Source organism: Limnothrix sp. FACHB-881, from assembly GCF_014698135.1.
Classification (GTDB): domain Bacteria; phylum Cyanobacteriota; class Cyanobacteriia; order CACIAM-69d; family CACIAM-69d; genus CACIAM-69d.
Map to the genome: position 1 here is coordinate 57,672 of NZ_JACJSN010000006.1, position 57,671 is coordinate 115,342.

The 57,671-nt window shown below is 54.1% G+C and carries 43 protein-coding genes and 1 tRNA gene (2 of these 44 cut by a window edge); 17 read left to right on the top strand and 27 right to left on the bottom strand.

What is annotated here, in order from left to right; genetic code table 11:
• The 4 genes from H6G52_RS07645 to H6G52_RS07660 form a co-directional block, all read right to left on the bottom strand.
• Positions 1-3,861: the 5' portion of an ATP-binding sensor histidine kinase gene (locus tag H6G52_RS07645; protein ID WP_190527501.1), read on the bottom strand. 1,998 nt of this gene lie to the left of the window's left edge; 3,861 of the gene's 5,859 nt are visible here — the first part of the coding sequence; its start codon is at positions 3,859-3,861; its stop codon lies beyond the left edge, outside the window.
• A 138-nt stretch (positions 3,862-3,999) separates the two neighbouring features.
• On the bottom strand, positions 4,000-10,224 hold the full coding sequence (locus H6G52_RS07650; protein WP_190527503.1) for an AAA family ATPase: 6,225 nt from the start codon (positions 10,222-10,224) through the stop codon (positions 4,000-4,002).
• 358 nt (positions 10,225-10,582) lie between these two features.
• A complete protein-coding gene (locus H6G52_RS07655; protein ID WP_190355182.1) occupies positions 10,583-11,074 on the bottom strand; it encodes a hypothetical protein in 492 nt (163 codons plus the stop codon).
• A 91-nt stretch (positions 11,075-11,165) separates the two neighbouring features.
• Positions 11,166-12,500, bottom strand: coding sequence for a P-loop NTPase fold protein (locus tag H6G52_RS07660; RefSeq protein WP_190527505.1), 1,335 nt, complete (start codon positions 12,498-12,500; stop codon positions 11,166-11,168).
• A gap of 353 nt (positions 12,501-12,853) precedes the next feature.
• Between H6G52_RS07660 and H6G52_RS07665 the strand changes: the two genes are divergently transcribed.
• The 3 genes from H6G52_RS07665 (at position 12,854) to thiD (ending at position 16,153) form a co-directional block, all read left to right on the top strand.
• The gene (locus tag H6G52_RS07665; RefSeq protein ID WP_190527507.1) at positions 12,854-13,756 is read left to right on the top strand and encodes a cell division protein FtsQ/DivIB; all 903 of its coding nucleotides are present in this window, start codon (positions 12,854-12,856) and stop codon (positions 13,754-13,756) included.
• Between the two features lie 250 nt (positions 13,757-14,006).
• Positions 14,007-15,284 (top strand): cell division protein FtsZ, encoded by a 1,278-nt coding sequence (gene ftsZ, locus H6G52_RS07670; protein WP_099533548.1) that lies wholly within the window; start codon positions 14,007-14,009, stop codon positions 15,282-15,284.
• 56 nt (positions 15,285-15,340) lie between these two features.
• Complete coding sequence (gene thiD / locus H6G52_RS07675) at positions 15,341-16,153, top strand: bifunctional hydroxymethylpyrimidine kinase/phosphomethylpyrimidine kinase (RefSeq protein ID WP_190527508.1); 813 nt, start codon at positions 15,341-15,343, stop codon at positions 16,151-16,153.
• Between the two features lie 188 nt (positions 16,154-16,341).
• Here the strand turns inward: thiD and H6G52_RS07680 are convergent, their stop codons facing one another.
• Positions 16,342-16,488, bottom strand: coding sequence for a hypothetical protein (locus tag H6G52_RS07680; RefSeq protein WP_190355185.1), 147 nt, complete (start codon positions 16,486-16,488; stop codon positions 16,342-16,344).
• Positions 16,489-16,587: 99 nt separating this feature from the next.
• Between H6G52_RS07680 and H6G52_RS07685 the strand changes: the two genes are divergently transcribed.
• On the top strand, positions 16,588-17,166 hold the full coding sequence (locus H6G52_RS07685; protein ID WP_190527510.1) for a hypothetical protein: 579 nt from the start codon (positions 16,588-16,590) through the stop codon (positions 17,164-17,166).
• Between the two features lie 98 nt (positions 17,167-17,264).
• Here the strand turns inward: H6G52_RS07685 and H6G52_RS07690 are convergent, their stop codons facing one another.
• Together H6G52_RS07690 and gatB are read right to left on the bottom strand one after the other, a co-directional pair.
• The gene (locus tag H6G52_RS07690; protein ID WP_143473035.1) at positions 17,265-17,717 is read right to left on the bottom strand and encodes a hypothetical protein; all 453 of its coding nucleotides are present in this window, start codon (positions 17,715-17,717) and stop codon (positions 17,265-17,267) included.
• Between the two features lie 370 nt (positions 17,718-18,087).
• Complete coding sequence (gene gatB / locus H6G52_RS07695; protein WP_190355187.1) at positions 18,088-19,572, bottom strand: Asp-tRNA(Asn)/Glu-tRNA(Gln) amidotransferase subunit GatB; 1,485 nt, start codon at positions 19,570-19,572, stop codon at positions 18,088-18,090.
• Between the two features lie 467 nt (positions 19,573-20,039).
• On the opposite strand from gatB, the gene H6G52_RS07700 reads away from it, so the two are divergent.
• A complete protein-coding gene (locus H6G52_RS07700; RefSeq protein ID WP_190527512.1) occupies positions 20,040-21,398 on the top strand; it encodes a tol-pal system YbgF family protein in 1,359 nt (452 codons plus the stop codon).
• A gap of 85 nt (positions 21,399-21,483) precedes the next feature.
• Here the strand turns inward: H6G52_RS07700 and H6G52_RS07705 are convergent, their stop codons facing one another.
• The 4 genes from H6G52_RS07705 to H6G52_RS07720 form a co-directional block, all read right to left on the bottom strand.
• The gene (locus H6G52_RS07705) at positions 21,484-21,912 is read right to left on the bottom strand and encodes a hypothetical protein (protein ID WP_234406956.1); all 429 of its coding nucleotides are present in this window, start codon (positions 21,910-21,912) and stop codon (positions 21,484-21,486) included.
• Between the two features lie 8 nt (positions 21,913-21,920).
• Positions 21,921-22,772 carry a segregation/condensation protein A gene (locus H6G52_RS07710; protein WP_190527514.1) on the bottom strand — a complete coding sequence of 284 codons (852 nt, stop codon included), beginning with the start codon at positions 22,770-22,772 and terminating at the stop codon, positions 21,921-21,923.
• A gap of 85 nt (positions 22,773-22,857) precedes the next feature.
• Positions 22,858-23,904: an NAD(P)-dependent oxidoreductase gene (locus H6G52_RS07715; protein ID WP_190527516.1), complete on the bottom strand. Its 1,047-nt coding sequence runs from the start codon at positions 23,902-23,904 to the stop codon at positions 22,858-22,860.
• A 109-nt stretch (positions 23,905-24,013) separates the two neighbouring features.
• Entirely contained in the window at positions 24,014-25,270 is a 1,257-nt protein-coding gene (locus H6G52_RS07720) for a glycosyltransferase family 2 protein (protein ID WP_242026261.1), read from the bottom strand.
• Between the two features lie 745 nt (positions 25,271-26,015).
• Between H6G52_RS07720 and H6G52_RS07725 the strand changes: the two genes are divergently transcribed.
• Entirely contained in the window at positions 26,016-27,410 is a 1,395-nt protein-coding gene (locus tag H6G52_RS07725; RefSeq protein WP_190527518.1) for a WecB/TagA/CpsF family glycosyltransferase, read from the top strand.
• On the opposite strand, the gene H6G52_RS07730 is transcribed toward H6G52_RS07725, so the two are convergent.
• The 5 genes from H6G52_RS07730 to fabI all read right to left on the bottom strand — a co-directional run bounded on the left by H6G52_RS07730 (position 27,407) and on the right by fabI (position 32,346).
• The gene (locus H6G52_RS07730; RefSeq protein WP_190527519.1) at positions 27,407-29,014 is read right to left on the bottom strand and encodes an N-acetylmuramoyl-L-alanine amidase; all 1,608 of its coding nucleotides are present in this window, start codon (positions 29,012-29,014) and stop codon (positions 27,407-27,409) included. The two genes, H6G52_RS07725 and H6G52_RS07730, sit on opposite strands and share 4 nt — an antisense overlap.
• A gap of 154 nt (positions 29,015-29,168) precedes the next feature.
• Positions 29,169-29,888 (bottom strand): PHP domain-containing protein, encoded by a 720-nt coding sequence (locus tag H6G52_RS07735; protein WP_190355192.1) that lies wholly within the window; start codon positions 29,886-29,888, stop codon positions 29,169-29,171.
• Positions 29,889-30,227: 339 nt separating this feature from the next.
• Entirely contained in the window at positions 30,228-30,749 is a 522-nt protein-coding gene (locus H6G52_RS07740; RefSeq protein ID WP_190527521.1) for a hypothetical protein, read from the bottom strand.
• Positions 30,749-31,366, bottom strand: coding sequence for an imidazoleglycerol-phosphate dehydratase HisB (gene hisB / locus H6G52_RS07745; RefSeq protein ID WP_099533559.1), 618 nt, complete (start codon positions 31,364-31,366; stop codon positions 30,749-30,751). Before hisB ends, H6G52_RS07740 begins: the two co-directional genes overlap by 1 nt.
• Before the next feature lie 203 nt (positions 31,367-31,569).
• Entirely contained in the window at positions 31,570-32,346 is a 777-nt protein-coding gene (fabI, locus tag H6G52_RS07750) for an enoyl-ACP reductase FabI (protein ID WP_190355293.1), read from the bottom strand.
• A gap of 474 nt (positions 32,347-32,820) precedes the next feature.
• Here fabI and ntcA point away from each other — a divergent pair, with 474 nt between their 5' ends.
• Together ntcA and H6G52_RS07760 are read left to right on the top strand one after the other, a co-directional pair.
• Positions 32,821-33,492: a global nitrogen regulator NtcA gene (gene ntcA / locus H6G52_RS07755; RefSeq protein ID WP_099533558.1), complete on the top strand. Its 672-nt coding sequence runs from the start codon at positions 32,821-32,823 to the stop codon at positions 33,490-33,492.
• A gap of 86 nt (positions 33,493-33,578) precedes the next feature.
• Positions 33,579-35,036 carry a DUF3084 domain-containing protein gene (locus tag H6G52_RS07760; RefSeq protein WP_190527523.1) on the top strand — a complete coding sequence of 486 codons (1,458 nt, stop codon included), beginning with the start codon at positions 33,579-33,581 and terminating at the stop codon, positions 35,034-35,036.
• 119 nt (positions 35,037-35,155) lie between these two features.
• On the opposite strand, the gene xseB is transcribed toward H6G52_RS07760, so the two are convergent.
• On the bottom strand, positions 35,156-35,401 hold the full coding sequence (gene xseB / locus H6G52_RS07765) for an exodeoxyribonuclease VII small subunit (protein WP_190355294.1): 246 nt from the start codon (positions 35,399-35,401) through the stop codon (positions 35,156-35,158).
• 207 nt (positions 35,402-35,608) lie between these two features.
• Here xseB and glp point away from each other — a divergent pair, with 207 nt between their 5' ends.
• Positions 35,609-36,829 carry a gephyrin-like molybdotransferase Glp gene (gene glp / locus H6G52_RS07770; RefSeq protein WP_190527647.1) on the top strand — a complete coding sequence of 407 codons (1,221 nt, stop codon included), beginning with the start codon at positions 35,609-35,611 and terminating at the stop codon, positions 36,827-36,829.
• A gap of 55 nt (positions 36,830-36,884) precedes the next feature.
• On the opposite strand, the gene H6G52_RS07775 is transcribed toward glp, so the two are convergent.
• Positions 36,885-39,029 (bottom strand): D-Ala-D-Ala carboxypeptidase family metallohydrolase, encoded by a 2,145-nt coding sequence (locus H6G52_RS07775; protein ID WP_190527524.1) that lies wholly within the window; start codon positions 39,027-39,029, stop codon positions 36,885-36,887.
• Between the two features lie 182 nt (positions 39,030-39,211).
• Between H6G52_RS07775 and H6G52_RS07780 the strand changes: the two genes are divergently transcribed.
• Entirely contained in the window at positions 39,212-40,021 is an 810-nt protein-coding gene (locus tag H6G52_RS07780) for an HAD family hydrolase (RefSeq protein WP_190527526.1), read from the top strand.
• Between the two features lie 23 nt (positions 40,022-40,044).
• Here the strand turns inward: H6G52_RS07780 and H6G52_RS07785 are convergent, their stop codons facing one another.
• The 3 genes from H6G52_RS07785 to H6G52_RS07795 all read right to left on the bottom strand — a co-directional run bounded on the left by H6G52_RS07785 (position 40,045) and on the right by H6G52_RS07795 (position 41,446).
• Positions 40,045-40,488 (bottom strand): DUF5615 family PIN-like protein, encoded by a 444-nt coding sequence (locus tag H6G52_RS07785; RefSeq protein ID WP_190527528.1) that lies wholly within the window; start codon positions 40,486-40,488, stop codon positions 40,045-40,047.
• Positions 40,485-41,186 (bottom strand): DUF433 domain-containing protein, encoded by a 702-nt coding sequence (locus H6G52_RS07790; RefSeq protein WP_190355199.1) that lies wholly within the window; start codon positions 41,184-41,186, stop codon positions 40,485-40,487. Before H6G52_RS07790 ends, H6G52_RS07785 begins: the two co-directional genes overlap by 4 nt.
• A 188-nt stretch (positions 41,187-41,374) precedes the next feature.
• Positions 41,375-41,446 (bottom strand) — tRNA-Gly (locus H6G52_RS07795).
• A gap of 174 nt (positions 41,447-41,620) precedes the next feature.
• Between H6G52_RS07795 and trpD the strand changes: the two genes are divergently transcribed.
• The 3 genes from trpD (at position 41,621) to H6G52_RS07810 (ending at position 46,802) form a co-directional block, all read left to right on the top strand.
• A complete protein-coding gene (gene trpD / locus H6G52_RS07800; RefSeq protein ID WP_190527530.1) occupies positions 41,621-42,685 on the top strand; it encodes an anthranilate phosphoribosyltransferase in 1,065 nt (354 codons plus the stop codon).
• 818 nt (positions 42,686-43,503) lie between these two features.
• Entirely contained in the window at positions 43,504-45,426 is a 1,923-nt protein-coding gene (locus tag H6G52_RS07805) for a glycoside hydrolase family 9 protein (RefSeq protein ID WP_242026273.1), read from the top strand.
• 83 nt (positions 45,427-45,509) lie between these two features.
• A complete protein-coding gene (locus H6G52_RS07810) occupies positions 45,510-46,802 on the top strand; it encodes a polysaccharide biosynthesis C-terminal domain-containing protein (protein ID WP_099534349.1) in 1,293 nt (430 codons plus the stop codon).
• Positions 46,803-46,928: 126 nt separating this feature from the next.
• On the opposite strand, the gene H6G52_RS07815 is transcribed toward H6G52_RS07810, so the two are convergent.
• Complete coding sequence (locus H6G52_RS07815) at positions 46,929-48,215, bottom strand: pitrilysin family protein (protein WP_190355203.1); 1,287 nt, start codon at positions 48,213-48,215, stop codon at positions 46,929-46,931.
• Between the two features lie 424 nt (positions 48,216-48,639).
• Here H6G52_RS07815 and H6G52_RS07820 point away from each other — a divergent pair, with 424 nt between their 5' ends.
• Together H6G52_RS07820 and H6G52_RS07825 are read left to right on the top strand one after the other, a co-directional pair.
• Positions 48,640-50,322, top strand: coding sequence for a GTPase family protein (locus H6G52_RS07820; protein ID WP_242026263.1), 1,683 nt, complete (start codon positions 48,640-48,642; stop codon positions 50,320-50,322).
• Between the two features lie 113 nt (positions 50,323-50,435).
• On the top strand, positions 50,436-51,245 hold the full coding sequence (locus H6G52_RS07825) for a DUF362 domain-containing protein (protein WP_190527533.1): 810 nt from the start codon (positions 50,436-50,438) through the stop codon (positions 51,243-51,245).
• On the opposite strand, the gene H6G52_RS07830 is transcribed toward H6G52_RS07825, so the two are convergent.
• Positions 51,242-51,688 (bottom strand): DUF6636 domain-containing protein, encoded by a 447-nt coding sequence (locus tag H6G52_RS07830; protein WP_190527535.1) that lies wholly within the window; start codon positions 51,686-51,688, stop codon positions 51,242-51,244. The two genes, H6G52_RS07825 and H6G52_RS07830, sit on opposite strands and share 4 nt — an antisense overlap.
• Positions 51,689-51,863: 175 nt before the next feature.
• Here H6G52_RS07830 and H6G52_RS07835 point away from each other — a divergent pair, with 175 nt between their 5' ends.
• Both H6G52_RS07835 and H6G52_RS07840 read left to right on the top strand, forming a co-directional pair.
• Positions 51,864-52,250: a hypothetical protein gene (locus H6G52_RS07835; RefSeq protein WP_099534355.1), complete on the top strand. Its 387-nt coding sequence runs from the start codon at positions 51,864-51,866 to the stop codon at positions 52,248-52,250.
• A gap of 78 nt (positions 52,251-52,328) precedes the next feature.
• Positions 52,329-52,622 (top strand): DUF3288 family protein, encoded by a 294-nt coding sequence (locus H6G52_RS07840; protein ID WP_099534356.1) that lies wholly within the window; start codon positions 52,329-52,331, stop codon positions 52,620-52,622.
• Positions 52,623-53,004: 382 nt separating this feature from the next.
• On the opposite strand, the gene H6G52_RS07845 is transcribed toward H6G52_RS07840, so the two are convergent.
• The 4 genes from H6G52_RS07845 to H6G52_RS07860 form a co-directional block, all read right to left on the bottom strand.
• Entirely contained in the window at positions 53,005-53,709 is a 705-nt protein-coding gene (locus H6G52_RS07845; RefSeq protein WP_190527537.1) for a phycobilisome rod-core linker polypeptide, read from the bottom strand.
• Between the two features lie 677 nt (positions 53,710-54,386).
• Positions 54,387-55,247: a DUF6671 family protein gene (locus H6G52_RS07850; protein WP_190527539.1), complete on the bottom strand. Its 861-nt coding sequence runs from the start codon at positions 55,245-55,247 to the stop codon at positions 54,387-54,389.
• Between the two features lie 30 nt (positions 55,248-55,277).
• Positions 55,278-56,393 carry a calcium/proton exchanger gene (cax, locus tag H6G52_RS07855; RefSeq protein WP_190527541.1) on the bottom strand — a complete coding sequence of 372 codons (1,116 nt, stop codon included), beginning with the start codon at positions 56,391-56,393 and terminating at the stop codon, positions 55,278-55,280.
• 60 nt (positions 56,394-56,453) lie between these two features.
• On the bottom strand, positions 56,454-57,671 hold the 3' portion of the coding sequence (locus H6G52_RS07860) for an Ig-like domain-containing protein (RefSeq protein ID WP_190527543.1). Its footprint extends 426 nt past the window's final position; the window shows 1,218 of its 1,644 coding nt (coding positions 427-1,644); its start codon lies beyond the right edge, outside the window; it ends in the stop codon at positions 56,454-56,456.

A 57,671-nucleotide genomic window follows, 5' to 3' on the forward strand; every position in this document is an offset into this window, starting at 1 on the left:
GCGATAGTAAGCTTCTTGCATATAACTTTCAGCAATCTTCTCCTTTCCCCAATCAAGGTAAAACTTAGCAGTAAGTTCATTGGCGAGAGCCTCTTCTTGAATGAACTCGTTTTTTTGAGCCAGTAGGATGGCGCGATCATATAGATCAACTGCTGAACTGCGATCTCCACTCAAACGAACAAGCTCTGCTGTAACTAAATAGTATTTGTGCAAAAAATTATTAGGACAAGCCTCAGCCCATTTTTCTAATAATTTCTGATGTTCTTGAATTTGTTGATAGTAAGCTAACTGAGTTTCTTCGTTCACATCAGCATAAATGGCTGCCAAACTCAAGGGATAATAAGTATGGTAGACGATGATGGGAAAAAATCCCATATTTGCAGGCAATGTATCTTGCAAAGTTTCTGATATTGCTAAAACTTGAGCATAATCACCTTTAAAGTAAGCCCGCTGTAAAACCAAAAACCCATACCAACTAATAGCAACGTTAAAGTGACTTTGTTGCCACAACTGAAAAAATGGATGCTCAAAGTAGCCAGGTGCTGTTAGGGTCTTGTCCTCAGTTATATCGTCTATTAGTTCTCGTACAAACTGTTTTTGAAGTTGAAAAACACACAGCATATTTTGATCATTTGTTTTTTCAACATAGCCGAAATATTTTTGAATTTCCTCTTGTACAGAAAGCAAAGGAGTTCCTTTCAAAAGATGAGACCAAATCAAGAAAATAATTGCCCATGCCCCAAAAACTAAATCGCCCGATTCTGCACACAGCTCAGCCGATTGCTTATAGAGTGGTATATTCTCTGCTAAAGGCCGCGAAAAAGGGTTGATAATATGAGCAAAATGGTTATTGTTTTTGGCCATAAATTGAGTATTTTTAAACACGCGGTCAATATCTAAAGCGACCTTGCCAAATTCATAAGCGCTTGGATAATTTCCTTCAAATGCCAACATCATGCCGTAACAGCAATAAGCAAAGCTGGAGCTTTCTGCTCGTCCATACCTAAGGGATAGGTTCACCATACGCAGAGTTGTTAGCAAATTCAGCAGTTGATTACCTGCCAAATAAGAAGCTGAATACAAAATTGCTAGAAGCTTCATGCAACTCTGCTGAACTGGTTCGGTCATTTCAGGTAAATTTAGCAGAGCTTGAACTGACACTTGAGAAATATTAGTTTGAACTTGTTGCCGCTCTACCTCTACTAAAGATTTCAACTCATTTTCATCAGTTGGCAATACCATTTCTAAAACAGCTAAACCTTTAATCCCTGCTTCAACGCTAGATAGCATATTTGTTCCCAAGGTCATTCGCTGCGTCATAAGAATGCTATAAATTTGAGCTGTATCTAAAGGATCTGTAATCCACTCTAAAATGTAGTTTAGTAAAGTTTCTGAAGTACTAAATTCACCAACAAGGTAGCTACATTCTGCTTTTTCCCGATAGAGATTTAGCATGAGATGATAGTGGGAGTCCCAGATTTCTTGAGATAATCGCTGAAGTCCAATATTAAAGTATTCAATGGACGCTTGATAAGCGACCGAAATCTTGGCTTTCATACCCGCTAAAAGTGCTAATTCTGCTAACTGAATCACCGATACAGAATATGGATCAGTGTCAATTCCTATGTTCAAATGATTGACAATATCAAAAACTGCGACTTCTAATTCTTCTTGTGGCGTACTATTCAGCAGGAGCTGTCCAACTTTAAGATGAGTGGCTTGCTTTCGTACCTGCGGAATCAAAGAATAAGCCGCTTGCTGCACTCGATCGTGCAGGAATCGATAGGCTGGATTGGCATGATTTTGAGCTTCAATCTGCTCAACTTCCTCAGACTGAAAAAACTTGTAAACCTGAGTGATCGGGATAACCAGCCCTTCCTGTAAAGCTCTCCACAAGACGGTAGCTGTTTCCGTTTGGGATCGCTCTGCCACGATCGCCAGGGTCTGCAAATCAAACTGTGCGCCAATACAAGCCGCTAATTTCAAAACCTCTTGCGTCGCTGTCGGCAGTTTCTGTAACTGCAACGCCATAAATTCCACCACATCATCCGTCAGCGCCAGTGCATTGACCTGGGCAATATCACATTGCCAATAGCCTTGATCACGGTCAAAAACGATGTACCCATCTTCATGGAGTGCCTTCAGAAATTGGGTCGTAAAGAAGGGATTCCCTTGGGTTTTACGATCAACCAGTTGTGTTAGCGGCTTCGACAATTTTCGGCTGCATTTCAACGTATCCGCCACCAAGCAATTGGTATGCTCTAGGCTCAGTGGCAACAAAGTGATTGTATTAACGGTTAAGTTCGCTTTTTCCAATTCCCCGATCGTCAGCATCAGGGGATGAACTGGTGAAACTTCGTTATCTCGGTAAGCACCCAACATCAGCAGATAGCCACTGCTTTCCATGAGCACTTTCAGCAATTGCAGCGAAGCGGAATCAGACCACTGCAAGTCATCCAGGAAGATCACTAAGGGATGATTGGCAGTCGTGAAAACTTGAATAAATCTCTGAAACAGTAAGTTAAATCGATTCTGGGCTGCGCTTCCTGACAGTTCCGGAGCTATGGGCTGCTGACCAATGACCTGCTCTAGCTCTGGAATTACCTCAATTAAGACCTGGCCATTTTCACCAACAGCTTTGAGGATTTGAGCTTTCCATTCGGCTAGTTGACTGTCAGACTCTGAGAGCAGTTGCCCCATCAGATCCCGCAAAGCTTGTACGAATGCTGATAGGGGAATGTTGCGATTGAATTGGTCGAACTTCCCTTTGATGAAGTAACCCTTTTGCTGAGTGATTGGCTTATGGACTTCATTCACCACAGCCGTTTTACCAATCCCCGAAAATCCCGCCACTAGCATCAGTTCTGATGCACCTTGGGAAACTCGCTCAAAAGACTTGAGTAAAGTTTTAACTTCGGCTTCTCTACCGTAGAGCTTTTCAGGGATTAAGAAGTGATCGCTCAGATCCCGTTGTCCCAGTTCAAATAATGCAATCGTTCCTGTTGTTTCCCATTGGCTTAAGCATTGCTGCAAATCATGCTGAAGACCCAAGGCACTTTGATATCGATCCTCAGCATTTTTAGCCATCAGCTTGACCACGATCGACCCTACGATCCTAGGCACTGATGGATTTACCTGATCCACTGGCTGTGCTGTTTTGGCAATATGACAATGCAGAATTTCTAAGGGATCGTTGGCAATGAAGGGTAATTGACCCGTTAATAGCTGGTATAGCGTCGCACCCAAGGCATAGTAATCAGCTCGATAGTCAATGCCACGATTCATGCGCCCGGTTTGTTCGGGAGCCAGGTAGGCTAAAGTTCCCTCTAGAATATTTGGATTTTGAATTTCTTGAGTTTCTTTAGGTAATAAAGAAGCAATACTAAAATCAATTAATTTAATTTCTTTTGATTCGGGATCAATCAGAATGTTGGCAGGTTTAATATCTTTATGAATAACGCGCTGCTGATGCAGATCGTGCAGAATGGTGGTCAGTTGTAATGCAATCTTGAGCACTTCGACCCAATTAAGCTTGTGCTGCTGTAGGTATTGATTGAGAGATAATCCTCCCCAATCTTCCATCACGAGTACGTAGCCATTACCGAAGGGCTGAAGAGTCAGGGGGTGAATGATGCCAGGAAAATTGAGGTTTTTGGCGATCGCGTATTGATTCCGAAATTGCACCAGTTCGCCAAAGGTAGGATAGTCCGACAGCAAGACTTTCAACACCACCGATCGCTGATCACCATCCTGGACAGCTCGATAGACAGCCGTTCGCGATCCCCAATAAAGTTGCTCTGTGATCGTATAGCCAGCAATTGCAGGCAATGGCCGGGATGAAGAGCTGGTGAGGGGGGACATGGATGTGGTTAAGAGGAAAACCTACTTTTCAGTATAAGGCTCCCTTTTGGTAATACGACAACCTTGAAGTGCCTAATATGACATGACTTACGGACGTAATTTATCTCGATATAACAGCTTAGTATTGCGTAATAGAACTTATGACTTGATTGGCAGTCGAATCAAAAATTCAGTGCCTTGTCCTGGCTCCGACTCAACGGTCAAACTGCCGCTATGTTTATCCACTACGATTTGTTGGGCGATCGCGAGACCCAATCCTGTGCCTTTACCTACGGATTTTGTGGTGAATAAATGGTCAAAGATTCTTGACTGCACTTCTGCATCCATCCCCTTCCCATTGTCCCGAATGGCAATCTGCACTTGGTTGTTTACCAGAGTTGTGCTGATGGTGATCTGTTGAGGATGCGCTTCTAATTCCTTGAACGATCGACCCTGGGCCAGCTCATCAAACATATCGATCGCATTAGCCAGAATATTCATAAACACCTGGTTGAGCTGGCCCGGGAAGCAATCGATCGGTGGTATTTCACCATAGTTGGTAATTACCTCGATCGCCGGTCGATTAGCATTTGCCTTGAGCCGATATTTCAGAATCAGCAGCGTGCTATCAATCCCTTCATGCAGATTAGCGCTGACTTTATATTCCGTATCGGCACGGGAGAAAGTCCGCAAACTTGTACTAATCGATTTGATGCGATCGGTTGCCCCTTGCATTGAATTCAGGAGTTGGGGCAAATCTTCGCAAACATATTCCAAATCAATATCTTCAGCGTGATCTTGAATCGGAGGAGTGGGACTAGGATAATGCTGCTGATATAGGGCTAAATGTTCAAGCAAGTCCTGCACATGCTCTTTGCCGTTATTGATGCTGCCATTCAGGAAGCCGATCGGGTTATTAATCTCGTGAGCAACACCCGCCACTAGGTTTCCTAGCGATGCCATCTTCTCGCTCTGCACCATCTGTAACTGAGCACTTTGTAGCTCTTGTAATGTAGTTTCTAAATCCTGAGACTTTTGCTGAATTGTGGCTTCCGCAGCTTTGCGATCACTGATATCTTCGACACTTGACCAAATGAACTGCTCACCATATCGCTCCACAAGAATCCCAGATAGCCGAACCGGAACAAGATGCCCATCCTTGTGGATATATTCCTTTTCATAGGGGCCATAGCGTCCAGTTGCTTGGAGGCGTTGCATCTGTAGTTGCTCCTGATCGGCATAAGATGCTGGTGTAATTTCAAAGTAAGTTAGTGTAGGAAGCTCATCAGTTGTTCGTCCTACGATCTGAGCATAGGCAGGATTGCAATAGAGCAGTTGCCCATTCATTCTGCACAGCGCTAACCCAATCGATGCTTGATCAAAAAGTGTGCGGTGATAAGCCTCGCTCTCAATCAATGCAGCTTCAGCTTCCTTTCGATGGCTGATATCTAACAAGAGGCCATCCCACACCAAAGCACCATCCACAAGTTTTTCGATTCGTGCTTCTCCATGAATCCATTTAACTTTTCCAGATGGTGTGATAATTCGCCCTTCCCAGTGCCAAGGAGTTAAGGTTTGCACTGAATCAGCAATCGATTGACGATGTGATTCAGCATCTTCTGGATGCACCATGTCTAAGAGAATTTGCACATCAGCGATCGCCTGTTCAGCCGTAACTTCATACAGGTCGTAACAAGCATTACTGATATATGGCATTGACACTGAACCATCAGTTTTCATGAGAAACTGATACACCACTCCCGGAACATTATCCACTAGGTTATGAAAACGGGATTGGGTATTGTCCAACTCATGGAAAGATTGCTCTAGCTGTTGACTATATTCTTGAGATTGTTGATAGAGTCGGGCATTTTCCAGAGAAACTGCCGCTTGGGTGCAAAGAAAATTGAGCACTGCAATGCGATCGCTCGTGAATACACCGCTAGTTGATCGATTTTCCAAATACAAAATAGCGTTTAAATTTCCTTGACTGAAAATCGGCAAGCACAATACGCTCTTAGGTTGATATTGAGCGAGGTAATTGTCAATTACAGGAAGCTCAGTCTTGAGATCATCAACCACCACTGTCATTGAAGTGTTCTTGACGTAATAAATCAGTTTGGCAGGAACCGTAGAGTTATCTTCTAACAGCACAGATTGCAGCACTATTTGTTCTGCATTAGCCATTACCCGAACTTGCCATTGATCGTCCTCGCAGAGCATTAAGGCACATCCATCTGCTCCGGAGTTTTCCAGCATGGCTTGGGTCAAATTTCTGAGAAGCTCATCGAGGGCGATCGTGCTGGCGAAAGTCTGAGAAATTTGTAGCAACGTAGCCAAATCTAGAGTTTGGTTGATATTGCTAGCAGAATGCGTGTGAGGCGTGGAATGAATTGAATAGACAGGATCAGTAACGCTTGAAAGAGTTTCTAAAATAGTTAAGCGTTGGTTGGCCGCCTGCAAAATAGGTTGCAATAATTGAGGATAACGTTCTTCTAGGTCATTCACTTTGGCTTTAGCTCCCCAACGAGCATAGCCATAGTAGGCTTCTTGCATATACCCCGCAGCCACTTTTTCTTTGCCCCAGTTCAGGTAAAACTTAGCTGCAAGTTCATTGGCAAGGGCTTCTTCTTGGATGTAGCCGTTGGCTTTGGCTCCGGTGATCGCGCGGTCATAGTAATCCATTGCTTCATACAGCCGCCCCCATACTCGATATCGTTCTGCTTCAACCAAACAGAATTTGTGTAAATAGTTTGCGGGTGCATGGGTTGCCCATAGTTTGAGCTTATTTTGGTTGTCAATAACTTCCTGAGGAACGTTTTTATATACTAGATCCGTCACTGTAGATAATATAGCAAGACGATTTAGTGAATCATAAAAGTGAAAAAATGGCACTTTGCAAGAGCCGGATATGCTACTTAAATGTTGCCTAGCATTATCTGCCGCTTCGATTGCTTGTTCCCACTCATTGAACAAGTAGCAAAGACTTAATTTGTTGACATACACTGTTCCCAGTGCATAAAGATCTTTAGCTTCCTGATGTAGGGGCAGCATAATCTGCTCGTCATAGATAGCACCTTGAATTTTCCAGGGGCATTTGCTATCAACGAATAAATTTAAGACAGATTGATAAAAAATTCTGAGATAGTTATGAGCTACTTCTTGTTTGAGCTGAGCTAATACCTGATGATAAAAGTTCATTTCTGATTCTAGGATAGACAAATTTTTTCCTAGAAAAAATGATAGTTGGCAGTAGTTATAGCTACAGTAAGCGGCATATTCTAAAGTACCTATCTCTAAACCGCTGCGATACCCTTCAATTAAAGGAAGAAGCGAATCTTGAATATGATGTTTCCATGGCTTCACAAAAGGATAAACCATGTTAATGGTGCTAGCTTTAAACTCTTGATTGTGAAAACGTGATAGCAATCCCATTGCTAGTTCCCCAATCTGATTGCCCAAATCTATTTCTCCAATAGTGCACAGAATGACTCCATACCAAGCATACGCTTGTGCAGATACATCAGCGTTACCATATTTTACTGATAACCTCACTTGCTCACAGACAATCAAGGGTAGTAAATCAGGAATAGTCTGATAGACTGCGGCAGTGACAGTTGCTAAAATTCTCATCCCTGCAAGGGCTTCGAGATCGGTCATCTCTGAGAGTGTTAGCAATTCTGCTAATTCTTTTCCTTGGAATAAATCTTGGGTCTCTCGTAAGCTTTGAGAAACATCCGTTGCTGTGGGATGTTCGGGAAATGAAATCTTGAATAATTCCAAGACAGAAAGGGCAACTTGAATAGCTTTTAGCTGTCTATTTTGGGCTACATAAGCTAAGATTGTCACCTCATAAACTTTTACTTTGTCTAGTAATTGACAGCTATTTTTCAGTACTTTATTAACCACTTCTTCCATCTGTGTGAATTCACCACTCAGGCAGGCTACTTCTGCTGCTAAATCATGGAGAGCTAGGGTTAAGCTATAGCATTGTTTCCATGCACCTTGACCAATTAGTTTTATACCTTGAGTAGCGTATTCGATAGCTGCGATATAAGCAGTTGCAGATTTAGCTTTTTGTGCAGCGATTAAATTTAGATTTGCCAACTCTTCTCGCTCACTTTTTTGGTCAATTAAGTCAGAACTTTGATTTAATTGATTGATAATCTCAAAGATTTTCTCTTCTCTTTCTGCTTCGCCCATTGCACTTAAAAGCAATTGCCCAATTTTTAAGTGCGTCAATTTTTTCTGCTCATCAAAAATTAAGGAATAAGCAGCTTGTTGAACTCGATCGTGCAGGAATCGATAGGCTGGATTGGCATGATTTTGAGCTTCAATCTGCTCAACTTCCTCAGACTGAAAAAATTTGTAAACCTGAGTAATCGGGATGATTAGTCCTTCCTGCAAAGCTCTCCACAGGCAAGTGGCTGCTTCTGTTTGGGATTGCTCTGCCACGATCGCCAGGGTCTGCAAATCAAACTGTGCGCCAATACAAGCTGCTAACTTCAAGACCTCTTGCGTCGCTGTCGGCAGTTTCTGCAACTGCAACGCCATAAACTCCACCACATCATCCGTCAGCGCCAGTGCATTGACCTGGGCAATATCACATTGCCAATAGCCTTGATCACGGTCAAAGACGATGTACCCATCTTCGTGAAGCGCTTTCAGAAATTGGGTCGTAAAGAAAGGATTCCCTTGGGTTTTACGATCGACCAGTTGAGTCAGTGGCTGTGATAGCTCTTGGCTGCATCTCAATGTATCCGCCACCAAGCAATTGGTATGCTCTAGGCTCAGTGGCAACAAAGTGATTGTATTAACGGTTAAGTTCGCTTTTTCCAATTCCCCGATCGTCAGCATCAGGGGATGAACTGGTGAAACTTCGTTATCTCGGTAAGCACCCAACATCAGCAGATAGCCACTGCTTTCCATGAGCACTTTCAACAATTGCAGCGAAGCAGAATCAGACCACTGCAAGTCATCCAGGAAGATCACGAGAGGGTGATTGGCAGTCGTGAAAACTTGAATAAACTTTTGAAATAACAAGTTAAATCGATTCTGGGCTGCGGTTCCTGAAAGTTCTGGAGCTGCGGGTTGCTGACCAATGACCTGCTCTAGCTCCGGAATCACCTCAATCAAGACCTGGCCGTTTTCACCAACAGCTTTGAGGATTTGGGCTTTCCATTCGGCTAGTTGACTGTCAGACTCTGAGAGCAGTTGCCCCATCAGATCCCGCAAAGCTTGCACGAATGCTGATAGAGGAATATTGCGATTAAATTGATCAAACTTTCCTTTAATGAAATAGCCTTTTTGCTGCGTGATTGGCTTATGGACTTCATTCACAACAGCCGTTTTACCAATCCCCGAAAATCCCGCCACTAGCATCAGCTCTGATGCGCCTTGGGAAACTCGCTCAAAAGACTTGAGTAGAATCTGTACTTCACTCTCACGACCATAGAGCTTTTCAGGGATTAAGAAGCGATCGCTCAAATCCCGTTGTCCCAATTCAAATGCTGTAATCGTTCCTGTTGCTTCCCATTGGTTTAAACATTGCTGCAAATCATGCTGAAGACCCAAAGCACTTTGATATCGATCCTCAGCATTTTTAGCCATCAGCTTGGCCACGATCGCCCCCACCATCTCAGGCACTGACGGGTTTACCTGATCCACGGGCTGTGTTGCTTTAGCGATATGGCAATGCAACAACTCCAAGGGATCGCCAGACTCAAAAGGCAATTGACCTGTCAATAGTTGATAGAGCGTCACGCCCAAGGCGTAGTAATCCGCTCGATAGTCAATGCCACGATTCATGCGCCCAGTTTGTTCGGGAGCCAGGTAGGCTAAAGTTCCCTCTAGAATGTTGGGATTCTGAATTTCTTGAGTTTCCTTGGGCAGCAAAGAAGCAATACTAAAGTCAATTAACTTTACTTCTTTCGATGCGGAATCAATCAGAATATTGGCGGGTTTAATATCTTTATGAATAACGCGCTGCTGATGCAAATCGTGCAGAATGGTGGTCAGTTGCAGGGCAATCTTGAGCACTTCAACCCAATTAAGCTCGTGCTGCTGTAGGTATTGATTAAGGGATACCCCTCCCCAATCTTCCATCACGAGCACATAGCCATTACCGAAGGGCTGAAGAGTCAGAGGATGAATAATGCCAGGTAAATCGAGGTTTTTGGCGATCGCGTATTGATTCCGAAATTGCACCAGTTCGCCAAAGGTAGGATAGTCCGACAGCAAAATTTTCAGCACCACCGATCGCTGATCACCATCCTGGACAGCTCGATAGACGGCCGTTCGCGATCCTCTGTAGAGCTGCTCGGTGATTGTGTAGCCCGGAATATTGGGTATTGACTGTTCGGATACTCGAGTGGCAGTGGTCATAAGTGATACCAGGAGATCGGCTCAATCCATTCAAGACGCACGACAAATCCTCAAGCACTCGGCACTGCCAGGATATTGATTTAGTGTCTTAGGGCACTTAAGAGATCACTCAACGATCACTCAGCAATGCGGCTCTATAAATTTTGCGTAAAATCAGGAAAATCTCGGGAATAGCAGAAAAGTGCTGCGCAGAAACTTTCCCAGCACTCAGCACTGACAAGACACTGATCCAATGTCATGGGGTACCAAGGAGATCACCCAGCAGTATAGCTCTACAAATTTTGCGTAAAATCGGGAAAATCTAGGAAATTACAGGAAAATTCCGAAAAAAAATCCAACTTGTTGGAGCAGGGAAGCGCTAATTGCTCAACACTGAGGCGAGAGGCTGAGGCTGCTGCTCAAAGAAGCGAATGCTGGTGGGCGTGCGGTTTTTGAGATCTGGCGCGTAGCGGGCTAGGTGGCGCACTACCCGATCGTTGACCCACAAAATGATGGGAAACCGAAACTGATGAGTGAAGGCGTTGAAGGCCCGATTGGTGGCCACCAACAGATCATCCAGTTCTTCTAGGGTTTCCAGCCCGGTAACCACCAGAGCTTGAGGTGGGTGTTGGCGACAGAGATTCTGGATTGGTGACAAGAGCGATCGGGCGGAGGTGGGCAACTGCAAGCACCCGACCTCCAAGGACAGCATCTCGCGTAAGCGATTAGTGGCACAACGCTGAACCGTTGGATCGTTGCAGTGCGCCAGAATCAGGGCAAATTCTCCCTGCTGGTGCAACAGAGTTCTGGCCAAAATGGCAACAGATCGCTCATTGGCGTTGGCGAGACCGCCTGGAACTTTGGGGCCCATGGCTTAACGCTCCTCTTTGGGAACAGTCGCATGACTGCTACGTATTGCGCCTGGGTGGATGGGTTAGGCCCAGGCGGCGATCATCTGGGAGTTAGCGGTTTTGTTGCTGCCAAGCTTGAAACCAATCGGTTTCTTCGAGGGAAGGGTTGATGCCAAACCACCGTCCCTGGGCATCGCGGTACTCGTAAACAATTTGAGTCCGCAGCAGCATTTGGTAGCTGTCTTCGCCACGCACACTTTGTTCGCGGACAACCTGGAAAAGGCGCTCTCGCTCAATGTCATCGATCGACAGGGTGAGATCGTCCCGACTGTCGCGAATGGCGCGCTCCAAGTTCGCCCGAGCAAAGGGAGGGTCTTCCTGCTGTAGGCAGCGATAGAGTAATCCTAACAGGCTTCGGGGGTGACCACCACTGACCCGACAAAGACGATTTAGGGTTTCCAAGTCTTCAAAAACTTCGCTGACATGGCTGAGTGCTTCGGTGGAAGAAAGGTTTGGGAAAGCCCTCGCCAAAACAGCCGATCGCAAGGCTTCCATGCCTGGTTCAAAGGGTTCCCCATTCCGAGTCCGCACCGGAATCATTGACAATACTTTGGGAGCCAAACCGCCGCCTAAGCGGTTTTTCATCGCTTCGTATTCGTCAGCAAACATTAACGAAAGGGGAACGGTGTAGACCAAATGGCAATTAATTCGCCGGAGCTGAGCACCGCGATCGATAAATAAATATTCCGGTTGCCGCCGCCCGATCGAGGGTAGGGTGCGGCTATCCACCCGATCGAGGTTATCCACAATCACCACCAGGCCCTTCTTGCCGCGCCGTAGCAATTCTTGGGTGGCCCGCTGAATAATTTCCTCGTTAATGGCCCGCAGAATTCCCTCCGTTCGCGGTTCCAGGTATTGCCGCAATTGGCTGCGTAGTTTGGGATTGTCCTGGGTTTTAGCGGTAATTTTGGCAATTCCTAGGGAAACCTCCGCCTGAGCACCCAGTTCGATCGGGGTTTGCAGAAAATCTGAAACCTCTTGGAACAAATTGGCAAAATAGCTGGGTTTCAACTTAATGCCGACGGCATCTAAGTTTTCGCTGACCTGGCGAGTAATGGCCAACAAAATATCACTAATATCCACATCGGCCATGTCTAAGTCTTGGGTAGACTCGAAATAGACGACATGGAAATTCTCTTGCTCCAGTTCAGCTTTCAACCGCAAGAGTTCCGTGGACTTCCCGCAGCCAATGTGCCCCGTAAAAAGCTGACAAGTGGGCACATCGGGAGAAATTCGGACGATCGTCCGCTTCAGCTCACCAATGATATTGCCACCGCGCACATTCGAGAAATCAATATAGTATTTTCGATCTTCCGGCTTGGCGAGATCGAGCGTATAGGAAGGATTACAGGCCTTAAAGAAGCGGGATATATCGTCAATTGCCATGGTACTGAGAAATATCGGCCAAAGAAAACAGCAACAATCGACTTGGACTAGGGCTACGATGCAACCATCATGACCAACCTAGCGATCAAAGTACAGGGACACCGGCATTCACCCTGAAATCTATTCCTGAAATCTTGTCCTGAAATCTTGAAATTGATTGAAGTTGTGCAGTTTGTCCTGGGTTGCTGCTGCGGTGGGCATGGCGAGCAGCGGCAACCATTCTAAAGGGCCCCATTTTGAATTGGGGTTGGGGGTCTTGGCCACTGAAGCTCAGGAGAAATCAGCAATCCCTTGCAGGAAGCCATTATTCAGGACACTATTCCAGGCGCTATTACATAAAGCAGATCAGTTAAATGGGCCAGATGTTTAACGGGCCAGATGACGGGCCGGATCCAGATCTGGATCCGCTTGTTCCCTTGTCTCGCCGCCACTTGGATCTGCGGCGATCGCACCTTCGCCGTCGCCGCCACTGGAAAATTGCGCGGCGGAGTTGGCGCTTGGTGGCGGTGGGGTTGGTGGCGATCGCGACGGCCAGCTTGGTTACGTCTGCCCCTTGGGTGATTCGGGGGCCCGAACAGGTGGACGTGTTGGGCAATCGGATGCTGAGCGATGACCACGTGCGATCGCTCCTGGGCATCAGCTATCCCCAATCTTTGTGGAAACTCCAGCCCCAAGTGATTGCCGCCAGTTTGCGGGCCAGGGGCCCCGTGGCCCATGCGGAAGTCACTCGCCAACTGTTGCCGCCCAAGTTGGTGGTGCAGGTCACGGAGCTGTTTCCGGTGGCTGTGATTGAGTCCACGGTTCCGGTGCAACGGGCTGGCGGCAACCCACGCGCCCAAATCGGTCTGATGGACAGCCAGGGCACTTGGATTGAGCTAGAGCGCTACCAAGCCATGCGCCCTGTTCCCCAATTGCCCGTGCTCAAGGCGATCGGGGACTATGGCACGATCCAACGGGAATGGGCTTTTATCTACCGTTGGCTGAGTCTGTCGCCCGTGGCCGTGCAGGTGGTGGATTGGCGCAACCCCCGATCGATCCGTTTGCAAACGGAATTGGGGCCCGTGGAATTGGGAACCTATGGGCGCGATCGCTGGGCCCAGCAAATGGGCCTCCTGGCGCGGATGCGATCGCTCCCGCAACAACTTGATCCCAGGCAAATTGATCACATTGATTTTCGGGATTTAGAGCGACCCGCCATCCAAATGCGATCCACCACTCTGGACAAGGGAGCACAACAACAGCTAAAACCACCCTAGTAACACTGTTGTTGCCTGAGCACATTGCCTGAGCACATTGCCCGAGCATTCCACCTGTCGATCGGATTTCCGCCTCAGCCACTTCCCCACACTCGTTTACGCCCCGGCCCCCTTGATTCAACAGCCGCCAGATTGCTGAGATAACTTTTTTCCAGCAACTTTCAGCAACTTACCCTATAGTTGTCTACAAATTCTGTAAATTCTGTCGGTTGGACAATCTAACCTTCGACCCTTTTAGCTTGCCAATCCCATGACGCTTAATGACCGCCTGGGGCCTGCCCAAGACAACCCAACCGCCTACGACTCCGCCGAGTACCCCCGTGGAGCCAGCGGAGCCTATGGAAGTGCTGGCCTGCCCCTCAGCAATATCGGTAGCGGCTTTAAGAATAATGGAGATGGCGGGATGCAGCCCGGTGAAACTGCCAAAGGAAGCGAGATCGTGCCAGGAAGCATCGCCCGTATTAAGGTCATTGGCGTAGGTGGTGGCGGCGGCAACGCTGTGAACCGCATGATTGCCAGCCAAATTTCCGGCATCGAGTTTTGGTCCATCAACACCGATGCCCAAGCCCTGACCCAATCGGCGGCCCAAAACCGCTTGCAAATTGGTCAAAAGCTAACCAAGGGGCTGGGGGCTGGCGGCAACCGCACCATTGGCAAAAGCGCCGCTGAAGAGTCCCGGGAAGAAATTGCCAACCTGGTGCAAAACACAGAATTGGTCTTCATTACGGCCGGCATGGGCGGCGGCACAGGAACCGGGGCCGCCCCGATCGTGGCGGAAATGGCGAAAGAAGCCGGTGCGCTGACGGTGGCAGTGGTGACCCGGCCCTTTAAGTTTGAAGGGCGGCGGCGGATGGCCCAAGCCGAAGAAGGCATTGCGGAACTGCAAGCCCAGGTGGACACCACGATCATCATCCCTAACGATCGCCTGTTGGCCGCCATTCCAGAACAAACCCCCGTCCAAGAAGCCTTCCAGTTTGCCGATGACGTGTTGCGGCAAGGGGTTCAGGGGATCTCTGATATCATCACCATTCCCGGTTTGGTAAATGTGGACTTTGCCGATGTGCGGGCGGTGATGGCCGATGCCGGTTCGGCGCTGATGGGCATTGGTATTGGTTCCGGTAAATCCCGGGCCCGCGATGCGGCCAATGCGGCTATTTCCTCCCCGCTGCTCGAAGCCAGCATTGAAGGGGCCAAGGGCGTGGTCTTGAATATTACGGGTGGTCGCGATCTAACCCTCCATGAGGTGAATGCGGCCGCTGAAGCGATCTATGAAGTGGTTGACCCGAACGCCAACATCATCTTCGGTGCGGTGATTGATGAGCGACTGCAAGGGGAAATTTGCGTCACGGTCATTGCAACGGGCTTTTCGGCAGATTTGCCCCCCAGTCCGGCGGCGGGCCGCTTGGGCACTGGTTTACCGCGATCGACCCCCAAGCCCCTCCCAAACCCCACAGGTGACCAAAAGGGCAACAGCATGTTGGGTGGGCTAGATATTCCCGAGTTCCTGCAACGGCGGCGGAATCCCTAGGCTCCCCGATCCCACCCGATCTTGCCCGATCTTGATCGTCCTAGATCATCTAGACCATGAGCCAGGGAATGCAGCCCCCGATCGCCCTGACCATTGCCGGTTCCGATAGCAGCGGTGGCGCGGGAATTCAAGCCGACTTAAAAACCTTCGCCATGCACTGTGTTCACGGTGCTTGTGCTTTAACCTGCGTGACGGCCCAAAACACCTTAGGGGTCACCAGGGTTGACCCATTGGCTCCGGCGGCGGTGGTGGCCCAAATTGATGCGGTGGCGATCGATTTAGGCATCGCAGCGGCCAAAACGGGCATGTTGCTGAATCGAGACATTATTTCGGCCGTGGTTGATCGGCTCACGGCCGACCCGTTACCGGCCTTGGTTGTGGATCCGGTGATGGTGTCCCGCACGGGGGCGCAGTTGATTGATGATGACGCGGTGGCACTGATGCGCGATCGGCTGTTGCCCTTGGCGACGGTGGCCACGCCCAATTGCTATGAGGCGCAATTGTTGGCCGGACGGGCGATCGAGTCCTTGGCGGATTTGATCGCGGCGGCGAAAACCATCTGGCAGTTGGGGCCCCAGGCGGTGGTGGTGAAGGGGGGCGGTTTGCCGGGAGATTTACGGGGCGTGGATGTGTGGTTTGCGGGCGATGAACCGGTGGTGTTGCGAACGGAAACCGTGGACACCCTCCACACCCACGGCACGGGCTGTAGTTTGTCTGCGGCGATCGCGGCGAACTTGGCCTTGGGGCAAGCCCCCTTGGCGGCAACCCAGGCAGCCAAAACCTACGTCACGCAAGCATTGCGTCATGCTCTGGCGATCGGGCAAGGCCAGGGGCCGATCGGGCACTTTTTCCCATTGTTAGACGGTTGATTGAACGGTTCATCGCCCCTGCATCGCACCCCGTGAATTCCTGACTACCGATCTCCAACCACCAATCCCTCACCGAGATCGCACCCTCATTCCCCAATCCTGGAAGTTTTGAGCAGGAAATTGCCTGAACGCGCTGAATTTTCAGCAATCTCAGCTCCTTAGCGGGCGTGGGCAGATTTGACGACCGATCATCGGCCAGTTTCGCAGGCGACAATCAGCCCCTCCCCAGTCCGGAAGTCTGCTGCTTCGGTAGGAAGAGGAAAAAAGATGGTGACGATCGCTACGACCGGTGGTGAAAACACGGAAATTGGGCGATCGGGGACAGGCTGCTGCATGACTGAGATCGGTCTCCGTTTGCGATCGCCGTCGCCATCTGTGATTGCTAACCGAGTGAAACTAGAGATATCACAAGCATGATGGGCGATCGAGCAATGATGAGCACGCATTCCCCCAAATCTGGCCAGCGTCCAGAGGACAACGTGCGGGCGATCGCCGACGCGTTGGCCGTCTATCTCGCTTGGTCGTTTCGCAACAGTGTGACGCAGGTCAAAAAAACAACAACCGCCACCCCGGAAGTGCCCGCTGGAGGGCGGTCAGCTTCGGATTCCCAACCATCAACCACGGTCGAAGCCATGGCCGACCAACCGCCAGCCGGTTTGGCCGACTCTGGGGCCCCGTCTGCAACTTCGGAGAAGGCTGAGGATGACTCAGTGAATTTACGGAGATTGACTCAGTTCGCGCAACCGGGCCCGGACGCGATCGAGCCGATCCTTTCCTCTGAGTCATCTTCTGAGTCACGGCCGACGGCTGAACTGCGGGCGGAAACGGAACCCTCCCGCCAATTGCCAGGGTTGACTGCGGCCATGACCACCACGGAAACCATGACCAGCGGCGTGAATTTCCAAAGTGAGCGATCAAGCACTACCGCTCCGACTCAAGGATCGCCAGACTCCGATTGGGTAGATTTTTGGGCCGATCCTTGGGATACGGCTCTGGAACCGGGCATGGGTTAAATCGGCTCTCACTCGATCGCCTGGCGACAACCCTCGCAGCCGACTTTCACGGCCGAACTATTCTGACCAACTAGGGCGAATGTTCTGAACCGGCCGCCCTAAACCAGCCAGCCCGTTTCGTCATCATTACTCTTGCGCGGGTCGATCGGGCCCGAGACCGAACGGCGCGGCGGCAATCGGCGCGGGGTCGGTGCATTGGGACGAGTCAGGGGCTTCGGCAGGTTGCGATCGTTCATCGGGTCGATCGGGGCGGGGGCAACCGGCGGAGCCAAATTCAAAATGCGGGGTTTGCTGCGGCGCTCCGGCACGATCGGGGCTGCCAACTTAGCCGGCAATTGTGGTGGTGTGCTGGCGGGGAGGCTACGGCTAGCGATCGCCGGGGCCGCAGGTTCCGCTTGTTGGGCTAACCACAACCGCAACCCATCCTCGATCGCATTTCCAGGTGCATCGGTCAGTTCCAACACCCGATTGATCAAGGTCGGATCCAAGAAAACCGTATATTGCTCGCGATGTTGGCTGGACTGACCGGATGGGGCGGATGGTGCAGACATGGAAAGCGTAGCGATCGGGTGGGCAAATAACTAAATCCATTGTCGCCTGTTTTGGGGCCGATCGCCCATTGACCTGGGGCCCAACCAATCCCGAGTGGACGATCAGCGGGTCAACCTCGCTCGGGCAGACGACAGCCACCGATCGGCCGCTAGCAGGCAGGCAACCAACAAGCCATGGGGCGGAAATTGGCTTAGCCAATTGGCCTGGCAGGATTCGGCAAAAAATTGACAAAAAAAAGGAGAGTCGTTGCGGACTCTCCCAGTCATCAGGGTGCATCTACTTAGCACAGTATAACAGCAGAAGGGCGAGGGGTGTCACCCCCTTTTTTGAAATTTTGATGAACTCTTGGAAATCCAGCCGGCCGATCGCCTAGCCATTCAGCAACTCCTCCAGCAATTGGTTCGTGAGCTTCGGATCCACGCGGCCGCCGCTCTTCTTCATCAGTTGCCCCACAAAGAAGCCCTTCAGCTTGGTTTTTCCAGCGCGATATTGTTCCAGTTCCGCCGGATGGGCCGCCAAAACCTCTTCGATCAGGGTCTTGATCGCCCCTTGGTCAGAAATTTGCACCAACCCTTTGCGATCGACCAGGGCCTTGGGCGAGCCACCTTCCGTTAGCAGCTCCGGCAGAATGTCCTTGGCGATTTTGCCGCTGATGGTTCCATTCACAATTAACCCCACCAACTCCGCCAACTCCGCCGGTTTCAGGGCCAAGTTTTCGATCGACTGTTTTTCGTTCTTCAGCCAAGCGGCAATATCGCCCATGATCCAGTTCGCCGCCTGTTTCACATCACCCCCAGCGGTCACCGTGGCTTCAAAATATTCCGCCACCGCCCGCTCATCGGTCAGCACCTGGGCATCGTAGGCCGACAGCCCCAGCTCCGTTTCATAGCGATGGCGCTTTTGGGCAGGTAACTCCGGTAACTCCTCACGCCAAGATTCCCGTTGCTCTTCCGACACCACGATCGGGGTGAGATCCGGCTCTGGGAAATAGCGATAGTCGCTGGAGCCTTCCTTAGAGCGCATGGAAATGGTGCGTTGGCTGCCCTCTTCCCAAAGACGGGTTTCTTGGACGATCGGCTCGCCGGTTTCGATCGCCTCAATTTGGCGCTCAATTTCGTACTCGATCGCCCGCTGAATCGCGTTGAACGAGTTCATATTTTTGATTTCAACCTTCGTGCCAAAGGCCTTTTGGCCCACCGGCCGCACCGACACATTCACATCACAGCGCAGGGAACCCTCCTGCATGTTGCCGTCACTGATGCCCAAATAGCGCACAATTCGGCGCAGTTCCTTGGCATATTCCGCCGCCTCTTGGCCCGTGCGAATATCCGGCTCCGAAACGATTTCCACCAGCGGCACACCGGCTCGGTTGTAGTCCACCAGGGAATAGGCTGACCCGGCCAGGCGATCGGCCCCCGCATGAACCAACTTGCCCGCGTCTTCTTCCATGTGCAAACGGGTGATGCCAATCCGTTTGCGGGTGGCGTTTCCTTGCTTGTCCACAATTTCAATTTCCAGCCAGCCATGCTCCGCGATCGGCAGGTCGTATTGGGAAATTTGATAATTTTTGGGCAAGTCGGGATAGAAATATTGCTTGCGATCGAACTTGCTGTAGGGGGCGATCTGACAATTGAGCGCCAAGCCCGCCTTCACCGCATATTCCAACACCTTTTGATTCAGCACCGGCAGCGTGCCCGGCAACCCCAAGCACACCGGATCCACATGGGTGTTGGGATCGGCTCCAAACTCCGTGGAACTGCTACAGAAAATTTTGCTTTCCGTGCTCAGTTGGCAGTGGGTCTCGAGACCAATGACGGCTTCGTATTCGGTCTTGGCAGGCGCGGCAACGGTCATATGCTTGGCTGAACTTGCTGTGAGTGACGGATGAGAAGTTAATAAACCGAAAGTGCATGAACCAGAGTTGAATGAACCCAGAGGAACTGAGTCCGGCTGAATCAGAAGACCGATTCAGTAGACCGATTCAGTGTCCATGGCCCATGGCCCGTCCAGTATTCCTACTGTGGGTCTTTGAGCGCGATCGGCCTAGAATCCCGAAAGGGCCCCAGTTGGCATGATTGAAAGGGTGAATCAACCGTTGAGCCAGTGGCCAAATCAACTAGCCAGACCATCACCCGATCAAAAACCCGATCAGAGCGCTCGGACTTCATTCTATCGCTAGCGATCGCCCGGCCCCGGTTGGAAGCAAAACTTTTGACGGTTGCCCGGGCCATCGACCGGGCGCTTGACCTAGCAATTTTGACTGGCTTTTTGACTGGAATTCATTTCCAGGATTCAACAACTCAAGGATTCAATAACGGAAGGTGGCCGTGCAACGCAAGGGGCAAATCCTGATTGGGCTGTTGGGGGTGTTGGCGGTTGCGGGGCTGGGTCTGGAGTGGTGGCTGCGTAGTGACCCGATTTTGAGGGCAGCGCGATCGGCCTATGACCAAGCCAACTGTGCTGCCGCAATCCCTCGGTTTCAGCAGGTGGCCGATCGATCCGCTCCGGACGATCGAGACCCAACGGCCGTGGAAAGTCGCTATCGATTAGCGGAATGTCAGCTTTATCAAACCGCTGAACAGGCCCAAAAGGCTCGCCAATTGAACAAAGCGTTTGGAGCCTATGTGCAATTTGCCAAGATTTATCCCCACAGTGCGCTGATTGGTGCGGTGCGGGCTAATGTGCGCCGAATTTTGGATCGCACCAGTCCGGGCAGCCTGGCCAGTCCGGAAGCTTGCCGAGGGTTAACCATTCTGCTCGATCGGGCTGTGGTCAGTGCCGAACACCCCAGCGCACCGCTGTTGTTGTTGACCTGTGGGCGGCTGTTTACCCAACGGGCTGAATATGCCCGGGCTGTCCATACCTATGTGGCTCTGGAAATTCACTATCCCGATCATCCCGTGATGGAACTGTTTCCGGAGGAGCTGGCCCAATTGCTGCGGTTGGGGCAATTTTCGGAATCTTCGGTGCGCAATATCTATCAGGTGATTGAGCAACGGGATTTGGATCGACTGAATTGGACAGCCCGCCCGGAACCGGATACGGACTGGATGATGGCGAATCCGCGCTCTTGGGAATTGGTGCAACAGTGGCTGGCCAATCCGGAATCTTGGCTGATTCTGGGAGGCGGGGCGGTGGGTTTGGGGTTGGGGCTGGCGGCCAGTCGCTGGTGGCGGCACCGATCGCCCCGTCCCCGGCGATCGGTTTCCCGGCGATCGCCCGTGCGAGTCACCCAAGAACGGCCTACGGGGTTTCGATTTGATGGGGGTCAATATCGCCTGACCCGGCAACAGCTCAACCAAATCAAGGCGGAACCCAGCCAGACCGTTCCCAAAACCCAACCTCAGCAGGCCGATCGCCCTACGCCCTCCCCGTCTACCTCGTCGCGATCCACATCGCGATCCACGTCCTCTCGATCGACTCCACCCCCATCAGCCCCATCCCGATCGCGGCGAGATCGCCCGGTGGCCAAGCGGCCGCCCCGCCCAGACCCCAAGCCCAAGCCCCCCAAACGTCGCAGCCCCAGCCGGGCCTTGGAAGCGCAACTGTTGCTGTTAGTGCAAAACCAGCGATCGACCGCTGAACGCTTGGTGGCCTTTGAGCGATCGCGGATACCGGGTAAGTCGGAGGATTGGTACTGGCAAGCGGCGATCGAGCGGCTCATTCGCGATCGGCGCTAATCAATTGCTGCCAACCAATTGCTGCCAACCAATTGCTACCAACCAATCGCTGCTAATCAATCGTTGCTAACCCAACCAGGAATCTTCAGGGTTGAACCGGGCGATCGCGATTGGCCAACCACCAACCCAGCCCAATGCCCAGAAAGCTGCAAACCAAATCCACCCCGCTAAAGGTGCGATTGGGGGACAGGCTTTGTAACCATTCTTCCGCCGCCGTCCAGATTGCAAAGCCCAAGGGAAACAGAGGCCAAGCGCGGCCGCCCAGGCGGATGGTTTTCCAGCGGCTGAAGCGGTGGCCCAGGTAGCTTCCCATGGCGTAAAGGATGATGTGGCCAGGGATGTCGTAGTGGGGAATTTTGCCTAAAAAACTGGGTAGATTTCCCGTGTAGGCCAGCCAAAGAATGCCGCAAAACAACAGGCCATAGAAGGGAGCCAGCCATCGCATCCAATCCACACGGGGCGATCGGGCGGCGGGCGTGGGGTCGGGTTCGCTGGGGCGATCAAGCGGTGACATAGGTGGAGTTAAGGGTCTGGAATAGGCGGCAAAGGATCCGGCAGCGATCGCACCCGCAGGTCTTGATAAAACTCCGTTTGATCTAATTCCACCTTCGATTGGGATGCCAGCAGCAGCAACGCCCAAAAGGCCCCTGCCCGATCGCTCTTGGTGGGTTGGTCACTGAGCAGCTCACCTTGACCCATTGACCCATGATGCGTGATCGTCAGCGGAATTGCCTGGGGGCCCGTGCGGGGGACTTGAGCGACCAATTCATCAAAACTCAGCCATCGATCGCCAAAGGGGCGCAAAAATGCCGCCAAGGCTTCTGAAACTTCCCCTAGGTTTTCTTGGTGCGCCAATTGCTGCACCGCGCGCATTTTTTGGCGGCGGTTGGGGCGGCGGGTTTTGCGGGGGCGGGCCGGTTGGGTGGCCAACAGGCTGGCCACCTGCTGCAATTGCTCAATCATGTCGCCCAAGGACACGCGCCGTTGGCCGGTTTGGGGAGCCACGCCCCGCCGCTTCAGGCATTGTTCCAAATGCAGGGGCAACCGACCACGGGCGATCGCCTCAATGGCAGCTTCCGCTTCTTCTTCCCAATCATCGCCTTCTGTCAGCGGTGGAAATTCGGCCAGGGTCAACCGGTTCGCCTTAATCAACACCAACAGGGCCGCCGAAACAAAGGCCTGAGCCGATCGAGACAGATGTACATCGTAGGCCGCCTTACCCATTTGGCCCGCCACCGGTTCGATCGCCCGTTGCAGTTGATCCAAGTACCGATCCAACACCTCCACGGCCCGCACATCCCACGGGTCGATCGACCCCTGTTCCGCCATTTCAATCAATGAGGCGATCGTTTCTTGGATGACTAATCCAGCCATAGACGACGGTGGAGAAGGGGAGTGGAAATAGTTGGGTTAGCGTGCTGGGGTTGGAAAACTTGGGTTAAAAAAACGAGTTGAAACACTAGTGATGACCCAGGGATTCCCGATTGGACTGTTGCAACCACTCGATCGTCCGGCGACAGCCTTCCTCAAAGGACACTGGAGCACGATAACCCAAGCAGGTTTCCGCCTCTGTTAAGGGTAAATGCCATTGGCAGCGGTAGAGAGCCGAAAGCTCCTGATTCAAAGGCGACAACACCGGGCGCGGCCGCTGGCCGCTGGCTCGTTTGCGTTGGGCCTGCAAACCCGATAGCAGTGTCCCCACCAGGCGCATTCCCCGCAGTGTTTCCCGCAACTCTTCCTTCACACTGGGGCGAAAGGCTTCGATGTTGACGTTGGGCAGTTGGTCAAAGGATTGACCGAGGGCGGCCGCGATCGGGCGGTAAAGGTCAGCCCAGGTCACCACTTCCTGATCCCCAATGAAAAAGGCTGCGCGATCGACCTTGGCCGCTTCGGCCGCCAGCGCAATCCCATGAACTAAGTTATCCACATAGACACTGTTGCAAATGCCGCGCCCATAGTCCGCTTGGTAAGCCACGCCATCGGTGACCGCATTGGCGAAAGCCTCGATCCAAGTGGACTTGGGGCCCCAAACAATCCCGGGGCGGATGATGACTAATTCGGTTTTGGTCTGTGCTCGATCGGCCTGTAAGCGCCACTCTGCCCTCACCTTGGCGTTGTTGTAGGCGATCGGGTAGTTGTCCCGCAGGGGGCTTTTTTCCGTGGTGCCGGGGGCCGGCGCTTGGCCATGCACCACGGCACTGCTGAGATAGATAAATCGTTTCACCTCAGCATCGGCGGCCGCCTGGTAAACCACGGGCGCGTTTTTGCGCACAAAACTGGGACTACCGGCCAGACAATAGACCGCCGCTTGGCAACCCGTCAGGGCTTGGGCCAGGGAAGTCGGTTTGGTGGCATCAGCGATCCGGGCGATCGCCCCTTCCGGCACGCGCTTGGGCACCGATCGCCCGATCGCCACCACCGTGAAGTTCGGATCCTGCGCCAACATCTCCACGACCCGCTGGCCAATAAACCCGCTGGCCCCAATTACGCCCAAGGTTACGGTCATCGTTGCCCACTCACTCCATAGCTCGGAAAATTTGGATTGGGAAATGGGGACAGTGATTGAAAATCTCGAAATCGAAAGTATCAAAATCGAAAATATCGAAAATAATGTTCTAGTCCCGCTCCGTGCGTACCCATTCCGTCTGTCGCCGCTTCAGGAATCCCAAATAAATCGGCACTTTTTGCAGCACATAGATCGGAATCATCAGCAACATTCGGGCTGACAGAAACGGCCGCCCCACTCGCCACCAAGCCAGGCCGATCGCCCCAAACAAGACCAACCCCAGCACCCCCATCCCGATCGCGGGTTGCCAACGCCCCACCAGGGCCCCCAAACCAGTCACCGCGATCGCCGCACCCACCCAAATCATCACCAAAAACGACAGGGGTGGCACTAGCAAATCCAACCCCATCACCAGCAGGGGGCCATTGCCGGTGCGAATGGCACGCCCCAACAACGGCGGCACAACGGAAGTCATCGTTTGCAAATGACCATGCTCCCAGCGGGTGCGTTGGCTGGTGGCGGCACTTTCGGCCTGGGGCAACCGACCGGTCACGGGCGCATCGGGACAAAACAACGGCGGCGAGCCGGCCACCGTCAGATCAATGCCCATTTGCATATCCTCCACCAGATTGCCGCTGGCCAGGGGCAGTTGGGCGATCGCTTGCCAGGGAAATGCCATCCCCGTTCCATTTAACAGACAGGGCAACCCCAACCGCCGCAATCCCTCCGATCGGGCAAAATTTTTGACCGCAAAGGCAAAGGCCGAAACCCGCCGCGCCGCGCTGGGCGATGGCGGCAGTTCCATCAAATAGCGTCCTTGCACCGGGCGATCGTGCTTCAGCGCCCATTGCCCCAAACGATCTAAGCTGCCCGGCTCCAGGGTGCAATCCGCATCCACAATCACCACCACCTCCGGCGGCTCCTGGGCCAACACCCGCACCCCAAAATCGAGAGCATAGCCCTTGCCCCGCTGCTCGGTGTTGAAGCGCTCCGCCACATCTGCACCGGCCGATCGAGCCAGTTCCGCCGTGGCATCGGTGCAGTTATCCGCCACCACCAGAAGCCGATCGCCCGGTTGCAACTGGGGCTGAATGGCTTGGATGGTTGTCCCAATCGAGGCCGCCTCATCGTGAGCCGGAATCAGCACCGCCACCCTGGGCCGTCGCCAACCCGCCGTGGAGGGCGATCGGCCAAAACCCGGCAACAACCCTCCCACCAAACACTCGATCGCCAACATCGCGATCGGCAACGACACCAGACCCGTCACCCCCCACAGGGCCCACTCCACCCCCAAGGCGACCTCAACCACCCCAGATTCAAGCAGCAGCGGCGGCATCGGTTGCCAGATTGAGAAGCAGTTAGCCATAGGTCGATCGCCTGAGAAATAAAGAGTCTTGTGGTGATTAGTTGAGCGAATCGCCTTCGCCACCCCCAAGGGCCAACTCAGAGCCTCATGAGCGCCAGATTCGCGCCAAATCTGCGCCAAATAGGTCAATCACCATCACTTTACCTAGCTGAAATATCAGTCGCAATACTCGTCAAAACACCCTTAATCGGCTCCATTCTGCCTAAAACCACAGGGCTTGCAAAGGGCTGCAGTCAAGAATTGCCAGATTAGGAGAACTTCCCCATTATCTCCAATTGGCTTAATTCAACCCCAATTCAGACTCGATTCAACTGGGGAAATTCACTAGTCAGTTTTTTAAAGACTTTTTGAATGATTGATCGAAAAACGATGGTCTTGATGCCCTCAATCACGGTGGGCATTATGATAGCTTCATAAGGATCCGGGGTGCAAGCCAACATTGGGCAAGGCCATTACAGCTATTAATTGGGCATCGCGATTAGGCCCTGGATGAAACAGGCAAATTGGATCGTTCAACTGAGCCATTGAATTCGGCCATTAGACCAATTTTGACCTAATGGGGAAATTAACCCTGAGGCTGTTCCCCAAGGGTGGATGAATATCACGAGTGCAGCGAGTGTATTTGACCAGATATCTGGAGCGATCAGCATTTTTGTCTTTCGAGCCACTGATTATCCATCTCTCATCACTGCACAATCACTCTGAGTGTCACATCTCAATAACTACCTATTTTGGAGAGGCTGCCATGACCTCGATCGCACCCAAGGTTCCGATTCTGAACATCACGCTCGACAACATTTCCCAACAGAAGTTGTTGGCAAATTTGAAACGGGGCGGTTGGGTGACCACGCCCAATATTGATCATTTGGTTAAAACTCGGAGAGATGAGGTTTTTGACACGATCTATCACAAAGCCGATTACTTGGTTTGTGATAGCCAGGTTTTGATTTTTGTGGCCAAGCTGATGGGCTACCACATCACTGACAAAATCTCGGGATCCGATTTCTTTCCGGTTTTTTATGAATACTATGCCCATGACCCAGAGATGACTATTTTTCTGCTGGGGGCCATGGAGGGAGTGGCCGAAAAGGCTCGCCATTTAATCAATGAAAAGGTGGGCCGCGAAATGGTCACGGGGGTTTATTCACCACCTTTTGGCTTTGAGCGCGACCCGGTGGAATGCGCCAAGATTGTTGACTTGATTAATCAATCACGGGCTAATGTTCTGCTGGTGGGAGTTGGCGCACCCAAGCAAGAAAAGTGGTTTTATCGCCATCGCCATTTGCTGAAACAGGTGACGGTGGCCTTTGGCTTCGGGGCGACGATCGACTTTGAGGCGGGCAATGTGCCCCGATCGCCCCGCTGGATGAGCCATGTGGGTTTGGAGTGGCTATTTCGGTTGTCCTGTGAGCCAAAGCGTCTTTGGCGGCGCTATTTGGTGGAGAGTTTGCCGTTTTTTATGGATTTGGGGGCAGCCCTGTTGGGTCGCTACCGACTGCACCGACCGATCGGGATCTTGCTGCAAGAGGCGGGATTTTTAACCGAAGGGCAATTGCAGGAGCTAATTGAGTGGTATGAACTACGCCAGCCGCTACCCCTAGAACAAATTCTGTTAGCCAAGGGCGTGGTGCAGCCACCGGTTTTGCAGTTTTTTGAAACGGTTTTGCCACGGTTGGGCGAGCGATCGGGGGTGGATCTCCGGTCGCGATCGGCGATCGTTCAGCTCTGCGAACAGGCTGGATTGTTGACCCCTCAACAACTTCGGGAGTTGGAAGCCGGTGACAGCCCATCACCAGAATTGGTGGCGATCCAGCGAGGGTGGTTGAGCGCCCAAATGGTGCGGCTGTTGCAATTGGCGATCCCGTCCGGCGGCCTGACCCTGAAGCCCGAGGCGGCCCTTTACCGAGCTGGGTTGATTGATTTTGATTGGATTGCGGCGGCTCGGGCCTATCAACGCAATCCCCAGTGGCTAACGTTGGGCGAGTTGGCGGTGGCTCGGGGCTTAATTTCCCATCGTCTCTTGGTGTTTATGCAGGAACACCAAGCAGAACTGTCAGCCTTGCCCGATCCCCAGGCCCTGCGTGATCGGTTGGCGGCGGCGGGACTGGCCGCCCCCAATGGTTTGAAGAGGACAGCTTAGCGGCCAGGGCCGTTGAGATATTCGATCGTCCCTCGGGCGATCGCCCAGGCCATTTGCGATCGCCAAGTGGGATTGGTCAGCAGGGCCGCATCTTGTCGGCCCGTCACAAAACCGGTTTCCACCAAAATTGAGGGCATTCGACTGTTACGCAGCACATAGAACCGAGCCGTGCGCACCCCGCGATTGCGCATAAACGGAAAGGCGCGCATGATGCTTTGTTGCACCGCCTGGGCCAACCGACCGCCGGACTGGTGGTAGTAGGTTTCCACGCCGCTCACGTCCGGGCGATTAATGCCCGCTGAGTTGGCATGGACACTAATAAACACGGTGGCATTAATTCGGTTAGCCAACTGGGTGCGCCCATCAAGGCTGATGAAGGTGTCGTCATCGCGGGTCAAAACCACGTCGGCCCCTTGGCGACGCAGCAGAGCCGCCAGTTGTAGACCAATATCCAAAACCGCTTGCTTTTCTTGCAGCCCCCCAATCCCGATCGCCCCGGGATCGCGACCGCCATGGCCCGGATCCACCACAATTCGCACCCGCCGATTCAACATCGGCAAACCGCCCAGGCGAGGATCGGGGTAATCGTTCACCCAGCCAGGCGATTGGCCAGAGTTGTCCGGTTGACGGGGCCAAGGCCGCGGCGGCAAAGGATTGGCCGTGGGCGGGTTGGCAGCGGGGGGATTCACGGCGGTGGTGCTGCCGATCGGTTGGGCAATCACCAAGCTCTCTTCGGCGCGAGCCTGCCAATCGGGGCTGCTCGGATCCACCACCAACAAAATTCTTACCCGAGGCGGATACCCACCTCGTTGGGGAGTGACGATCAGACGGGTTACGCCCGCTCGGCCGCCCACGAGTCGATCGACCCCATTGGCGATCGAAGCGTTATCTAACCAAATTTCAATCTGTCGGCGATCGGGGCTGCGGTTCACCGTAATGCCAGGAGTTCCGCCGCTCACCCGCAGGGCCAATCCGCCCTCAGACAGTTCCACCCCCTCCACTTGAGCGATCGGGGAATTGCCGCCCGATCGTTCCAAAACCTCTCGCAATGCGCCGGGAATCCAAGGCCGATCGGAACTATTGGAATTATTGGGGTTATTGGGAGGCGTGGGTTGCGGGCGATTCCGCTGGCCAGGAAGCACAAGCTGCTGGGGAGGCTGCTGGGCAATTGGTTCTCCGCCCAGTTCCACCGTCCATTGGGTCGGAGACAAGCTGCGCACCCGCACCCGATCGGGATCAATGCGATAGCCCGGTTGGAATTCGATCGCGATGCGGGTGGTGTTCCGATCGGGCTGGCCCACGCGCACCGCTCGCACCATACCCCCAAACCGCTGTTCCTGAACCGGTTGGGCCAAGGTGGTGTCTGGCAGGTCAATGGCCAGGCGATCAGGCCCCGACACAATTTGGGCCCGGGGCTGCACCCCTTCATCGGTCGTGAAGCTCAATTGATTGCGTGCCGGATCAAACCGCCAATTCAGCAGTTGCCCGGCCTGGGCTGGCAACGCTGCCACCAACGATCCCAGCAGCCCCAACAGCCCGACGGCTGCCATTTGCTTTCCGGGGGCCGACTTCCGGCCATCGCCAAACAAACGCAAAGCAACCAAAATTGATCTCCAACAAACCAAAACTGCCGGGCTGATTGGGCGATCGACATTGGCCCGTCTTGGGTGTCACTTTCAGACCCATGCGATCGCGCCCCCTTGCCGAATGCAGTTTAGCGCCCAGGCGAAATTTTGACCAAATTTGCTCGTTAGAGATCTACAAACGCAGCAGCAAATTCGGCCCGTGGGTGTCTGTCCCGCAAGTCATCAGCAGCCCAAATCGTTCCGCCAACTCTTTTACTCGGGCGGTTTGATCGGGGCTAGGAGTCCAAGGATTGGGATTGTTATAGGCATAGTAAGCCTCTACCCCATCAATCCCTAGGGTTGCCGCCGCCATAACCAGGGGCTTGGCATCCAGGCGATAGCGAGCGGGGTGAGCCAGCACGGCAATGCCCCCCGCTTGTTGGATGGCATGAATCACTCGATCGGCGTAGTAATACTCATCGCGCACGGGTCGCCCTTGCAAATAGGGCTGAATCACATCAGCGCTGATATCAAAGGCATAGCCCAGGATATGCACCTCGGTTCCCAGCAACCCTGCATTAATTTCAACCCCTGTCCACAGATGGGGAACCACCAGCTCAGGGTTCACTGATTTAGCCAATTGCAGCGCCTTCGCCGCAGCGAGATAGCCATTCACACTGTGGTGATCGGTAATGGCAAAGCCCTTGAGACCAATTTGCAGGGCCTGGTTAATCAAATCGGTGGGGCTGAGACGGCCATCGGAGGCCGTTGTGTGCATGTGAAAGTTGTAGTGACGCGGGCAACTCGTCGGAGTCAAAGATTGGAATACGTCCCGCAGCAGCGCCTGGTCTTCAGCCGTCACCGAAGCTGTCACCGACAGCGGACTCAAGCCACGGGTAACGCGAGCTGTCATAGCGACACTCCCAAAGAATGGAGAAAAATGGCTTCACCAATCTTAAACAATTTTTAAAGACTTTCTGTTGCAATTCGTCCTGTGCCATGCATTCGTCATAAATGGTCTTTGGTCAAAAAAGAAACCCTCTAGAATTTTGATGGTTTTAAATGCAAATCAAACTACTTTTTGATGATCCCAAACTTTTAGAAAGTTTTTAAAAAGTTTGAGAAAAAGGCAAAAAAATTCCCGGCCAATCCTCACGCCTACCGTGGGTCTGTTTGAGGTGGGGATCGGCCGGGCCAAAACTGCCTCAACTCTGGGATCAGGAGAGTTGGCAGAGTTAGCAAAAATCAATCATCAATTGATGGCAGTTTGGGTGATGGCGGTTTGGATGATGGCGGTTTGGGTCGCCACTTCACCCGATCGGGTGCTGAGGGAGCTGAGATTGGTGCGCGGCTGCAAGAGACGGGGAGCGCGATCGAGCATCAATTCTCGGCTGAGACCCTCGCGCGCATCATCCCGATTCAGCAAACTGCAAATCAGCTCGCCGGGCCCATGGGGGTCAAACACATGGCGGATGCCATCCAGCCCAACCCAAATTCGGCGACGGCAGTTGTAGGCCGATCGGGGCCGTTCCACCCCATCCACGGCCACTGTGGCCCGAAACTCCCAGTGTTTCTTGGCACTGCGCTGAATTTTCAAAATGCAAATTTGCTGACCATGCCAGGGCCGACAAAAATCCGCCGCTTGGGCTGCCGGAGTTTCCAGCCCCCAAATCAGCCCCCCCAGCAAGGCCCCCAACAGCAGGAACCCAGCCAGCACCAAACCGACCCGCCAGTTTTCAAGCCAACGCTTTTGGATCAATCGCCCCTTTGCCACTAGAGCACACCCTTGGAACTGGGAATTTTGCCAGCACGACGCGGATCCACCTCGATCGCCATGCGCATTGCTCGGGCAAAGGCTTTGAAGGTGGCTTCGATGATGTGGTGCGAGTTGATGCCATCCAGTTGGCGAATGTGCAAGGTCATTTGCGAGTGATTCACCACCGCCACGAAGAATTCCCGCACCAATTGGGTGTCGTAGGTTCCCACCCGTTCCGTGGGGATTTGCAACCCATAGCTCAAATGGGGCCGGCCGGAAAAGTCCAACGCCACCTGCACCAAGGCCTCGTCCAAGGGGGCGACAAAGTGCCCAAACCGGACGATGCCCTTGCGATCGCCCAAGGCCTGATGCAGCGCTTGACCGAGGGTAATGCCCACATCTTCGTTGGTGTGGTGATCATCAATATGCACATCCCCAGTGGCTTGGATATCCAAATCAATCAGCCCATGGGAGGCAATTTGATCAAGCATGTGATCCAAAAAAGGCACGCCGGTCTGGGCAGAGCAACGGCCCGTTCCGTCCAAATTCAAACCGACATGAACATCGGTTTCGCCGGTTTTGCGGCTGACGCGGGCGGTGCGATCGGGCGTGAGGATAACGGGGCGATCGAGCATCGGTTCAGTGATTGGCTCGGCAATTGGCTCGGTGGTTTGCATGATTTGAGGAACGATCGGAGGGCAAACGGCAACAGGGGCGATCGGGCAAAGGGGGGGGTAGACAAGGGCGATCGCCCGTCTAGCCCCCATGGGTTATGGGTTACGAATCCCAGGATGAATCTCAGGCTGTGGAGGATGGGGCCAACAGCTACATTCCACAGCTACATTCCAACGATGTTGTAGCCCGCGTCCACGTAAATCACCTGGCCCGTAATCCCGCTAGACAAATCGCTGCACAAAAAGGCCGCCGTATTGCCCACTTCCACTTGGGTGACCGTGCGGCGCAGGGGGGCCGTTTCTTCCACGTGGTGAATCATGTCCAAAATGCCGCCCACCGCCGAAGAAGCCAGCGTCCGAATGGGGCCCGCCGAAATGGCATTTACCCGAATTCCCTTTTCACCCAATTCCGTGGACAAGTAGCGCACGCTGGCTTCCAAGGCCGCCTTGGCCACGCCCATCACGTTGTAGTTCGGCACGGCCCGCACGCTGCCCAGGTAGCTGAGGGTGATGATGCTGCCGTTGTCGTTCAGCAGGGGCTTGGCTGCTGCTGCCAACTTGGTCAGGGAATAGGCGCTGATGTCTAAAGCGCGGGCAAAGCCTTCGCGGGACGTGTTGCTGAAATCTCCGGTCAGTTCTTCCTTGCCAGCAAAGGCCAGGCAGTGGATCAAGATGTCAAAGTTGCTCCACTTGCTCTGGATGGTGGTGAAGGTTTCGGCCACCTGGGCATCGTCCTGCACATTGCAGGGCACCAGAAAGGTGGGGTTGAGGGGTTCAATCAACTCGGCCACTTTCTTTTCGGCCTTGCCCTTGTCATCGGGGAGATAGGTGGCGGCAATTTCGGCCCCGGCCGCGTGGAGCTGTTGGGCAATGCCCCAGGCGATCGAGCGGTTGTTGGCAATCCCCGTAACGAGGGCTTTTTTTCCAGAGAGGTTGAGCAGCATAGGTGTTCTAAATTTCAGCAACAGAATCTCAAATCACAAAATCCCAACACCAACTCAAGATCCCAACACCAACTCAAAATCCCAATCACCGAGTCCCGAGGGCGTTTCCCTTGGCGATCGGGTCAGCGATCGGGCGCGAGGGGCTTGATGGGGCAGTGGTGGGTTGCAAAGTTGCCATTCAATGGGGATTGGCAGCCCGTTGTTGACTCAAACCGTATCAGAGGCTACAACGAGCGAATTACAATGTTCGAGATTGTAGTGCTGCGAAGGTGACCTGAATCAGTTTAGACCGGTCAGGGGCTTCTGAAAGACCTTCGCGGGTTTTGAGTTTTGGGCTTGGCGATCGCGAACCTAATCGATTGAGATCGGGTTTTGTATCCACCTCTCAAAAAATCAAATCCGAAAAAAATGCGCGAATCGATCGCGCTTGGTATAACGTTTCTCAGTAGTTCGGCAGTTCGGCGCAGCGAGATGCCCTTATCAGTAGACAAGCCTTTAGCCGTTGTTTTCCGCCAACTGAGCGGAGATTCTTTCTCACCGCCCACTGAGCGGTTTGATCGGGGCAAAACGATTTTTTTCCCGGGTGATCCGGCTGAACGGGTTTACTTTTTGGTGAAAGGGGCCGTGAAACTCTCCCGTGTCTACGAGGCCGGCGAGGAAATTACTGTGGCCCTGCTGCGCGAAAACACGGTTTTTGGGGTGTTGTCGCTCCTGACGGGCAATCGATCGGATCGCTTCTATCACGCCGTGGCCTTCACGCCCGTGGAGTTGCTGTCGGTGCCGATCGATCGGGTGGAAAAGGCCCTCAAGGATGATCCCGACTTGGCCATGGTGATGCTCCAGGGATTGTCATCGCGAATTTTGCAAACGGAGATGATGATCGAAACCCTGGCCCACCGCGACATGGGATCTCGGTTGGTGAGCTTTTTGCTGATTCTGTGCCGGGATTTTGGGGTTCCCAGCTCCGATGGGATCACGATCGATCTGAAGCTCTCTCACCAAGCCATTGCCGAGGCGATCGGGTCTACTCGGGTCACGGTGACTCGGCTACTTGGGGATTTGCGCGATCGCAAGGCCATCTCAATCCACAAAAAGAAAATTACGGTACACAACCCCGTGAGCCTGGGGAACCAGTTTACCTAACCATCCAACGTCCTCGCCCAAACTATCATTGCAAAGGCCTAGATTGTTGGGCAAAGGCCGCTTAAGGAGCGATCGCACAGAGGGCGATGACGATCGGGTATGTACTAATTTTGCTAGCCACCTTGGTGTTAGGTGGGGCGATTGCCACCATGGGCGATCGGCTCGGCACCCGCGTGGGCAAAGCTCGCCTCAGCCTGTTCAACCTGCGACCGCGCCAAACGGCCACCCTCGTCACGATCGTGACCGGCAGCCTGATTTCCGCATCCACCTTGGGTCTGTTGTTCTTGGCGGGCATTTTTGAACTTGAGGAAATTCAAACGCGCCTGGGGCGGGCCCGGCGGGAACTGGATCAAGCCCGCATCCAACAGGATCAGGCCCGCGCTGAACTGAGCCAAATCAACCGATCGCTGCAAGCCTCCCTGGCCAGGCAAGCCCAAACCCAAAATCGCCTCAATGTGGCCCAAAAGCGTCTGCTCCAGGCCGATAAACAATTCCGACTCGCCAAGGCCCAGCTCACCCAGGTTTCCCGCCGGGCACGGCAACTGCTGAGCGACATCAAAACCCTCCAGGGCGAGCGGCTCAGCCTGCAAAGCGACCTGCAACGCCTTGGGGGAGAAAATCGCCAACTTCAGGGGGATCGATCGCGCCTTTTGGATGAGCGATCAGCCCTCGATCGCCAGAATCAAACCCTAATTGCCCAAAACCGCGATCGCACCGTCCAAATCCGCGATCGAGAACAGCGGCTCAAGGACGTGGAATCCCGACTGCAAGATGCCAACCAGCGGTTTCAGTCGGCCCAATCGGAGCTGCAATCCTTAGAAGTTTCCGTTCGGCGGCTGGAGCGAGAATCCCAGGCCCTGCGGGAAGGAAACGTGGCCCTGCGGCGGGGCGAAGTGTTGGCGGCCGGCATTTTGCGGATTCCCTCGCCCGAAATGACCCAAGCGGCGATCGAGCGGTTGTTAGTGGCCGCCAACCGCGCTGCCCTTGAACGCACCCAGCCGGGCATCGGAGCCAATCAACAGGCCATTTCTCTCTCGCGGGGAGAGGTGGAGCAGGTGATCTCTCAAGTGCGCGATGGTCGCGAATATTACGTGAAAGTAATTTCCACCGCCAACTATCTGACCGGCGAAGAACCGCCCATCCGCGTCGTTTTGGATGTGGCGCTGAATCAAATTCTCTTTACCCGTCGCGAAACCCTGGCGATGTCTTCCCTGGATCCTGCCAACCTGTCGCAACCGGAACTGCGCGATCGCCTGGAACTCGCCTTGGGCCAAGCCCTGTTTCGGGCCCAGCGAGCGGGAGTCGCCGCCGATGGCTTCCGGGTGGAAAATGTGCCGGGCTTGATCCAATTTGTGCGCTGGCTGGAGTCTCAAACCCAACCCGTCGAGGTGCGGGTGATTGCAGCCCGCGACATTTACACCGCCGGCCCCCTGTCCCTGTCCTTTGTGGCGGTTCGCAATGGCCAGGTGCTCTACGAAATTGAACCACCCCCAAACACCCCGATTGAATCCCGTCGATCGACTCGCCCCAGGCGCATCGGGTAAGGAAATCTTGCGCATTGGGAAATCTTGCGCATTGGCCGGCCCGCGTCAATGGGGCGCGATCGGGTAGGGGCGTAACGGCGTAACAACGACGAGCGATTTGGCGATCGAGACCATCTAGCTTATTCCAGATCGAGATGATCCAATGTTTCGATCGCTAGGCTCACTTGGGCCTGTCGATCGCGCAGGAACCGATCGCACTGTTGCAGGCGATCGACCGCAGTGGTGAATTGATCAAAAGCTTGATCCAAATCCAAGTCGCCCGTTTCCAGTTGCCGCACGATCGTTTCCACCTCGGCCATGGCCGTTTCGTAATGCCAATCGGGGGCGGTTTCAGGAGGGCTGGGTTGGGCTTTAGCGCGGGGCATGATCAAAAAGCAATAGCGAGCAGGTAACAGATCACAATCATAGACAAGGGGTTGAAACCCCTTGACCCCAACGATATCGCATTCTACTGGGGCGGTCAGGGTGGAGGCGGGCGGGTGGCGATCGCGCCTTGCGGGAATTCTTGCGGGAATTGTAGTCACGGGCCGGGAGTTTTAAACTGACGATCGCTCCCTATGCCCAACTCACTAATGATTTCCGCCCAAGAAGCTGAAGCGATCGCCCTACGGATCACGCCGCCAATCACCGACACTGAATCGATCGCCAGCGTGGCGGCCCTGGGTCGGGTGTTAGCGGAACCGGTGCGATCGCGCTTGGACTTTCCCCACTGGGACAACTCCGCCATGGACGGCTACGCGGTGCGCCAAGCTGACCTGGCCCAGGGGCCAACAGAATTGCAGGTGATTGAAACGATTCCGGCTGGGGTGGCTCCGCAACAAACTTTGGGCCCCGGCCAGGCAGCGCGGATTTTCACCGGGGCGATGATGCCGCCGGGGGCCGATGCGATCGCCATTCAAGAGGACACGGAACCGGCCGGGCCCGATCGGGTGAAGGTGTTGAGCCAGCCGGCCGTGGGGGAATTTGTGCGGGCGAAGGGGATGTTTTGCCGATCGGGCGATCAGATTTTGCCCGCTGGGTTGGCGATCGGGCCCGCTGAATTGGCGGTGTTGGCGGCGGCCCAGTGCGATCGGGTCACGGTGGTGCGACGGCCGCGGGTGGCGGTGTTTTCCACGGGCGATGAACTGGGCACGATCGATCAGCCCCTGCAACCGGGGCAAATTGTCGATTCCAATCAATACGCCCTGATCGCCTTTTTGCAACAAATGGGTGTGGAGCCGATCGCCCTTGGGGTGGTGCGGGACGATCGCGCCGCTTTGAAAGCTGCCGTTGAACAGGCGATCGACCAAGCGGATTTGGTGCTGTCCACGGGGGGCGTGTCCGTGGGGGACTATGACTATGTGGATGCGGTCTTGGCAGAGTTGGGCGGCGAAATTCACGTCAAATCCGTGGCCGTGCGGCCCGGGAAGCCCCTGACCCTGGCCACCTTTGGCCCCAAGGTCTATGTGGGCTTGCCGGGAAATCCCGTTTCGGCCCTGGTGGGTTGTTGGCGGTTTGTGGCTCCCCTGTTGCGGAAGCTGTCGGGGCGATCGGGCCCCCACGGGGTGCAGTGGCTGACGGCGCGATCGGCGCAGGATCTGCAAGGGGCCGGGCGGCGAGAAACTTACCTTTGGGGATCGTTGCAGATCATCGAAGGGCAACTGGTCTTTAGCCTGGCCAAAGGCAGCCACAGTTCTGGCAACCTGATCAACCTAGCGGGAACCACCGCCCTGGCCCAAGTTCCCCAAGGAACCAGCGAAATCGCCGCCCACAGCGAAATTCAAGTGCTGCTGCTGGGTGGAGCCGTGGGGTGATCGCTGGACTGAACCCGATCGACCTCCCCCACCATCCCCTTGGTTGGATCACTCATTAATTGGTGTAATTCCACCGGGCCCGATATCCCCGATTATCCAAATGGGTAAAGGAGGAGCCATAGCCCAAACCACCGGGCCACCAGGGATCCAAAATCCGTTGGGCCGCACGCGGCGACAACCCCGCCACCACAAAGTCCACACCATGGCCCCGAATGTGGGTTGAGTTGCGGGCCCCACCCACGGCCCGGTTCACGGCCGGGGGCCGATACCAGCTCGTGATGGTGATGGTGCGATTGCCCAGCCGGGCCCGCACCTCTTGCATTCGCCGGGCCATGGCAATGATGTTTTGGGTGATGGTGGAATTTTCGGGAATCCGCGTGCCATCTTTGGTGGCTTCACCCCAACTAAAGTTACCGCCCGCAATAATCGGGTCACGAGTCCAAACCGTGCCCAGCCCGGGCACTTGAATCCGCCGTCCCCGATCGGGCACAGGGGCCGGGGTGGGAACCGGGGTGGGCCGGGGGACAGGCGCGGGAGCAGGGGCAGGCACAGGTACGGGCGCAGGCGCAGGCGCGGGATCCCGAGGTGAGGGATAGTCATCCACATTCAGCAGGGTGATGTGGCCTTCAAAAATGAACCATTCCAGCCGGTTATTAATGGGTTTCACCAGCCGAATCCGCAGGTGATCGCCCACGTCCTCATAGCTGCGAATTTGGAATTCTCCGGGGGAAAGAGCCACCTTTTCCGCATTGCCCAAGCTGCTGGCCTGTAGGGGGCGGGTTTTGAGGAAGGTACTGGTTTTCACCAACATGGTGGCCGGTTCCAAAAAGTCCGCATGGCCCCGGTAAACAAACCATTCCCGTCGATCGCGGATTGGCTCCACGGTCAGGATTCGATAGTGGGTTCCTTGCTCGATCGAGTCAATCAGCGACAGTTCCCCGGCGGGCATGGCGGCCACTTCGTTTCGCGGCAGGGCGCTAGCCTGAACCGGTTGACTTTTGAGGACGGTGTTCTGTTTTAGGATCATCACCTGCCATTGCATGGTGCGCAAATCCGTTTCCAGGGAGCCGATCGCGGCCTGCTGGGTTTCTAAACCGCGCCACAGTTGCACCAACCGAGTCAAAGCGCCCTGTTGATTTGGGGTTGCTCGGTAGGCGGCTGGCAACCGCCGCAGAAAAGAAAGCAATTCCCGATCGAGCTGGGCGGCGGCGGTGCTGGCTTCGGGGACCGCCGGATTCGCAAACACAATCGGATTCACCCCCAAGCTGGTGAGGGCCGCGTTGCGATTGTCCAAATCTCGCCACATGCGGACGGTTTCGGTGGCCGCATTGCGCTGAGTGCCGCTGCCCGCATAGAACTCCGGAACCCGCAGCACAAAGGCCAGCAGGGCCGGATCGTAATTACGGGGCAACAGGCTTAAGTTGCTGTCGCTGAGTGAGGCGATCGCCGATTGGCGCGAATCCAGTTGCCGCCAAATTTGCACCAACCGCAACAGGGCCTCTCGCTGGTGCGGAAAGCCGGAATAGTTGGGCGACAAACGCCGGATGAAGGTGACCAAGGCCGTGTCCAGGGCCGCATCGGTGTAGTTCAAGGCGGGCAACCCCAAGGAAACCAAGGTGTCTTCCCGGGTGGCCAGGCCGCGCCAAATGCGGGTCGCTTCAATCAGGGCTTCCCGTTGATGCACGTAGCCTTGATAGAACTGGGGCAGACGCTCGATCGTGTCGAGCAGGGCCCGATCGATGGTGAAGGTGCTGCCGGTGAGGGCGGTGTTGGCGGGAACAATCTGGGTCGATCGCTCCAAGGTGCAAAATTGGCGATAGGCGGCCATGAGCCGATCGAGCGAGCAACCAGCCAGGATCAGCCCGCCACTGGTTTTGTCTTCAAAGCCCCGGGCCAACACGGCCAACACCTCAGGGCTATATTGCTCAACACTCACCTGCCAGATTCGATCGGCCTTCCAACCGGATTGGATCAAAGAATCCGTTAACCGTCGCACCAACAGGGCCGCTTCCATCACCTGATCTGGCAGGCTGTCCACCTGCTCTTGATCCGCACTGGTTAAGCCCAACCCCCTTTCCCCTTCTGGGGTTGGCTGATCATGGGCTTCCTGGAGCGCGGGCAAAATGGGCATATGAATTCCCGCTCGCTGGGCAGCCAGGTGAAACAGATGCGCGTCCCGATCAAGTGCGGTGGTAGCCATATGGGTCCAGCCAATCCGTTAAATACGTTTAAATACGTTTGCAGGGTTTAGACGGCCTTGAAGGAGCGTTGAAGGCCGAATCAGAATTTGTTCAGACAATTCAGACCATGGGGCGATCGCGCCACTTGCGGCCAAAACATTCCCCACTGTACATTGCGATATTTGCAAACGGGTCGATCGCTATGCCCTTGTCTCCTCAGTCCTCGCTGGCGGCGATGGCCGCTGCCCTTGCTCCCGGCCTCCGGGCGATCGCCACCGATATGGACGGCACCTTGACCCGATCGGGTCGATTTTCCAGTCACCTGTTTTTGGCCTTGGAGCGCTTGCAACAGGCCGGAATTCCCGTCCTGATCGTCACCGGGCGATCGGCCGGTTGGGTTAGCGCCCTGGTGGAATACCTGCCGATCGCAGGGGCGATCGCGGAAAACGGCGGTCTGCTCTATCGGCGCGATCAACCCGAGGGACAATGGCTAGTGGACGTAACCGACCCGATCACCCATCGCGATGCCTTGGCCGATGTCTTTGGCATCCTCCAAACAGAATTTCATCATCATTTTCCCCGCCTGCACCCGGCCCCCGATAACCGCTTTCGAATCACCGATTGGACTTTTGATCTGGCAGATTTGCCGGGCATCGATCGCCAAACCCTATCGGCCATGGGGGAATCGCTGGCGGCCTTGGGCTGGGGATTTACCTACAGTGCCGTGCAAGCCCACATCAAGCTCCCAGAACAAAACAAGGCTGCGGGACTCCAACGGGCGATCAAACTGTTGTGGCCCGGTTGTTCCCTCGATCAAGTCCTGACGATCGGGGACAGCCCCAATGATGAAAGCCTATTTGACCCGACCCTTTTTCCCCGCTCCGTCGGCGTGGCCAACGTGCGTTCCTACCTCAGCGAGCTGCTCCATCAACCGGCGCACATCACTCCCAGCGCTGAGGGAGAAGGTTTTTGCGAACTAGTGGCCGCTATTCTCGCTCATTGGGCCGACTGAGCCTCCATGTTCAAAGAATTTTCTCAAAGATCCAGCAATTCTCTCCCCTTCAATAGTTTGAGCAACTGGGTACGATTTTTCCAGCGTTCAACTCTGCCATCTCTGTAGATTTTGGCAATAAAGGGCGCTTGGTTGCCCTGGCTGAACCGTTCCAATTTGGGTAACACCTCAACAAATAAGGCAGCCATTTGCTGACGGTTCAAGTTGCCTGACACCAAGATGAAAACCCTTGCTTCAGCATGGGCGATCGCCCCCAATTCCAGCTTATTGGTTCCAATCGCCTCATCTTTGGTCAGCACGACCCAACCCCGATCGCCCACCACCGTCAACCACTCTGGGTCAGGGGTATTTTGGGCAAAAAAATTGCCATGATGCTCAACTTGAGCACCCACTTCCCTGAGGGCCTTGGCCACCGACTTTCCGAGGCACCAATCAATAAAGAAAATAGGGCGATCGGCTGGAGTCACGCGGCACGGTTTTGAGCTTCAAACTGAATGGCAGCCTTAATTTGTGCAGGAGAGCAATCAAACTCATCTGCTACATCGTCGATCGAGTCACCCGCATCAATCAGGCTAACAATGGCAGCGGTAGGCACTCCCTGACCTGCAATGACCGGCTTACCAAACCGAATGGATGGGTCGAGGAAAATAATCTTGTCAGTGCCTGGCTCAGGAACCCACTCAATGATGGGAAAAAATCGGTTGGCGATTCCCTCTGCGTTCCACTCAATGCGGGTCAGCAGGTGTTTCAAGGTTTCGCGCATGGCAAGCTGGCCCGATCGAGAAACATTAACCAGCCGATCCACTTGATCCACAAACAAATCAACCCCATCGGTTTGAAACCGTCTCATCACCAATGGGTGAGCCGTGTCAAACTGCTGGCTCATGTAATCTAGGGCATTGCGAACTTTATCAAGCTTGACCTGATGGGTTTCACGAATAATTCGCAAAACATGAGCCTCTACCAGGTTTGTGAACGAGAGCTGGGGCAGCGCTAAATCGGGCCGCTGAATCAGTGGCTCAAACGCTTGCTGACCAATCTGGGTGGCATAGGAACGCCCCTTAAGCCAAGAGCGCAGAGTCACAACTGGGATGCGCAAATACCGCGCAGCATCCGTCACCGAATACGCTGGGGTGTTATAGATATCGTCATCCCACTTCACCATGTGTTGCCCAAAACAGTTTTGCTGACCAAGCGTTATCGGATTTTTGCTGAAGACTGAGGCAGCACCTAACCAGGGCTAATTAATCACTAATGATGCCATTGCAGTGATCAGGAAACTCGATCAAGCAATCTGAGCGATTTGTCTAAGGGATTTGTTGGTTACCTGAAATCGCAGTGTCGCAGAAACTAAGCGGGTGATGGGACTCGAACCCACGACATTCAGCTTGGGAAGCTGACGTTCTACCACTGAACTACACCCGCGCGGTTGTTACTTTACCCCAATTGCTTGCCTTTGAGCTACTGAATCAACCTCTAGCCAGCCCTCAAGCAAGGGGGATTGGTGGGCTGATTCTCGGCTTGGGGGCCCGGAATTTTGAGCGCGGATAGTATTCTAGCACTGGACTTTCTCGCGCGATCGCCCCTGGAGCTTCGGTTATGACTGCCGCCGCCACGACCTTTGATGGGCCCACCCTGTTGAAGCAACTGCTCGATCAAGCATCCCTGTCCCAAGCTCAGGCCGCCCAACTGATGCAAGCTTGGTTGGATGATGGGCTGGCTCCAGCCCTGTCGGGCGCAATTTTGGCTGCTCTCCAGGCCAAGGGGGTAACGGCTGATGAGCTGGCTGGGATGGCCCAGGTTTTGCTGAGCCAATCGGTGAGCGTGACGGGCGATCCGCTGCCCAGCCCCTCGATCGACACTTGCGGCACGGGTGGCGACGGGGCTTCCACCTTCAACATTTCCACGGCCGTCGCCTTTGTGGCCGCCGCCGCTGGGGTCACGGTGGTGAAGCATGGGAACCGGGCCGCTTCCAGCAAGTCGGGATCCGCCGATGTGCTGGAGGCGCTGGGAATTCGCCTCGGTGCAGATCCTGCCCAAATCCAAGCGGCGGCGCATCAGGTGGGGATCACGTTTCTGTTTGCGCCCGGTTGGCATCCAGCCATGAAAGCCGTCGCGCCCATTCGCCAAGCCCTGAAGGTGCGCACCGTGTTTAACCTGTTGGGGCCCCTGGTGAATCCCCTGCGGCCCACGGGCCAGGTGATCGGTACTTTCAAAAGCGATTTGATTGAGGTGATGGCCGGGGCCCTGAATCGGCTGGGCACTCAGCGGGCGATCGTCCTCCATGGGCGCGAAGGTTTGGATGAAGGGGGGTTGGCGGATGTGACCGATCTAGCTGTGTTGGCCGATGGGGCGATCGCCCGCTTTGAGTTGGATCCGGTGGCGGCCGGCTGTGCGGCCGCGCCCACGGCTGCCTTGGTGGGTGGTGATCCCAGCGAAAATGCCGAAATTTTGCGCCAAGTGCTTCAGGGTCAAGGCTCGATCGCCCAGCGGGATGCCGTGGCCCTGAATGCATCCCTGGCCCTCCAAGTTGCCGGGGCGATCGCTGAGCCGATCGGGTCGCCGGAAGCCTGTGCTGTTGGGGTGGCTCGGGCCAAGGAAATCCTGGCGAGCGGGGCCGCCTGGGAAAAACTGGTGGCGCTACGAGAATTCCTGAAAGCCTAAAGTTGCCGAGGATCAGGGGGCGATCGGGCGGGATTAGGGCTGATTTTTGGCGGTTCTTTTTCCTTCCCGATCGCAACCCGTTGGCATAATTGCTAGATTTCCAGCAAGTTTGTGCCAAAAAACAATGCCAATCTGGAAACCTAATTTGTGAAGATTCGGTTAACGACTGCTTTCAAAAAAAGATTAATCTAAAGACTATCTCCCTTCAGGGCCCAGACGCTTTTTCCATTAGTATGATAGAAAGGCTAGGCTAATTCAGATGGCATCGCGCTCAACCCAACTTAAAATTCAAAAGAATTCAAAATTTGGGAATTGACAAGCACCACAGCCTCAACCCATTTGACCAATTGAGAGTAACCATTCATGGGTTCAACCATGATCAGCCTTACAATCAATTCAATTACTGTTTTTTGTTGTTTAATTTGATACACACTGAAAACATAATAAATCATTCTTTTTCAGCATTTTCTTTTCCAGCATTATTTAATTATTGGCCGATCTCAAATCATTCTAGTAGCGTGGCTGCCTTAATTTGCTGGGTTAAATTACATAGCTATTATCGCCACCAAATCGTTAGGCAGCAAGGGGCTTAAGCCCCTTGTTACCACGACTGACTCCGCAACTTTGACCCAATGTATTAAGCCTGTCGCGATACTAGTCACCTTCTCAAATAGTTGATTTGATTTTCTTGCAACTATGGCTTGAAATCATGACTTGAAATGATGATCTGAGATAACTACCTAGAGTTCTGATCTCAGTCGTCCTGCCTAGCAATGAAATTTGGCTAATAGCACCTGTCCCAAGGAGAAAGGTTTGTGATGCAACGTTGGAAGTGGGTTTGGCTGAGTGGAGCGTTGCTAGCGGGGCTAGGGATCATGGATTTTGGGTCTCAATCCTTGGCGAATCAATCGCTGTTCCAATACACCATGCAGGCTTGGGCATCGCTGCCATTTAACGGGGGAACGGGGGGTGGTAATGAACCCATTCCTCGAATTTTGGTGGATCAGTTTGGCTATCGACCTCAGGATCCCAAAGTGGCGGTGATTGCTTCTCCGCAGCGGGGTGAAAATGCCAACCGAGCCTTCACGCCGGGATCGGTCTATGAAGTTCGAAATACCTCGACTAATGCGGTGGTTTTTTCGGGTGCTCTTACCCCTTGGAATGGGGGCCAAATCCACGGTCAGTCGGGCGATCGGGCCTGGCATTTTGATTTTTCGACCGTGAAACAATCGGGAACCTATGTGGTGGTTGATCGGGAACGGGGCGAGCAATCATTTCCCTTTCAAATTCAGGCCAATGTTTACCAAAAAAACCTGGTAACCGCCACACGTGTGTTTTATTACCAGCGGGCCGGTTTCAACAAAACGGGTTCTGTGGCTGGCAAGTGGCAAGATGGGGCGGCTTTTTTGGGCCCCAATCAGGATTCTCAAGCTCGATCGGTCAGTGCCAAGGATGATCCCGCCACGGCCCGCGACCTGCGAGGGGGATGGTTTGATGCAGGTGATACGAACAAATACAGCACCTTTGCGGGCCCCGTGGTGAATCAACTGCTGACGGCCTACGAAGAAAACCCCCGAGCCTTCACCGATCGGTTCAACATTCCCGAATCGGGCAACGGCATCCCCGACCTCATCGATGAGATTAAGTGGGAAGTGGATTGGCTGAAGCGAATGCAGGAAGACGATGGCGGCGTGTTGATCAAGGTGGGCGTGCTGGATCACAATGCGGCCGATCGCCCCAGCCAAGATCGTCGCCCCCGATATTACGGGCCCAAATGCTCTTCCTCCACGATCGCCACGGCGGCCGCCTTTGCCCATGCGGCCCGAGTCTATCGGCAGTTTCCCGCCCTGCAAGGGGAGTCCCGAGATTTGGAACAGCGGGCCATTCGGGCTTGGAACTGGTTTCAGCAAAATCCCCTCAAGACCGATTGCGACACCCAGGAAATTAAAGCCGGGGATGCCGATCGCCCCGTGACCGAGCAACAGGGCAATGCTGCCGCCGCCGCTGTTCACCTGTTTGCCCTCACCGGCAACCCCGACTACAGCACCCAACTTGCAAAATATCTCACCGCTTCCCAGCCTTGGAACGACAACGTTTGGGGTCGGTATCGGGCCCACGAAGGCGATGCGCTGCTGCTCTATACCCGCTTGCCCAACGCAGATGCCGCCTTGGTCAAGCAAATTCGCGATCGATTCGTGAATATGGTGCGCACCCAAACCCAGGCCTACGGCTTGCGCATGGATCTGGATCCCTATCGGGTGTCACTGCCCGATGAGCAATATCACTGGGGCAGCAACCAAGTTCAGGCCAACTATGGCAACAGCAACCGGGACGCAATTCGCTATGGCGCAGTGCCCGATCGCAACACCAGCCTACAAGCCCGGGCTATGGCCCATTTGCACTACCTCCATGGCGTGAATCCCTTGGGGTTTGTTTACCTAACCAACATGGGCAGTCTGGGAGCCGAGCGATCGGTCACCAGCATGTATCACGAATGGTTGGGGCGTGGTGAGTATGAGCGCGTTGCCCCCGGAAAACCGGGCCCGGCTCCCGGATATTTGGTGGGCGGGCCCAACCGCGACTACACCGGCAACCAAGAATCCGTCAAACAACAGCCCATCCAAAAGCGCTATCTCGACTCACCCACCGGCTGGCCGGTGAATAGTTGGGAACTCACGGAACCAGCCATTTACTATCAAGCGGCCTACGTTCGTTTGCTGGCCAGTATTACCAGTCCGTAATCTTTTCCAGAGGTTTTGTGTAGCGACGGTGTTAGTTTGGGTGCAATTTTCCACTCCTTTTCACTCTTCACTCACTAGCTCCTATGCCCAACCTTCAAGGAGTCCTGCAACGTCTGCGCACCACTCTGGGGAAATCCTCGGTGCAAGACAATCTCTGGATGATTGCCGCCAGGGTGATTAGCGTGGCGATCCAGGCGCTGTACTTCATTTTTGTGGCGCGGTTTTTAGGATCCAAAGAGTATGGCGAACTGATCGGGGTGTTGTCCTTGGTGGCCATGCTTTCGCCTTTCATTGGGGTTGGTTATGCCCACTTGTTGATGCGGACGGTTTCGCGCGATCGCAGCAGTTTCCGCACCGAGTGGGGGAAGTCCCTATTCGTTTGGGGCTGGTCTTCCCTGCTGGGCATTGGGTTGGTGATGTTGCTGGCGAGTCGAATTTGGGGCAGCCAAGTTTCCCCCTGGTTGGTGCTGTGGATGGCCCTGGGGGACTATTGGGGCGTTTGTCTGCTGGAATTTAGCAGTTCGGCGTTTTTATCGGTGGGGGTGGCGGCTCGCCCAGCCCAGCTCAAGGTGCTTTTCAGTGCCGTGAAGTTTTTGGCGGTGGGGGCCCTGTGGCTGGTTCCCGACTGGCGATCGGCAGAAACCTGGTCGATTTTTTACTGCATTGCGTCAGTGTTGCCGGCCCTTGTGGCCTTTGTGTTGGCTAGTCGGCAGGCGGGCTGGCCCCTGTGGCCCAAGCCCAATTGCGAGTGGGAACTGGGTCAAGGGTTTTACTTTTCGATTGCCGGTTCCGCTGAAACGATTAATGCCAATGCGGATAAAACCCTGCTCTCTAGCTTGGTGAATGAAGAGGCTGCCGGGATCTATGGGGCGGGCTATCGGTTTGTGGATGTGGGCTACCAGCCGATCTTGGCCATTGGCGCGGCGAATTATGCTCGCTTTTTCCAGGCGGGTACTAATGGCATTGACGGCAGTATTCAGTTTGCCAAGCGCCTGTTTCCGCTGATCGCGGGCTACGGGGTGCTGGGGGGATTGGGGATGTTTTTCTTTGCCCCGGTGGTGGAGTGGATTTTGGGGTCGGAATATCGCGAGGCGATCGGGGTGTTGCGTTGGTTCGCCCCCGTGCATTTGATTTTGGGAATGCAGTATTTGGCGGCCGATTGCCTCACCTCTTCGGGCCACCAGGGGCAACGGAGCTTAATTCAAGTCACCGCTGCCATTTTGAATGTGGTGCTGAACCTAATCTTGATTCCGTCCTATTCCTGGGCGGGGGCCATTTGGGCGACGCTGGCTTCGGAAACGTTCAAGATGGTGGGGCTGTGGGGAGCGGCGGCCTTTTTCTGGCGGCGCGAGTTGGCCATGAAGACCAAGGGTTAATCAACGGGTTAATCACCGGTTAGGAGTTGGTTGCTGTGCAAGCCGATTGATTTTCGGACTTGCCAAGCATTCATCATGATGAGCGCAAAGGACTGAAACCCCTTGTCTTGGTCGATCGATCCCACTCTAGGACGGAACCAAGGTAACCATGGCATAGCGATCGGGGGAAAGATATTTTTGTGCCACCCGTTGCACGTCTTCGGGGCCGACGGCCTGGATCCGATCGGGATAAACCGTTGCTTCGGGCAGTTGATCCAACAGGCCGTAGTAGCCATAGAGGCTGGCGAGTTGGTTGGGGGTTTCCGTGGCGAAAATATAGTCGCTGCACAGAAGACGCTGGGCCCGCTTCAGCTCGATCGGGTTAATGGGGTGATCGCGCAGCAGGGCCAGATGATCACAAATGCAGGCTTCCACCACGCCCACATCCCGCACATCCAACCAAGCGCCGATCGTGAGTAAGCTGGCATCTCGTTGGGCACTGGCTTCGCAGTCGATCGCCAAAACCCATTGCCGGTCTTCGCGCAAATCGCTGACCAAGCGCGAGGTGCGCCCAATGCCGAGAACGGTGGCCAGCACTTCCAAAGCATAGGTATCGCCAATGTCTTGCAAGCTGGGCCCCGTCCAGGCCATCATCACCCGAGCTTGTTCAAGATAGGGCCGGTGTAGCTCTTGGCGATGGACGGCGGCAATCGGCGGAGTTTGCCCGATCGGCTGGGGAGGACAGGCTTGGGGCTGACCAAAGGCCGCAAAGGCCGATTCCATCAAGTGACGGGCGCGATCGGGCGGCAACCCTCCCACCAGGGCCACCACCAGATTTTCCGGTTGGTAGTGACAGGCATGGAACCGCCGCATCTCAGCGGGCGATCGCTTCATCAAGGATTCTTCACTGCCCAAAACCGATCGCCCATAGGCATGGTCGGGATAGACCCGCGACAGCAGCATCTGAAATCCCACCCAATCGGGGCTGTCATAGGCCTGGCGGATTTCTTCGAGCACCACCGATCGCTCCAGCTCAAATTCCTGATCGGGAATCGTCGCATTCAGCAACAACTCCGCCAAGTGGGGCAGGGTGGCTTCCGCATGTTCCACCGCCGTGGTCACAAAATAATGGGCATAATCGTGACTGGTGGCGGCGTTGGTGGCTCCGCCGCGACTCTCGATCGCCCGGTCAAATTCCCCGGGGCCCAACCGGTCAGTGCCCTTAAAAATCATGTGTTCTAGGAAGTGCGCCATCCCATCCCAGGCGATCGGTTCAGCCACAGCCCCCGCCTTCACCCACACATCCATGGTCACCACCGGGCTAACGGGCACATAGTGATAAACCACCCGCAAACCATTGGCCAATTGCCACAGCTCCGGCTGTTGACGGTTGGGGCGAGGAACTTGCTCAGTTCTCCAAGGACTCTGTACCATCCGATCGCCACTCCTAAAACACAACTGGGATCCGCCATCGTAGCCAGCACCTTTTATCAGGAACCGATCGATTCGCTACAAAATCCCAGTTCTCTAGTTTGGCAGGCGATCGCTGTCCCAGACCAGGGCTGAATGCTCACCTGTCATCACCCGTAACCAATGCCATTGAATGATAGGAGCGGTGTAGGAATTGCAGACAATCTTCAGGTGCTAGACCTGTTCTAACCGATTGCAGCCGCGATTTTGAGAGATTGAATCCTTGGTTTAAAGTTATGCTTTGGATTGTTGAGATTTGAGTGAATTCATTAAATTTCAAGCGCAAGTTCTCAGTCAAACTTTAAGGAAATTCAAATTTCACTCGATCCTCGTCCAAGACCCGTTCAAGACCCGTTTCAGACAGCAACCACCGCTAACTATTGCTGATATGCCGGATTTTGATTCCCCCGCTCCTGAACCAACAGAAATCAAAGCCTCAGGGGCCGATCGCCCGGCTGATGGGCCCTCGTCGGGGGCGATCGAGCCGCCGGAAGTCATGCCGCCGGACATGATTCTAGAAGGCGCAACGGGCCAGGATGCGGAGCCGTCTTCAGCGTCGATCGGGGAGTCGCCCCGCGAGCCGCAGCGACCGGGTTTGTGGACTAATGCTTGGCAATCGGCGAAGGATCGGCTGACGGGCTTGAATTTGCCAAATTTACCCAGTTTGCCCAACCTGCCCAACTTACCGACGGAATTACCCAATTTGCCTCGTAATTGGTCGGTTAATTTGCCGAATTTACCTAATCTGCCGAACTTGCCAAATTTGCCAAAAAATTTGCCGAATCTACCAAAGAATTTGTCAGATCTATCTGCCGCCCTAGGTCATCTCAAACCCGGCGAAACCCTGGCCCAGGGGGTGCAATCCCTAACCCAATGGTTTAGCGTCAGTGACGATCGGGTGGCGGCGGTGTTGGCGGAAGTGCGGGCCCAACTGCCCACCACAGAAGTGACCCTGTTGGGAAAACCCCAGGCGGGCAAAAGTTCGATCGTCCGAGGGCTAACGGGAGTTTCGGTGGAAATTGTGGGCCAAGGCTTTCGGCCCCACACGCAACACACGGCACGCTATGCCTATCCCTCCGATGAGTTGCCGCTGCTGATTTTTACGGACACGGTGGGTTTAGGGGATGCGGAACGGGACAGCCAGGCGATCGCCCAAGCCTTGCTGACGGATTTTGACGAGGATCCCGATCGGGCCAGAATTTTGATCCTCACAGTGAAGATCAACGACTTTGCCACCGAAACCCTGCGGCAAGTGGTCGCCACCCTGCGCCAACGCTATCCCGCCGTGCCTTGTTTGCTGGCGGTCACCTGTTTGCATGAGGTTTATCCGGCAACGGTTGAAGATCACCCGGCGGATCCTCTGGGCCTGGAGGCGGTGGCCCGGCCCTTTGCGGCATTGCAGGAAGCCTTTGCGGGCCTGTTCGATCGCGCTGTACTGTTGGATTTCACCCGCGAGGAGGATGACTATCACCCCACTTTTTATGGTTTGGAAGCCTTGCGCGATGCCCTGGCGGATTTGCTGCCGGAAGCCGAAGCCCGCACCATCCATCAATTGTTGGATTCGGTTTTGGACGGGGAGCCGGGCCGCCAAATCAGCAACCTCTATCGGGATGTGGGGCGGCGCTATGTGTTGGCCTTTGCGGCGGCCGCGGCGGCAGTTGAGGCCGTGCCTTTGCCCTTCGCATCCATGCCGGTGCTGACGGCGCTGCAAGTTTCCATGGTTGGCCTGTTGGGACAGCTCTATGGCCAAAAACTCACTCGATCGCAAGTGGGCGGCATCATCAGCACGATCGCGGGCGGATTTTTGGCCCAGGCGATCGGGCGGGAGTTGGTGAAATTTGTCCCCGGCTTTGGCAGTGCGATCGCCGCTTCCTGGGCAGCGGCCTATACCCTGGCCTTGGGAGAGGGAGCCTGTGTCTATTTCGGAGACTTAATGGGCGGCCGCAAACCGGATCCCGATCGAATCCAGGCCGCCATGAAAGCCACGTTCGATCGGGCCTTCGATCGCTCCCGCCTTGACCCGCCCGATCCGGAACCCACCGACGCACCCAACCCACCACCAGCCCCCTAGGGTCGATCGCCCTTTGCTGGTTAATTGCGAGTTTATGATTCTTGCGGATTGTCCGGGCCGGCAAGCCACCTAGCCCAACGATTCCATCACAATCGCTTCGTCCCCCTTTCTCCATGACTGCCACCTTTTCCCCCACCATCCCGCCCACGGCCGTTGTGGCCAGTGAGGCTTGGAGCTATCAACCCCCTGCCGAGGCGATCGGGGCACAGCGAATTTTGGTGAAACCCAATTTGGGCTATCCCGTGGGGCCACCGGTCACCGTGGGCGATCGAGTCTTGGCCACTGTTTTGCAAACCTTGCGATCGGTTGCTCCCCAAGCGGAAATCTTGATTGTGGAAGGTGTATGCTCGCCGGTTTCCCTCGCGGAAATTGCCCAGCGGCGCGGTCTGCATCGGTTATTGGATCAGGGCATGACCCTGGTTGATGCGGACAGCCTGCCCTTGGCGGAATACGAGAATCAATCGCCCTTGCCCGTGCGCTTTCGTTCCATGTGGGCCCCGGCCCTGTTGCGGGAGGTGGACTGTCGAATCTCGATCGGGGCCCTCAAGCGCACCCATTTGAAAGAGGCTCCCCTCATTTCCGCCTCCCTGAAAAATCTCTACGGTCTCTTTCCGCGCGATCGCTACAAAGCACGCAGCCCCCACTCCCGTGGCCAGCTCCATCGCCCCTCCGTGCCGCAGGTTTTGCAGGATGTTTATTTCTGCATTGGCCATCTGTTTAACGGGGCGGTGGTGGATGGCACGGTCAAATATTTCAGCCCCGACTATCGACCTGATCGAGGGCAAACCCTACCGCTCGATCGGGTCTTTTTTGGCAGTGATTTAATTGCAGTCGATCGGCTCGCTTGCCAAACCGGCCAAGAACCGCTGCCCGATTATTTGGCCGCCATCGATCGGCTCAGAACCCAAAGGGATATCCCCTAGATTTTTCGCCAGCGTTCTCGACTCAAGAACATGCCCCGACCATTCCGAGCACGGCAGGTTAAACCGGTGGTTTTGGCTTCGCAACGAAATCCATTTCGCTCCCAAACCTGGTTGTAATTCAATCGAGGATATGGGCCCGCGATCGTGTCTCCCACACAAAGCACCTCGGTCTGGCCGTTGGCATTCAGCAAGATTTCATGACCCCAATCCAAATTACAATCGGCGGGCTGCGGGGGCAGTGGCCGCAACCCCGACTGCACATGACAGCGCAAATAGCCCTGGCCGCCATCCATCCAAGAGCCACAGATAATGTTACCGCTGGGTAACACAAACCCTTGAATCCCGGAATCAGCCTGCATAGGATGAACCTGAACCGTGCCCCAACTGAGGCCAGCCACCGCCGCCGGAATTAACCATCGAGAAAGTCGCGCAAGAGAATCCATCAGTTTCTACAGTTCCTAAGGCCTTTTGCCCTGTTCTCATCGCGAGCCAAGCAACAGCCATTGGGCCGTTTCGCCGCAACACAACCCGATGCTAGCCGATGGTGAACAATGAGGAAATGTATATCACGCTACAAACCGGGTATAATACCGAGCACCATGAGTGACCCCAAGCCCTATGTTTACTGATCTGCTGCCATTGTCTCTGCATGTGGATGCAGCCCTTTTGGCAAGTTCAGGCCTGTGGTCACTCGCTCTCTATTTGGCGTTGCCGGCCGTGAGCGATCGGCTGATGGATCTCTTGATTCGCTGGTTTGATTTTGCCGAGCGATCGCTCTATTTTTCCACGGAAGAATTTGAAAAAACTCGGACTGTTCGCGAATCCCAAAACGCTTTTTATGCCTCCATTTTCAGTGTCATTCCCTTTCTCGGGTTTGGCTTTTTGGTGCATTTGTTCTTGTCCCAGGCGATCGGGACAGTGGCCACATTGGGCCTATCAGGCTTAGCCAGCGCCACGGCCGGCGTTTGGGAAACGATGAAGCCGAAAAACAGCAACCAGAAGTAAGGTCAAAATAAGAGAGAAAATAGAGAGAAAGATAATTTAAAAATAAATGAAAATAAAAAAGTAAAAATAAAAAAGTTATTGAATATGAAGCAGCAAGATCAACAACACCCACAAGAAATGGTCGATCGCAACTTGGTGCAAGCCATTTTGACCAGCGATCCCACCGATTTTTATGTTTGTGAATTAGCCAGGTTACGAATTCGCTATCGCAACTTTCCAGGAGCCAGACAAATTCAAGCCGACCTGGACAAAGCCCTCAGCCGCTGGGGGTTTGATGAGGAATCACTCTATCAAAAAACTCGTGAATTGCACGCCCAAGGCAATATTTATCAGGTCAACAGCCGTCGTCGTGATGAAGAAGATTGGAGTTAAAACCTCATCAATTGGGCTGTCAATACCTGTCAATACAAGGGTGTCTGAAAAGCCTAAATTGCTACCTTACGGGTCTGACCAAACAACAAAGACAAGGGGCTTAAGCTCCTTGCCCCAACGACGGTTCGTGCTTGATCCACGTTAAAAAATACCTTGTAGACATCCTCTAATTCAGTCTTGATCAGCAATTGCAATCTGAAAATCTAAAACTTGATCAGCAATTGCAATCTGAAAATCTAAAAAACTGCCTCGGGAGAGCACGGAAAACTCCCGAAGCAGCATCTGGGTCGTCTGGCTTTGCTCACAGAATCCTAGGCTGCATTGAGCCGAGTTGATCTGTAAGGGAAGGATTGATCTACATACAACAAAAAAGAGAAACGGCTTAGGCCGCGCTGCTTCCGATCGTCACAGAGAACAGCAACAACGCCGCAATCAAGAGCGACATGCCCGCCAACAAACCGATCGCCGTGGGCCAATCGGCCTGGCGCATAAAGGTTTCCCAATTGAACAAACCAAACTGCACATCCATGGGTTTTGGCAAGCGATCGCGATAATCTTCGCCATAGCGAGCCGTGTGCGCAAAGGTTACTGCACCGCTCGATCGCTGAGGCAAAATCCGCCGCCGTTGATAGGGAACCGTGTCCCGTCCAAAGTGGGTTTGATATTCCTCGCTGTTGAGCAACGAGTCAATGAACCCATTCAAACCTTCGGTGGCCAAAACGATCGACCAAGACAGTTTTTCCCGATTGTTATAAACCTCACGACCCAAAATTCGCTGTACACACATCTGCACAAAGCGATAATTATTATTGGTGTCGTAATTGCGCGTGCGAAACACTTCGGAAGTGGCCAGGCCGCGAATGAAGTCTTGCACCGAAATTTGACCGCAGCGCAGTTGAGATTCCAGCGCCAAAAGACGGCTGCTGGCCGTTAGCTGTTGCTCATTAAAAATTTGCCGATAGGCCGCGCGAATCACCTCATCAATCTCATTGGTGATGAGACGCAAACCACCTTGATTGGCAACTTCAAAACCATCCACTCGCTGGTTTTGAGAAGTCAGGGGGTAATCCAGAAGGGGAAGTGCCATAAACCAATCACTCTTTCAGTTTCAATTCCGGATTTATAGAAGCTCGGTGGCTCCTGGTTGGAAGCCAAAGCCGAAGCCAAAGCTGAAGCCAAATTTTTGGAATCTGCTCAGTTTTGCTGAAGAACTGCTCTGGAAATTGGAATCAAAAGATTGTTCAATCCAGAGCAGATTGGCACTAGCAGGGAAGGAGATTTTAAAGAAGGCAACCGAATAGATTAATCCATCAAATTGCCAACAATGTTGAACAACATTCTTCTGAGGTTTAAACCACAACCTGCTTCAGCATAGGTTAGGGCATGAGTAATTAAGCTTAGTCATTTGAGAAAAGTAGGATTCCGCAATTCTTCTCAACTCCAAAGGCGGTTTTTTGCAAGTATTTGTAAGTTTTTCTCAGAGACCGAAGATTCAATAAATTTGATCTTCTTTGGAAATTGCAAAATCTCAATCGGTTTACGCTTAATTTGTGCTTGATCGCCAATGATTCTGTTCTCGATCGCCTGTTAATCCAAAATCTCTGAAAATGAGAGTATGTAAAAAAATGTAATCTCCATGAGGAGCGATCGAACCCATCCAGGGCCGGTTTTGCAGTCCCCGATCGATTGCTGGAGCTTTTGATTTGGCTGTTGATTTTGGTTCCGAGCTTTGAGCCGGTTTTTGAGGCCCTGGTTTTTGAGGCCCTAAGGATTGCAGAAGGGGCAGTAGGTGGGATCCGCAGTGGTTTCGCCTTGGGGAAAGGGATCGTCCTGTTGGTGGCCGCAGCGATCGCAAATGGAGCGATGCAGGCGAATCAGCGGCGTGGGCAGCCCACATTCACCACAGGGCAACCCCGGCAGCCGCTGCGTGACCCAAAACCCCGGCCAGTGACAAACAGGACAGGTCGATCGCGCCTTGGCCACCAGGTTTTCCGTGGCTTGGGCAATCACCTGCATTCGCGTGGGGTTATGCATGGCTCGCATATCCGTTTCCACCCACAGGGAGCCATCGGCCGATCGGGTCAGGGCCTCGGTGACGGCCGCCGCCAGGGCCGAGCGATCGCGCAGGCCCTTCGTCACCCCCTGAAGGTTTTGGGGTTCACCCCAACCCACCACCAGCCCGTGATCGGGAAAGCCAATGGTTTCAGCAAATTTTTCCACTTCCGCCCAACTGCGAACCCGTCCTTGGCGATAGTTGGTTTTTAGGGAAATGGCTTCACCGACCAACTCCAGCCCCAGGGATTGATCAATCAGCAGCACCAATTCCCGGTTAGCCGCCGCGAAGGGGACACTGGGATGGGGGCCAAAGGAACCTTCACTGGCTAGGGCGATCGACCCACCGGTTAGCGCCAAGGCCGCCCGGGCCTTAACCCGGGCCGTGGCAAGCTGATCGCCGGGTCGATCGACCTCTCGGGTAAAAGTGCCAAACCGATCCGTATCCAGTTCCGACGGCACGATCGAGCGCAGGCCCCAGGTTTGCTCCAAAATCGGCGCAATCACCTGTTCCTTGCCATGCATCGTGGCGATCGTGATGGTTTCCCCTTCCCAAGCGTCCGTCAGGTTCATTGTTCCCCAAAAACCGATGCCCTCAAGTTCCTAACTGGCAATTGTGGGGTGGAAGAAGAAGGCCAAACCCAGCACCAAATAGGCCGCCAACAACAGCAACCCCTCCAGCCAATTGGATTCCCCGTCGGAGCTGATGGAGTTGGCGATCAACACCGAAACGGCCACGGCCACCAGCTCAAAGGGTTGGAAGTTCAAATCCATGGGTTGCCCAAAGAACCAACCGGCAATCACCAACACCGGAGCCACAAATAGGGCAATTTGCAAGCTGGAACCCATGGCCACCGAAACGGACAAGTCCATTTTGTTTTTCATGGCCACGGTAACGGCGGTGGCGTGCTCTGCTGCGTTGCCAATAATCGGCAACAAAATCACCCCGGTGAACAGTTCCGTCAGTCCCAACTGTTCGGTGGCCGTTTCCAGGGAATGCACCAATAATTCCGACTCGATCGCCACAAAAATCGTGGCCGCCAACAACACCCCCACCCAGAGGGGCAGGTTTGGCCGGTGCGCTTCCCCTTCGCCGGCCGATTCGTCGCTGGCTTCCGGATCGGGCACGTCCCCTTCTGCCACGGCCACATCGTAGAGATAGCTGTGGGTTTTCATGGAAAACAGCAGGGTCATCACATAGACCAAAATCAAGACCACCGCCACCGCCGTCGAAAGCTTTTGCAAGACGCTCTCGGCAATGCCCACGGAGGTGAAGTTCACTGCTGTGGGTAGCAGCATGGCAATCACGGCCAGGTTCATGGACGAGGCATTCATGCGGGCAATGACGGGCTGGAAGGTTTGCTCCTTAAAGCGCAAGCCACCCAACAACATCGACAGCCCCATGACCAACAACAGGTTGCCGATGATTGAACCGGTCAAGCTGGCTTTCACAACGCCAACGTAGCCCTCTTTGAGCGCAACCAAGGCCACAATCAATTCGGTGGCGTTTCCAAAGGTAGCGTTCAGCAATCCCCCCAGGGAGGGGCCGACCAGCCCGGCGAGTTCTTCGGTGGCATGGCCCATCCAGGCGGCGAGGGGCACGATCGCCAAGCAAGCGGTGATGAACACCACCAGCGGACTCCAGTGCAACCATTCCGCCGCGATCGAGACGGGAATAAACCCCAAAAGGATGAGGAAGACGAGATCTTTTTTGCTCATTCTTTTTTGTGTTTGTTTGCTTTTTGCGTTTTCTGCTGGGGGTTAATCAACGGACTTCGGTTAGGGGAGCCAGCGAGGACGGGCCCCAGGCAGTGGTAACGCCTGCGGGGTCAATTTGGCAAAGGTTCCATCGGGATTTTGGGCCACGGGCAGCAACCAAAGTTGGCTGTACTCAATTTTATTTCCATCACTGGCTTCGGGTCGGCGGGCAGCTTCGGGGTCGGCGCTCGATCGATCCGCACGGTTGCCCCGTCCTGATTCCCGATCGTCCTGGGTGGTTTCTTCTTCGCCTGATTTGGACTGATCAGACTGATTGGACTGATCAGCGCGATCGCCCTTGGCCTTTGCCTTGGTGTCGATTTGGTCAAACAACAGGGCTGCACCATCCGGCGATAGATCAAGGGCAATATCGAGCTGCTCCGGCAACAGCAACAGGGGCGACAGGGCCTTGGTTTTTAGGTCAAAGGCTCCGATATAGGGCTGTTCGCGGTAGTTTTCGTCCTCAACCCGTTGGGTAACCAAGGCGTAGAGCACACGGTTATCGGGGGTGAATTCAGCGCGCAAAATTGATCCTTGAATTCGGGCCAGTTCCGTTTCGCCGCTGGGGGTGACCACAAAGAGCGATCGGGTAAAGTCACCGTTGAATTTCACCAGGGCCGCCGCTGAACCGTCGCTGGCAAATCCCAACACGGTTCCAAACTTGGGTAAAAAGTCCAGGGGTTGAATTTCCCGCCGGTAGCGATCGTTGTTGCCCATGTCAGCTTTGGGCAGGGGCAAAATGGCCACCCCCTGCCCCTGGGTAATGGCGATCGATTGGCTGTCGGGCGTAATCACAAACTCGCCGCCGCCCTGGCTCTCCAACTTTTGGGGCGTTTGCCGATCGCGCAGCAGCCACAGACTGACATTGCTGGCATTTTTGCGCTCCGCCCGTTGCACCAGGGCCGCCGAACCGTCGGGGGCCAAGTCAAATTTCAAGTTTTGATAATCCCGGTTATCCAAGACTGGCATCACCTCGCCAGCCGGTTCGGGCGCTTGGTTGGTGACGCTCAAGCCTGTGGTGACCGTATAAAACTGCTGTTCGAGCAGGCTGGGGCTGTCGGTTTTTTCCAGGGTGCTGGTTTCGGTGGCAGAAAACAGGATCCGATCACGGTTGGGATAGGGCTTGAAGTCGTTCACCAACAGGTTCGGCGGGGTGAGGATGGTTTTCCGCTGCTGGGTCAGTTCATACAGGATCAGGCGGCCGGCTTCCTCGCCTTCGGTGCCAATGTAAGCAAAAAC

Coding starts and splice junctions, on each gene's coding strand:
- ntcA (WP_099533558.1), top strand. CDS start 32,821: ATGCCCTTATCAGTAGACAAGCCTTTAGCCGTTGTTTTCCGCCAACTG.
- H6G52_RS07685 (WP_190527510.1), top strand. CDS start 16,588: ATGAGCACGCATTCCCCCAAATCTGGCCAGCGTCCAGAGGACAACGTG.
- trpD (WP_190527530.1), top strand. CDS start 41,621: ATGACTGCCGCCGCCACGACCTTTGATGGGCCCACCCTGTTGAAGCAA.
- H6G52_RS07830 (WP_190527535.1), bottom strand. CDS start 51,688: ATGGATTCTCTTGCGCGACTTTCTCGATGGTTAATTCCGGCGGCGGTG.
- H6G52_RS07820 (WP_242026263.1), top strand. CDS start 48,640: ATGCCGGATTTTGATTCCCCCGCTCCTGAACCAACAGAAATCAAAGCC.
- H6G52_RS07705 (WP_234406956.1), bottom strand. CDS start 21,912: ATGTCACCGCTTGATCGCCCCAGCGAACCCGACCCCACGCCCGCCGCC.
- H6G52_RS07815 (WP_190355203.1), bottom strand. CDS start 48,215: ATGGTACAGAGTCCTTGGAGAACTGAGCAAGTTCCTCGCCCCAACCGT.
- glp (WP_190527647.1), top strand. CDS start 35,609: ATGATTTCCGCCCAAGAAGCTGAAGCGATCGCCCTACGGATCACGCCG.
- ftsZ (WP_099533548.1), top strand. CDS start 14,007: ATGACGCTTAATGACCGCCTGGGGCCTGCCCAAGACAACCCAACCGCC.
- H6G52_RS07790 (WP_190355199.1), bottom strand. CDS start 41,186: ATGGTGAAGTGGGATGACGATATCTATAACACCCCAGCGTATTCGGTG.
- H6G52_RS07715 (WP_190527516.1), bottom strand. CDS start 23,904: ATGACCGTAACCTTGGGCGTAATTGGGGCCAGCGGGTTTATTGGCCAG.
- H6G52_RS07665 (WP_190527507.1), top strand. CDS start 12,854: ATGGGCCAGATGTTTAACGGGCCAGATGACGGGCCGGATCCAGATCTG.
- H6G52_RS07810 (WP_099534349.1), top strand. CDS start 45,510: ATGCCCAACCTTCAAGGAGTCCTGCAACGTCTGCGCACCACTCTGGGG.
- gatB (WP_190355187.1), bottom strand. CDS start 19,572: ATGACCGTTGCCGCGCCTGCCAAGACCGAATACGAAGCCGTCATTGGT.
- H6G52_RS07660 (WP_190527505.1), bottom strand. CDS start 12,500: ATGGCAATTGACGATATATCCCGCTTCTTTAAGGCCTGTAATCCTTCC.
- cax (WP_190527541.1), bottom strand. CDS start 56,393: ATGAGCAAAAAAGATCTCGTCTTCCTCATCCTTTTGGGGTTTATTCCC.
- H6G52_RS07805 (WP_242026273.1), top strand. CDS start 43,504: ATGCAACGTTGGAAGTGGGTTTGGCTGAGTGGAGCGTTGCTAGCGGGG.
- xseB (WP_190355294.1), bottom strand. CDS start 35,401: ATGCCCCGCGCTAAAGCCCAACCCAGCCCTCCTGAAACCGCCCCCGAT.
- H6G52_RS07760 (WP_190527523.1), top strand. CDS start 33,579: ATGACGATCGGGTATGTACTAATTTTGCTAGCCACCTTGGTGTTAGGT.
- H6G52_RS07680 (WP_190355185.1), bottom strand. CDS start 16,488: ATGCAGCAGCCTGTCCCCGATCGCCCAATTTCCGTGTTTTCACCACCG.
- H6G52_RS07825 (WP_190527533.1), top strand. CDS start 50,436: ATGACTGCCACCTTTTCCCCCACCATCCCGCCCACGGCCGTTGTGGCC.
- H6G52_RS07655 (WP_190355182.1), bottom strand. CDS start 11,074: ATGGGCCCCAAAGTTCCAGGCGGTCTCGCCAACGCCAATGAGCGATCT.
- H6G52_RS07690 (WP_143473035.1), bottom strand. CDS start 17,717: ATGTCTGCACCATCCGCCCCATCCGGTCAGTCCAGCCAACATCGCGAG.
- H6G52_RS07775 (WP_190527524.1), bottom strand. CDS start 39,029: ATGGCTACCACCGCACTTGATCGGGACGCGCATCTGTTTCACCTGGCT.
- H6G52_RS07850 (WP_190527539.1), bottom strand. CDS start 55,247: ATGAACCTGACGGACGCTTGGGAAGGGGAAACCATCACGATCGCCACG.
- H6G52_RS07725 (WP_190527518.1), top strand. CDS start 26,016: ATGACCTCGATCGCACCCAAGGTTCCGATTCTGAACATCACGCTCGAC.
- H6G52_RS07845 (WP_190527537.1), bottom strand. CDS start 53,709: ATGGCACTTCCCCTTCTGGATTACCCCCTGACTTCTCAAAACCAGCGA.
- H6G52_RS07835 (WP_099534355.1), top strand. CDS start 51,864: ATGTTTACTGATCTGCTGCCATTGTCTCTGCATGTGGATGCAGCCCTT.
- thiD (WP_190527508.1), top strand. CDS start 15,341: ATGAGCCAGGGAATGCAGCCCCCGATCGCCCTGACCATTGCCGGTTCC.
- H6G52_RS07735 (WP_190355192.1), bottom strand. CDS start 29,888: ATGACAGCTCGCGTTACCCGTGGCTTGAGTCCGCTGTCGGTGACAGCT.
- H6G52_RS07720 (WP_242026261.1), bottom strand. CDS start 25,270: ATGGCTAACTGCTTCTCAATCTGGCAACCGATGCCGCCGCTGCTGCTT.
- hisB (WP_099533559.1), bottom strand. CDS start 31,366: ATGCTCGATCGCCCCGTTATCCTCACGCCCGATCGCACCGCCCGCGTC.
- H6G52_RS07650 (WP_190527503.1), bottom strand. CDS start 10,224: ATGACCACTGCCACTCGAGTATCCGAACAGTCAATACCCAATATTCCG.
- H6G52_RS07780 (WP_190527526.1), top strand. CDS start 39,212: ATGCCCTTGTCTCCTCAGTCCTCGCTGGCGGCGATGGCCGCTGCCCTT.
- H6G52_RS07710 (WP_190527514.1), bottom strand. CDS start 22,772: ATGGCTGGATTAGTCATCCAAGAAACGATCGCCTCATTGATTGAAATG.